This is a genomic window from Acinetobacter halobius (genome assembly GCF_044130335.1).
Taxonomy (GTDB): domain Bacteria; phylum Pseudomonadota; class Gammaproteobacteria; order Pseudomonadales; family Moraxellaceae; genus Acinetobacter.
This window is the reverse complement of record NZ_JBIQOD010000002.1, coordinates 172,068-227,961: the sequence shown is the minus strand read 5'-3', so window position 1 is coordinate 227,961 and position 55,894 is coordinate 172,068. Positions and strand designations below refer to the sequence as shown.

Annotated in this window: 62 protein-coding genes, 3 tRNA genes and 1 pseudogene (1 of these 66 running past the window's edge); 35 read left to right on the top strand and 31 right to left on the bottom strand. The window is 38.7% G+C overall.

Going from position 1 to position 55,894, the window contains the following annotated elements; translation table 11 throughout:
• Positions 1–202 precede the first annotated feature (202 nt).
• The 3 genes from modA to ACE01U_RS03410 are packed head-to-tail and all read left to right on the top strand — an operon-like array spanning position 203 to position 2,260.
• A complete protein-coding gene (gene modA / locus ACE01U_RS03420) occupies positions 203–946 on the top strand; it encodes a molybdate ABC transporter substrate-binding protein (RefSeq protein ID WP_395578748.1) in 744 nt (247 codons plus the stop codon).
• Entirely contained in the window at positions 946–1,638 is a 693-nt protein-coding gene (gene modB, locus ACE01U_RS03415; protein WP_395578713.1) for a molybdate ABC transporter permease subunit, read from the top strand. Before modA ends, modB begins: the two co-directional genes overlap by 1 nt.
• 4 nt (positions 1,639–1,642) lie before the next feature.
• Positions 1,643–2,260 carry an ATP-binding cassette domain-containing protein gene (locus ACE01U_RS03410; protein ID WP_086209114.1) on the top strand — a complete coding sequence of 206 codons (618 nt, stop codon included), beginning with the start codon at positions 1,643–1,645 and terminating at the stop codon, positions 2,258–2,260.
• 47 nt (positions 2,261–2,307) lie between these two features.
• Here ACE01U_RS03410 and ACE01U_RS03405 read toward each other — a convergent pair whose 3' ends face one another.
• Positions 2,308–2,721, bottom strand: a complete 414-nt coding sequence (locus tag ACE01U_RS03405) for an Mpo1-like protein (protein WP_395578712.1) — start codon at positions 2,719–2,721, stop codon at positions 2,308–2,310.
• A gap of 67 nt (positions 2,722–2,788) precedes the next feature.
• On the opposite strand from ACE01U_RS03405, the gene ACE01U_RS03400 reads away from it, so the two are divergent.
• Together ACE01U_RS03400 and ACE01U_RS03395 are read left to right on the top strand one after the other, a co-directional pair.
• Complete coding sequence (locus ACE01U_RS03400; RefSeq protein WP_151707178.1) at positions 2,789–3,640, top strand: helix-turn-helix transcriptional regulator; 852 nt, start codon at positions 2,789–2,791, stop codon at positions 3,638–3,640.
• Positions 3,641–3,795: 155 nt separating this feature from the next.
• Positions 3,796–4,572, top strand: a complete 777-nt coding sequence (locus tag ACE01U_RS03395) for a class II aldolase/adducin family protein (RefSeq protein ID WP_395578711.1) — start codon at positions 3,796–3,798, stop codon at positions 4,570–4,572.
• A gap of 636 nt (positions 4,573–5,208) precedes the next feature.
• On the opposite strand, the gene ACE01U_RS03390 is transcribed toward ACE01U_RS03395, so the two are convergent.
• The 4 genes from ACE01U_RS03390 to ACE01U_RS03375 form a co-directional block, all read right to left on the bottom strand.
• Positions 5,209–6,267: a hypothetical protein gene (locus ACE01U_RS03390; protein ID WP_395578710.1), complete on the bottom strand. Its 1,059-nt coding sequence runs from the start codon at positions 6,265–6,267 to the stop codon at positions 5,209–5,211.
• 15 nt (positions 6,268–6,282) lie between these two features.
• Positions 6,283–7,449 carry a YagK/YfjJ domain-containing protein gene (locus ACE01U_RS03385; protein WP_395578709.1) on the bottom strand — a complete coding sequence of 389 codons (1,167 nt, stop codon included), beginning with the start codon at positions 7,447–7,449 and terminating at the stop codon, positions 6,283–6,285.
• 417 nt (positions 7,450–7,866) lie between these two features.
• On the bottom strand, positions 7,867–8,100 hold the full coding sequence (locus tag ACE01U_RS03380) for a helix-turn-helix transcriptional regulator (protein WP_395578708.1): 234 nt from the start codon (positions 8,098–8,100) through the stop codon (positions 7,867–7,869).
• 107 nt (positions 8,101–8,207) lie between these two features.
• Positions 8,208–9,260 carry a hypothetical protein gene (locus tag ACE01U_RS03375; RefSeq protein WP_395578707.1) on the bottom strand — a complete coding sequence of 351 codons (1,053 nt, stop codon included), beginning with the start codon at positions 9,258–9,260 and terminating at the stop codon, positions 8,208–8,210.
• Between the two features lie 954 nt (positions 9,261–10,214).
• Here ACE01U_RS03375 and ACE01U_RS03370 point away from each other — a divergent pair.
• From ACE01U_RS03370 to ACE01U_RS03330, 9 genes are all read left to right on the top strand, one after another.
• Positions 10,215–11,354 (top strand): hypothetical protein, encoded by a 1,140-nt coding sequence (locus ACE01U_RS03370; RefSeq protein WP_395578706.1) that lies wholly within the window; start codon positions 10,215–10,217, stop codon positions 11,352–11,354.
• 151 nt (positions 11,355–11,505) lie between these two features.
• Positions 11,506–11,877: a hypothetical protein gene (locus ACE01U_RS03365; protein WP_395578705.1), complete on the top strand. Its 372-nt coding sequence runs from the start codon at positions 11,506–11,508 to the stop codon at positions 11,875–11,877.
• Between the two features lie 117 nt (positions 11,878–11,994).
• On the top strand, positions 11,995–12,351 hold the full coding sequence (locus tag ACE01U_RS03360; RefSeq protein WP_395578704.1) for a hypothetical protein: 357 nt from the start codon (positions 11,995–11,997) through the stop codon (positions 12,349–12,351).
• Positions 12,352–12,421: 70 nt separating this feature from the next.
• Positions 12,422–13,459: a DUF932 domain-containing protein gene (locus ACE01U_RS03355; RefSeq protein WP_395578703.1), complete on the top strand. Its 1,038-nt coding sequence runs from the start codon at positions 12,422–12,424 to the stop codon at positions 13,457–13,459.
• Positions 13,460–13,607: 148 nt separating this feature from the next.
• On the top strand, positions 13,608–14,651 hold the full coding sequence (locus ACE01U_RS03350) for a YqaJ viral recombinase family nuclease (RefSeq protein ID WP_395578702.1): 1,044 nt from the start codon (positions 13,608–13,610) through the stop codon (positions 14,649–14,651).
• 116 nt (positions 14,652–14,767) lie between these two features.
• A complete protein-coding gene (locus ACE01U_RS03345; protein WP_395578701.1) occupies positions 14,768–15,664 on the top strand; it encodes a recombination directionality factor in 897 nt (298 codons plus the stop codon).
• A 299-nt stretch (positions 15,665–15,963) separates the two neighbouring features.
• The gene (locus ACE01U_RS03340; RefSeq protein ID WP_395578700.1) at positions 15,964–16,374 is read left to right on the top strand and encodes a transposase family protein; all 411 of its coding nucleotides are present in this window, start codon (positions 15,964–15,966) and stop codon (positions 16,372–16,374) included.
• Complete coding sequence (locus ACE01U_RS03335) at positions 16,337–16,792, top strand: transposase family protein (protein ID WP_395578699.1); 456 nt, start codon at positions 16,337–16,339, stop codon at positions 16,790–16,792. The genes ACE01U_RS03340 and ACE01U_RS03335 overlap by 38 nt, the downstream gene beginning before the upstream one ends.
• Positions 16,793–16,834: 42 nt before the next feature.
• The gene (locus ACE01U_RS03330) at positions 16,835–17,242 is read left to right on the top strand and encodes a bleomycin resistance protein (protein ID WP_348924987.1); all 408 of its coding nucleotides are present in this window, start codon (positions 16,835–16,837) and stop codon (positions 17,240–17,242) included.
• Between the two features lie 125 nt (positions 17,243–17,367).
• Here ACE01U_RS03330 and ACE01U_RS03325 read toward each other — a convergent pair whose 3' ends face one another.
• From ACE01U_RS03325 to ACE01U_RS03290, 8 genes are all read right to left on the bottom strand, one after another.
• Complete coding sequence (locus ACE01U_RS03325) at positions 17,368–18,168, bottom strand: acyl-CoA thioesterase (RefSeq protein WP_395578698.1); 801 nt, start codon at positions 18,166–18,168, stop codon at positions 17,368–17,370.
• Positions 18,169–18,497: 329 nt separating this feature from the next.
• A complete protein-coding gene (locus tag ACE01U_RS03320) occupies positions 18,498–19,697 on the bottom strand; it encodes an MFS transporter (protein ID WP_034120181.1) in 1,200 nt (399 codons plus the stop codon).
• A 436-nt stretch (positions 19,698–20,133) separates the two neighbouring features.
• On the bottom strand, positions 20,134–21,486 hold the full coding sequence (gorA, locus tag ACE01U_RS03315) for a glutathione-disulfide reductase (RefSeq protein ID WP_395578697.1): 1,353 nt from the start codon (positions 21,484–21,486) through the stop codon (positions 20,134–20,136).
• 111 nt (positions 21,487–21,597) lie between these two features.
• Positions 21,598–22,161, bottom strand: coding sequence for a TetR/AcrR family transcriptional regulator (locus ACE01U_RS03310; protein WP_034120176.1), 564 nt, complete (start codon positions 22,159–22,161; stop codon positions 21,598–21,600).
• Between the two features lie 96 nt (positions 22,162–22,257).
• Positions 22,258–22,812 (bottom strand): OsmC family protein, encoded by a 555-nt coding sequence (locus ACE01U_RS03305; protein WP_034120175.1) that lies wholly within the window; start codon positions 22,810–22,812, stop codon positions 22,258–22,260.
• A gap of 89 nt (positions 22,813–22,901) precedes the next feature.
• The gene (locus ACE01U_RS03300; protein WP_025095517.1) at positions 22,902–23,237 is read right to left on the bottom strand and encodes a carboxymuconolactone decarboxylase family protein; all 336 of its coding nucleotides are present in this window, start codon (positions 23,235–23,237) and stop codon (positions 22,902–22,904) included.
• A 27-nt stretch (positions 23,238–23,264) separates the two neighbouring features.
• Positions 23,265–24,059, bottom strand: a complete 795-nt coding sequence (locus ACE01U_RS03295) for an SDR family NAD(P)-dependent oxidoreductase (protein ID WP_034120169.1) — start codon at positions 24,057–24,059, stop codon at positions 23,265–23,267.
• Between the two features lie 258 nt (positions 24,060–24,317).
• The gene (locus ACE01U_RS03290) at positions 24,318–24,572 is read right to left on the bottom strand and encodes a thioredoxin family protein (RefSeq protein WP_395578696.1); all 255 of its coding nucleotides are present in this window, start codon (positions 24,570–24,572) and stop codon (positions 24,318–24,320) included.
• A 298-nt stretch (positions 24,573–24,870) separates the two neighbouring features.
• On the opposite strand from ACE01U_RS03290, the gene ACE01U_RS03285 reads away from it, so the two are divergent.
• The 7 genes and pseudogenes from ACE01U_RS03285 to ACE01U_RS03255 all read left to right on the top strand — a co-directional run bounded on the left by ACE01U_RS03285 (position 24,871) and on the right by ACE01U_RS03255 (position 30,410).
• Positions 24,871–25,980 carry an alkene reductase gene (locus ACE01U_RS03285; protein WP_034120165.1) on the top strand — a complete coding sequence of 370 codons (1,110 nt, stop codon included), beginning with the start codon at positions 24,871–24,873 and terminating at the stop codon, positions 25,978–25,980.
• A gap of 84 nt (positions 25,981–26,064) precedes the next feature.
• Positions 26,065–26,766, top strand: a complete 702-nt coding sequence (locus ACE01U_RS03280; protein ID WP_151302700.1) for a DsbA family oxidoreductase — start codon at positions 26,065–26,067, stop codon at positions 26,764–26,766.
• 231 nt (positions 26,767–26,997) lie between these two features.
• Complete coding sequence (gene leuE, locus ACE01U_RS03275) at positions 26,998–27,651, top strand: leucine efflux protein LeuE (RefSeq protein ID WP_034120161.1); 654 nt, start codon at positions 26,998–27,000, stop codon at positions 27,649–27,651.
• 214 nt (positions 27,652–27,865) lie between these two features.
• A pseudogene (locus ACE01U_RS03270) lies at positions 27,866–28,414 on the top strand (YqaJ viral recombinase family nuclease); the annotation flags it as partial.
• A gap of 118 nt (positions 28,415–28,532) precedes the next feature.
• Positions 28,533–29,474 (top strand): recombination directionality factor, encoded by a 942-nt coding sequence (locus ACE01U_RS03265; RefSeq protein WP_395578695.1) that lies wholly within the window; start codon positions 28,533–28,535, stop codon positions 29,472–29,474.
• Positions 29,475–29,522: 48 nt separating this feature from the next.
• Positions 29,523–29,750: a helix-turn-helix transcriptional regulator gene (locus tag ACE01U_RS03260; protein ID WP_395578694.1), complete on the top strand. Its 228-nt coding sequence runs from the start codon at positions 29,523–29,525 to the stop codon at positions 29,748–29,750.
• 90 nt (positions 29,751–29,840) lie between these two features.
• Complete coding sequence (locus ACE01U_RS03255; RefSeq protein ID WP_395578693.1) at positions 29,841–30,410, top strand: sce7726 family protein; 570 nt, start codon at positions 29,841–29,843, stop codon at positions 30,408–30,410.
• Here the strand turns inward: ACE01U_RS03255 and ACE01U_RS03250 are convergent.
• The 5 genes from ACE01U_RS03250 to ACE01U_RS03230 all read right to left on the bottom strand — a co-directional run bounded on the left by ACE01U_RS03250 (position 30,381) and on the right by ACE01U_RS03230 (position 34,610).
• A complete protein-coding gene (locus ACE01U_RS03250; RefSeq protein WP_395578692.1) occupies positions 30,381–31,490 on the bottom strand; it encodes a beta family protein in 1,110 nt (369 codons plus the stop codon). The two genes, ACE01U_RS03255 and ACE01U_RS03250, sit on opposite strands and share 30 nt — an antisense overlap.
• Complete coding sequence (locus tag ACE01U_RS03245; RefSeq protein ID WP_395578691.1) at positions 31,483–32,310, bottom strand: ImmA/IrrE family metallo-endopeptidase; 828 nt, start codon at positions 32,308–32,310, stop codon at positions 31,483–31,485. The genes ACE01U_RS03250 and ACE01U_RS03245 overlap by 8 nt, the downstream gene beginning before the upstream one ends.
• Positions 32,307–33,074: a hypothetical protein gene (locus tag ACE01U_RS03240; protein ID WP_395578690.1), complete on the bottom strand. Its 768-nt coding sequence runs from the start codon at positions 33,072–33,074 to the stop codon at positions 32,307–32,309. Before ACE01U_RS03240 ends, ACE01U_RS03245 begins: the two co-directional genes overlap by 4 nt.
• A gap of 92 nt (positions 33,075–33,166) precedes the next feature.
• Positions 33,167–34,336 (bottom strand): tyrosine-type recombinase/integrase, encoded by a 1,170-nt coding sequence (locus tag ACE01U_RS03235; RefSeq protein WP_395578689.1) that lies wholly within the window; start codon positions 34,334–34,336, stop codon positions 33,167–33,169.
• Positions 34,337–34,519: 183 nt separating this feature from the next.
• Positions 34,520–34,610: transfer RNA gene (locus ACE01U_RS03230), tRNA-Ser, on the bottom strand.
• 121 nt (positions 34,611–34,731) lie between these two features.
• On the opposite strand from ACE01U_RS03230, the gene ACE01U_RS03225 reads away from it, so the two are divergent.
• On the top strand, positions 34,732–36,609 hold the full coding sequence (locus tag ACE01U_RS03225) for a potassium transporter Kup (RefSeq protein ID WP_086209092.1): 1,878 nt from the start codon (positions 34,732–34,734) through the stop codon (positions 36,607–36,609).
• 58 nt (positions 36,610–36,667) lie between these two features.
• Here the strand turns inward: ACE01U_RS03225 and ACE01U_RS03220 are convergent, their stop codons facing one another.
• Entirely contained in the window at positions 36,668–37,288 is a 621-nt protein-coding gene (locus ACE01U_RS03220; protein ID WP_395578688.1) for a hypothetical protein, read from the bottom strand.
• A gap of 255 nt (positions 37,289–37,543) precedes the next feature.
• Between ACE01U_RS03220 and ACE01U_RS03215 the strand changes: the two genes are divergently transcribed.
• Together ACE01U_RS03215 and ACE01U_RS03210 are read left to right on the top strand one after the other, a co-directional pair.
• Positions 37,544–38,635 carry a DNA/RNA non-specific endonuclease gene (locus tag ACE01U_RS03215; RefSeq protein ID WP_395578687.1) on the top strand — a complete coding sequence of 364 codons (1,092 nt, stop codon included), beginning with the start codon at positions 37,544–37,546 and terminating at the stop codon, positions 38,633–38,635.
• 76 nt (positions 38,636–38,711) lie between these two features.
• Entirely contained in the window at positions 38,712–38,957 is a 246-nt protein-coding gene (locus tag ACE01U_RS03210; RefSeq protein WP_395578686.1) for a hypothetical protein, read from the top strand.
• 79 nt (positions 38,958–39,036) lie between these two features.
• Here the strand turns inward: ACE01U_RS03210 and aqpZ are convergent, their stop codons facing one another.
• Positions 39,037–39,723, bottom strand: coding sequence for an aquaporin Z (aqpZ, locus tag ACE01U_RS03205; protein WP_086209088.1), 687 nt, complete (start codon positions 39,721–39,723; stop codon positions 39,037–39,039).
• 130 nt (positions 39,724–39,853) lie between these two features.
• A complete protein-coding gene (locus tag ACE01U_RS03200) occupies positions 39,854–40,855 on the bottom strand; it encodes an AraC family transcriptional regulator (RefSeq protein WP_291373748.1) in 1,002 nt (333 codons plus the stop codon).
• 110 nt (positions 40,856–40,965) lie between these two features.
• On the opposite strand from ACE01U_RS03200, the gene ACE01U_RS03195 reads away from it, so the two are divergent.
• Positions 40,966–41,604, top strand: a complete 639-nt coding sequence (locus ACE01U_RS03195) for a hypothetical protein (protein ID WP_086209086.1) — start codon at positions 40,966–40,968, stop codon at positions 41,602–41,604.
• Between the two features lie 325 nt (positions 41,605–41,929).
• On the opposite strand, the gene ACE01U_RS03190 is transcribed toward ACE01U_RS03195, so the two are convergent.
• Together ACE01U_RS03190 and hisF are read right to left on the bottom strand one after the other, a co-directional pair.
• A complete protein-coding gene (locus tag ACE01U_RS03190; RefSeq protein ID WP_395578685.1) occupies positions 41,930–42,262 on the bottom strand; it encodes a hypothetical protein in 333 nt (110 codons plus the stop codon).
• A gap of 234 nt (positions 42,263–42,496) precedes the next feature.
• Positions 42,497–43,255: an imidazole glycerol phosphate synthase subunit HisF gene (hisF, locus tag ACE01U_RS03185; RefSeq protein WP_489752745.1), complete on the bottom strand. Its 759-nt coding sequence runs from the start codon at positions 43,253–43,255 to the stop codon at positions 42,497–42,499.
• Positions 43,256–43,368: 113 nt separating this feature from the next.
• Between hisF and ACE01U_RS03180 the strand changes: the two genes are divergently transcribed.
• Genes ACE01U_RS03180 through ACE01U_RS03170 form a run of 3 tightly spaced genes read left to right on the top strand, consistent with a single transcriptional unit; the run spans position 43,369 to position 45,384 of the window.
• Positions 43,369–44,319: a homoserine kinase gene (locus ACE01U_RS03180; RefSeq protein ID WP_086209083.1), complete on the top strand. Its 951-nt coding sequence runs from the start codon at positions 43,369–43,371 to the stop codon at positions 44,317–44,319.
• Between the two features lie 13 nt (positions 44,320–44,332).
• A complete protein-coding gene (locus ACE01U_RS03175) occupies positions 44,333–44,962 on the top strand; it encodes a DUF1294 domain-containing protein (RefSeq protein ID WP_395578684.1) in 630 nt (209 codons plus the stop codon).
• 29 nt (positions 44,963–44,991) lie between these two features.
• Positions 44,992–45,384: a DUF4870 family protein gene (locus ACE01U_RS03170; protein ID WP_395578683.1), complete on the top strand. Its 393-nt coding sequence runs from the start codon at positions 44,992–44,994 to the stop codon at positions 45,382–45,384.
• 334 nt (positions 45,385–45,718) lie between these two features.
• Here ACE01U_RS03170 and ACE01U_RS03165 read toward each other — a convergent pair whose 3' ends face one another.
• Positions 45,719–46,078, bottom strand: a complete 360-nt coding sequence (locus ACE01U_RS03165) for a COG3415 family protein (RefSeq protein ID WP_086209080.1) — start codon at positions 46,076–46,078, stop codon at positions 45,719–45,721.
• Between the two features lie 129 nt (positions 46,079–46,207).
• On the opposite strand from ACE01U_RS03165, the gene ACE01U_RS03160 reads away from it, so the two are divergent.
• A complete protein-coding gene (locus tag ACE01U_RS03160) occupies positions 46,208–47,509 on the top strand; it encodes an APC family permease (protein ID WP_395578746.1) in 1,302 nt (433 codons plus the stop codon).
• A gap of 13 nt (positions 47,510–47,522) precedes the next feature.
• Positions 47,523–48,962 carry an NAD(P)/FAD-dependent oxidoreductase gene (locus ACE01U_RS03155; RefSeq protein ID WP_395578682.1) on the top strand — a complete coding sequence of 480 codons (1,440 nt, stop codon included), beginning with the start codon at positions 47,523–47,525 and terminating at the stop codon, positions 48,960–48,962.
• A gap of 71 nt (positions 48,963–49,033) precedes the next feature.
• Here ACE01U_RS03155 and ACE01U_RS03150 read toward each other — a convergent pair whose 3' ends face one another.
• Entirely contained in the window at positions 49,034–49,933 is a 900-nt protein-coding gene (locus ACE01U_RS03150; protein ID WP_395578681.1) for a DMT family transporter, read from the bottom strand.
• A gap of 91 nt (positions 49,934–50,024) precedes the next feature.
• Here ACE01U_RS03150 and ACE01U_RS03145 point away from each other — a divergent pair, with 91 nt between their 5' ends.
• The gene (locus ACE01U_RS03145) at positions 50,025–50,573 is read left to right on the top strand and encodes a helix-turn-helix domain-containing protein (RefSeq protein ID WP_110974194.1); all 549 of its coding nucleotides are present in this window, start codon (positions 50,025–50,027) and stop codon (positions 50,571–50,573) included.
• 71 nt (positions 50,574–50,644) lie between these two features.
• Here the strand turns inward: ACE01U_RS03145 and hisA are convergent, their stop codons facing one another.
• The 6 genes from hisA to hisB all read right to left on the bottom strand — a co-directional run bounded on the left by hisA (position 50,645) and on the right by hisB (position 54,715).
• Complete coding sequence (gene hisA, locus ACE01U_RS03140) at positions 50,645–51,376, bottom strand: 1-(5-phosphoribosyl)-5-[(5-phosphoribosylamino)methylideneamino]imidazole-4-carboxamide isomerase (protein ID WP_086209075.1); 732 nt, start codon at positions 51,374–51,376, stop codon at positions 50,645–50,647.
• 79 nt (positions 51,377–51,455) lie between these two features.
• On the bottom strand, positions 51,456–52,124 hold the full coding sequence (locus ACE01U_RS03135) for a 3'-5' exonuclease (RefSeq protein ID WP_395578680.1): 669 nt from the start codon (positions 52,122–52,124) through the stop codon (positions 51,456–51,458).
• 112 nt (positions 52,125–52,236) lie between these two features.
• Entirely contained in the window at positions 52,237–52,749 is a 513-nt protein-coding gene (locus ACE01U_RS03130) for a DUF805 domain-containing protein (protein WP_086209073.1), read from the bottom strand.
• A 157-nt stretch (positions 52,750–52,906) separates the two neighbouring features.
• A complete protein-coding gene (locus ACE01U_RS03125; RefSeq protein ID WP_395578679.1) occupies positions 52,907–53,413 on the bottom strand; it encodes a hypothetical protein in 507 nt (168 codons plus the stop codon).
• A 91-nt stretch (positions 53,414–53,504) separates the two neighbouring features.
• A complete protein-coding gene (hisH, locus tag ACE01U_RS03120; RefSeq protein ID WP_151706964.1) occupies positions 53,505–54,122 on the bottom strand; it encodes an imidazole glycerol phosphate synthase subunit HisH in 618 nt (205 codons plus the stop codon).
• The gene (hisB, locus tag ACE01U_RS03115; RefSeq protein ID WP_004691554.1) at positions 54,122–54,715 is read right to left on the bottom strand and encodes an imidazoleglycerol-phosphate dehydratase HisB; all 594 of its coding nucleotides are present in this window, start codon (positions 54,713–54,715) and stop codon (positions 54,122–54,124) included. Before hisB ends, hisH begins: the two co-directional genes overlap by 1 nt.
• Positions 54,716–54,807: 92 nt before the next feature.
• On the opposite strand from hisB, the gene ACE01U_RS03110 reads away from it, so the two are divergent.
• The 4 genes from ACE01U_RS03110 to ACE01U_RS03095 all read left to right on the top strand — a co-directional run.
• Complete coding sequence (locus ACE01U_RS03110) at positions 54,808–55,185, top strand: GNAT family N-acetyltransferase (protein ID WP_086209070.1); 378 nt, start codon at positions 54,808–54,810, stop codon at positions 55,183–55,185.
• Positions 55,186–55,370: 185 nt separating this feature from the next.
• A tRNA-Phe gene (locus ACE01U_RS03105) sits at positions 55,371–55,446 on the top strand.
• 136 nt (positions 55,447–55,582) lie between these two features.
• Positions 55,583–55,658, top strand: a tRNA-Phe gene (locus ACE01U_RS03100).
• Between the two features lie 142 nt (positions 55,659–55,800).
• Positions 55,801–55,894 carry the 5' end (the start) of a class I SAM-dependent methyltransferase gene (locus tag ACE01U_RS03095; RefSeq protein WP_395578678.1) on the top strand. It continues 659 nt past the right edge of the window, so the window shows 94 of its 753 coding nt (coding positions 1–94); it begins with the start codon at positions 55,801–55,803; the stop codon falls past the right edge of the window.

Here is a 55,894-nt window from a genome sequence, read left to right as displayed (position 1 = left end):
GACCCTTTGTCTGATCTATCCGCTTATAAGCGTAATACTTATCACGTGATTAGAACCCTAACCATCTCGTTTGAATGATAAATAATCGTTGTCTGGAATTGACGTTGCATATATATCCATATATTTTTAAAAACATATCGGTCATTTTGTAATGTAAAAGGGGAAGATGGTGCTGCTAAACTTTAAGAAGAAAAGTATTCAAATGCTATTATGTTGTGGGCTTATTGTTGGTGTGCAAGCACACGCAGAGCAAGCCATTACTGTTTATGCTGCAGCCAGCTTAACCAATGCAATGACAGATTTAGATGCATTATTTGAAAAACAGAAGAACATCCAAGTCAAAACTTCTTATGCAGGATCGTCGACTTTAGCAAAACAAATTGAGGCGGGTGCACCAGCAGATGTATTTGTTTCTGCTGATGAACAATGGATGAATTATTTACAAAATAAAAAGCTCATTGAGCCAAATAAACGAGTGAATTTACTGGGTAATCGACTGGTTTTGATTTCACCTAAATCGAAACCTGTAAAAATTAAAATGGATAAAAGTTTTGATCCATCTACCGCATTTCAAGGCAAACTCTGTACAGGCGATACCAAAAGCGTCCCTGTGGGAAAATATGGCAAACAAGCACTGACATCGCTGGGCTGGTGGTCGAAACTGGAACCTCGTTTGGTTGAAACTGAAGATGTCAGAGCCGCACTTAACTTTGTGGCACGGGGTGAATGTCAGCTTGGGATTGTTTATGCGACAGATGCCGCGATCAGTAAAGATGTGATGGTCGTTGGCGTATTTCCGATCAATACCCATACTCCAATTATCTATCCTTTAGGCTTAGTCAAAAACAATCCAAACGCTGTAGCTTTTTATCAATTCTTACAAACGAAGCAGGCAAATGTAGTGTTTAAAAAGTATGGCTTTACTGTTTTATCGCCAGCGAAGTGATGATGCTTGCCTTATCCACTGAAGAAATTGAAGTACTCAAACTTTCCTGTCAGGTTGCTGCCACCTGTCTGGCCTTTAGCCTGATCCCTGCATTAGCGGTGGGTTGGGTGTTGGCACGTAAAGACTTTTTTGGTAAATCTTTATTTGAAACCTTGATTTTTTTGCCACTGGTTTTACCACCTGTTGTTCCAGGCTATTTACTTCTACAAGTCTTTGGAAGTAATGGTATTTTGGGGAGGTATCTGGAACCGTTTGGATTGAATTTTGCATTTAACTGGAAAGGCGCAGTTTTGGCTTCAGCCGTGATGGGCTTTCCACTCTTGGTTCAGTCGATTCGTTTGGCCATTGAACTGGTGGATCAACGTTTGGAAATGGCGGCCAAAACGTTAGGCGCTTCATCCTTCGGCACATTCTTTTATGTTACGTTGCCTCTGGCCAGTAGTGGGATATTGGTGGGGGCTATTTTGTGTTTTTGTCGCAGTCTGGGCGAGTTTGGTGCAACCATTACCTTTGTGGGCAATATTGCTGGAGAAACGCGAACTTTACCTTTAGCCATGTATAGTTTAATGCAACAACCTGATACCGAACCTGCGGTGTGGCGGCTGATTATATTGTCATTAACTGTGGCTTTTCTTGCTTTGTGGTTTGCCCAATGGTTTCATCGTTATCAGAAAAATAAGCGAGGGCATTAAGGCCATGATTGATTGTCATATTCGGCTCAATTTAGGCAAATTTGAACTCGAGCAAAGCTTTAAGTCCGAACAGAATGTAGTGGGTTTATTTGGAGCTTCGGGTTCAGGCAAAACCAGTATTTTGCATGCAATTGCAGGTTTAAATACACCAGTAAGTGGTTGGATTAAAATCAAAAATCAGACGTGGTTTGATGCAGAACGTAAGATCAACTTGAAGCCACAGCAACGCCGTGTCGGTTTGGTGTTTCAGGATGCGCAATTATTTCCGCATATGAACGTCATGCAGAATTTATTGTTTGGTTATAAACGTATACAGCCTGACAGTCGACGCTTTGACCCAGATTATATTGTTGAATTACTTAAACTCAATCATTTGCTGAGTCGTATGCCAACCAAGTTATCGGGGGGCGAAAAGCAACGGGTAGCCTTAGGTCGAGCACTATTATATTCACCTAATTTATTGTTATTAGATGAGCCTTTATCTGCACTGGATGCAGCCCATAAACAAGAAATTATTCCCTTTTTTCAGAAAGCTCAGCAGGAAACAGCAATTCCAATGCTCTATGTTAGCCATGACATGGACGAAATTAAACAACTTACCCAACAAGTTTGGCTGTTGTAGGATTGATGCAACGGCCTGATTAAGATAGGGGACCGTTGCGATTTGACTTACCAATCTACGCGTTTGAGTAATATGTCTTTATACATTTTAAAGTCACAGACTAAGCTAAAGAATGGCTGTTTAAACGTGGCTGGTTTATTATGTTCAAAAAAGAAATGGCCGATCCACGCAAAACCATAGCCGACAACAGGCAGAGCCCACAGGACTTTTGGATTTTTAGTCATCGCTGCGATGGCAGTAACTCCAATCACGCACGTTGTTCCAACAAAGTGTAAACGTCGGCAAGTGGAATCTGCATGCTGTGAAAGGTAGAAAGGATAGAATTCTCTGAGGGTTTTATAACGCCCATCACTTCCAATCATTTGTACAGTAGGGCTCTGAACCCGAGTTGCAGAAAGCTCGGCGCTGTTCACGAGATCTTGTGTATTATTTTTAACTTGGGTTTGGGTATTCTGTAACATTTGCTCTTCCTTTAGTATTTACAAGATGTATTTTTAAATAGCATAGTGCGCATGGTCTTGAACGAATATGCTATTTCCAAGGAAGGAGTCGAGTGTAGTGTCGCAAAACCAAAGCCAAGTTTATGCTTGGGACGGGTGTATTTTGTATGTGACCCGCGAACACTTAAATAATGCCCATGCCCATTTTCCTGCGTTATTGCAAATTGGTCTAGGCACACCGTTTGCGATTACTTTGGGTCAACACGTTAGAAGTTATCACGATATTGTCGTTATGGCGCCGAATGTAAATCACAGCACCGACTCAGAAAACCAGCCTTATCTTGCTCTTCTGATTGACCCAGATCATGCGTTGTATCGTTACTTACATCCCTTGTTAAATGGGGAATCTTTTCGCTCTTTGCCTGCATCAAGTCTTGCGTCTTTCCATCCTCAGTTTCAGCAACTCATCGCAGGTCAGTTCAGTTTCGATCAGGCCAAACAGTTGGTTTTGGATATATTGTCTTGCTTAAATCCAAACACGTTACCGAGTTTGCCTTGGGATATTCGAGTGTTACAGAGCTGCCGCTATATTCAACAATGTGTTCCACAGCAGCACCCCACAGTGGCTGAAGTCGCTGCTCATGTAGGGTTATCTGAATCGAGGTTGATGCATTTATTTAGCCAGCAGTTGGGAATTTCGATGCGACGCTACATTCTATGGCTACGTATTCGCTATGCCATAAAGCTTTGGGCGGCAGGAAAGAGCTTAATTGAGATTGCATTGGGAGCGGGTTTTTCCGATCAGGCGCATTATACGCGAACCCTGCGTAGCATGGTCGATTTTGCCCCGTCTATGCTAAAAGCAAAGACCATTCTTGTGAGTGATGCAATTTCAAATGAGGGAAAAACAAACTTGAGCAAGCATTTTATCACCCCTTGAAATAGCAGAATCATTCAAGACTTATAAGTGTGTATTAGAAACAATGCTTTTGTTTGGCGTTGATGGTCTGGAGGGATTAACAGTTTGGCACGGCTAAACTTTTCTTTGAGAGCGTCATACCAACATCATGGATAGATCAACATAGAGATATAAAAATGACAAATTTAAATGCGATAAAAAGTATAAAAGATGTTGTATCTGAAAAAGAGTGGGATGCGCGTTGTCAGCTTGCAGCGCTGTACCGCTTAATTGCACATTTTCGTATGACCGATTTAATTGATACTCATATTAGTTTACGCGTACCCGATGCACACGGACATTTTCTGATTAATCAATATGGTATTCCTTTTGAGAAAATGACAGCTTCACATTTGGTGAAAATTGATTATGCAGGCCATACTGTTGCTGATTATGATCAGGGAAAATTAGTCAATACGGCAGGCTTTGTAATTCACTCTGCTATTCATGATGCGCGACAAGATGTGCACTGTGTGATTCATACTCATACTGCAGATGGTATAGCTGTGTCTGCACAAAAGCAGGGTTTATTGCCTCTATCACAGCATGCGTTAAAGTTTTATAAAAAAGTAAGCTATCACGAATATGAAGGTGTGGCGTTATTAACCGAAGAGCGTGAACGTCTGGTTAAAGACTTAGGGCAAAATCGAGTCATGATTTTAAGAAATCATGGTTTGTTATCGACTGGTGATTCGGTTCAACGTGCTTTCCATGAAATTTACTTTCTTGAACGTGCTTGCCAAGCTCAGATTAAGGCGATGGTGGGTGGTGTGGAACTGCATCTTCCTTCTGAAACCGTGTGTCAGCACACGGCCCAACAGTTTGAAAGTGAAATGATTGAAATGGTGATGCTGAAAGCATGGAATGCAGCTCTGTCGCTGATTGAACATCAGCGAGATGAGTATTGCGTATAAGTCGGTTTTGACTCTAATGCATGATTTGATTTGATTTGATTTATTTGTACTTTGGATGTGATGAGATAATTATCATAAATTCATTGCTTTAGGATGTTTTTGTTCAATTGATCAGCTATTTTTAGCGATGGGTGATATACGGCTTAAAGCTGTTTTTATTCTAACAGTCTGTATTTGAAAATAGTTGTTCTTATACTTCATTGAGTTATTGTCTTATTCGCTATTTCTTGTCATAAAAAGATATTTTGTATTTTAGTTTAAATTGGGTTTTCTTATTCATATTCCTCAATAGCTACAGGATTTCAATAGATCTTGGTAGATATGATTAGACATAAAAAAGGCTTAAACCTTTACAGTTTAAGCCTTTTAGGATCCCGATGGATACTACGGGAAGTTAATTTGGCGAAAGAGGGAGTCATATTTTATTATTAAGATATTGATATATAATTAATAATAAAAAATAATTTGGTTTTAATCCCCCAATCGTCCCCCAGTAATGTAATTTTATAAATTCAAAGTACAGAATATTGAGTAAAAAAGTTGAAATTTAAAATAACACAATATGAATTTTTTTCACAAAATAGATAACTAAAAAACAGCATGATCAAAGTCATGCTGTTTAGTTAAAAGTTTTAACTACCGGTTATATTGAGTTTGACCTCGCTCAATATTCAAACTACATGAATCATCACCAATTCTAAACAAGTAATTTGGAATCACGAGTTGAGCTTTTAATGCATTTAAACGGTTGCCAACATGAATCTGTTTTAAGTCATAATAGTTCTGTTCTTGCCCCTGAAATAGAGGTGCAATTCCAGAATTGATTGTACCGATATTACCTAAAGCAATACGATCGTTGTTAAGTTCAATAAAATGTGGTTCAAGCATTTCGTACAGATGTGTATCTTTGAATTGCACAAGATCAGAATATTCTTTTTCCACAATGAAAATAAGCCGTATTGAGTATGTTTGATAGATGTCAATTTCTTCTCGTGAGAGAATGCCTAATACATTGTTTTTACTTCGATTTTTCCAAACATCTTGAATAATTTCAATACATTTTTCTTTAACAATTTCGTAAGCAGTCATACTACGAAAGTCAGGGTCACCAAAAGCAGGCTCAAGACCATTGGGGCGCTTACGTTGTACAATCAGTGAATGTAGTTCAAACTTACTGGACTCACCATAGATAAACTCAAAAAAACGATCGTAGCGATTACTGCAAGAGCGGTAACGAGTGATCCATGATTGAATTTGTGACGTGAACGCTCTGGTCTGAATATGAACTTTGAAATCAGCAAAACAAGTTTCACACGCGTGTTCTATTTGCTGATAAGCATCTAGGTTGAATTGATGTAGATTATGTTTCAGCATCAGTTGACTGAGTAGTGCTATTTCAGGGTGAATCCACGTATTCTGAAACAGACCAGTTGTATAGGGATTCTGAGTATTATCGAAAATATGATTGAAGACAGTATTTCCTAAATTCGTCTTGTACAGATTAGGAATGTTTGGATGTGGAAATGCAGTCAGATTATTAGTAAATATCCTGAATCGATTTCCTTTTTTAATTTTTTGGATAAGTTCTAAATGATTAAACAATGAGATCGGTGTATATCCTTGGTTACGATAAAGACCAGTAATACAGTTTAATTGGTTAGTTGCTTCCATTTTTTCCGTGGCATTAAACGACATAATTGATTCCTTAGATTAGTGAGATTGTGTTGAATTTAAGGTGCGTGTGCGTCCAGACGTCGCTTTTGGAGTGGGCAACTTACTCCGCTGAAATCGTTTGAAATTTTTAAGCTCAGAAAAAATGAAAAATTGATCGGCTTTGCAGATGTAATCGAATGTTTTGATCAAGAAAGATTGTTTTTCAAGATCTGAATAATGAATCATGCCGATACCACAGTATCTGTACTGATCTTTCTTCATATTGCAGATAAAACAACTTCCTTGATTTTTGGTGATTTTCTGCCAGTAATCAGAAATGTATTGGGCAATACTGATATCTTCTTGATGTTTACTACCATCAAAAAAGAAGTATGCATGAACATGGAAACCTGTGGCTTGGGAATACTCATATTGGAAGATATAGCCTTCGATAGCGTTTAATAAAGTATTGTTACGCCAATTGTTTTTAAACTTAGTCATGAAACTTTTAAGAGCACTTAAATCATGACGTGAGTAAGGGGTAGCCATTGACGATGCATGCTTCAAAATGGTTGCTATATCTCGTTTTAATGAGAAATCCACTCTGACAACTAATACTTTTGCAAACTTTGCAATCAGGTGATTCAGAAGCTCAACACAGGCCTTCTTATTATTTTTTTTGGTTGTATTGCGGTCTCTGATTTTCTTTTTGAAAGATGCACTCTGAATATGTTGAACTAGGCGTTCCATGTACATATTAAACAGATCAATGTATTTTTTCACGCTCTTCTGATTAGTAGAGTCGAGTGAAGATAGGTGTGTAAGAAACTCAAGATCCTTTTCTGGAAATTGATTGCGTACAGATATCCATGCTTTTATTTCTTCACCATAGAAATATCGATCCGTGAATTGATAATAAAATGCAGGGCGTACCATTTTCACTAAAATATCCCACCCAGTAGCGAACTCAACTCGAAAATGTTGGGGTAAATATGAATTGGCTATTTTTGCGATAGGCAATTGAGCTTTGTCACATTGAGCAATCAGATTCAAAATATTCGAACAGACTTCTATATCATAATCAGCATGATGTCGTAGAAGAGAGTGAGGGACGCTACCTTCTCCATTTACAATTGCAGAACTGGAATCAGAGTGGATTAGGGCAAGCCGTTCTTCAAATGTGATGGTACTTGCTGAGTGGTCAAGTAATCTAAGTTTTTCCATAAATTTCTCGTTGAATCTATTTCAAAGAAATTTGGGCAAAAGCTGTCTATAGACGCTAAATTAAGTAGTGTCTAGGTTGAGTGAATGGCATGTTTAGGGATTAGTCGTGAATTACACTAACTCATATATTCTGTCATCAGTGTGTATTTCACACGTGATCTGACGTGCTTAAGGCGTCAGGTCACTATTGATGGTATTTAAGTTTGATATAGACTTCTGAAGATAATGAAGTCAAATCATTAAATACTGAATTTAAGATGTAAGTGGTTAATATATATCGAATATATTTAATAAGAATATATTGTAGATATACTTAAATGATTTAATACCCATATTGCAATTCAAGGCAAATAGACTCGCTTTGCACAAATTCATCCTGTGTTTACGTGAATGTGTAAATGAATCAGATATACACAGTTAAGCCGTCTTTTGTAGGAGATTGCGGGTGTCAATTTTGGACTGAATCCAAGCTTGAACTTCACTGAGTTGCCAACGGGTTAAGTGACCAAACTTCACTGGTTTGGGGAAGTCAGGGTCAAAGCGTTTGGACTTGGGATTAAGACGATCATAGATGGTAGATCTAGATAAACCAGTCAGTTCTTCTAAATCTACACGAGAGATCATCTTAAATTGAGGGGATACGGAAACCATCATATGTCCTATTTGGTTGTGATTGGATGGTTTCTACAATAAAAAAAGAAAACTCATCAAAATACCCCATTTGCACGGACATGCAATTTTTTATGAAATTAGAAATTTCAATTTTTATGTTTAAGATAAGAATGTTCCCTATTCTTTTTTACGATTTCTTGGATTAATTGATATAAAGTTTGATCTTGAACTTTGTGTTGTTTAAGCCAAGTTTCACTATCTCCCGTATATTTTTTCCTAATCATACTTTTACTAGTCTGTTCTCCAGAGTTTTTTATTTCATCAATTTTATTTCTGTATTCACTGATACGCTTTTTTAGTTTTCGTCTTGTTTTTTTATAAAATTCATCATCATTAAAAATAAAAATAGCTTCTTCTTGTTGGTCCGGATTAGCGTGGGTGAGCAGAACTTTTTTGGCACGATTTATTCGAATACAGTCAAACAATAATATTTTAATATCTACTTTGAGTTGCTGAATTAATGCTTTTTTGACAGTAGGGATAGATTTAGTTTCTAGGTCTTGAATGATTGTAGCTTTGTTGATTGATGAAATTTTTGAAACCTCTTCTTTGTCAAAAAGAATTTTTTCAGCGTATTGGATAAAGCCTTGTCTGATAGTTGCCATAGTTGTCCGTTGTTGGTACCCATTCTGATTTTTTGAAATGGACTCAAGAATTTCTATGGGTACAGCATTTAAATTTAGACAGTCATTATGCATGGCATAGGTATGGAAAGCCTTTTTACGTAATTTTTCTACCTGTTTTAGGCTGATGATTTCATCAGATTGAATGTAAGCAAAAAACTGTTTTATCTCTGTCAGAATATCATCGTAAAAGCGAGGCAAACGATCAATCGAAGGAATTTCGACAGTATCATTTTCATCTTCAGCAAGATGGATTTTTTGTACTGCAGTAGTACGATAATTTTTTTGTTGCTCAGTTTCTTTGAAACGTCCTTGGGTATGTAAATCGTAAATATATTTTTTATCTAATTCAGTAATTCCATAACGATACTCCTGTAAATCAACACCACAAAATTTTAAATGCTCATGTAAGGATGTTTGGTTGCCTACACCTGAATATTTAATATTTTTTAAAACAAAATCCTCAAGTACGTGCATGAGGCTAATTTGATTATCAATTTTCAACTGGTCAGACATTTTACATCTCTCGAATATGAGTTCAATATCACTAATCTCTAGGATAAATATAGGTTTAATTTTAATACAATCATTTTTATAATTTTGACTAAATGAGTTTAAATTCTTGAGGAGAAATAGCTTTGAAAATTAGCTTGATATAAAAGATATTTTTATAAAAAAGTCTTGTAAAAACCTTAGGTCATAAATAATGTACCAATATAGACATCAAAATGAGCAATATGAATCATTTCTTTGAGCTGAGGCACCCTCTTTAGGGATCTTGTTTTTTACAAGAATTGCTGTTCAAAGTTTATTAACTAAAGGTTACTCTGTATAAAAATAAAAGACATACAGTTCTCATTCATTTTCATCGTTGAGCAGCTTCATTTTTTATAGAACGTTGACACTTTAAATCCTGCCAATTATCCTTATCTTGCTGACCAACATCGTCAGTCGGTTTTAGCAGACCGTTTTACCCAAAGCACACGAAAAAGTCTCTTTCTTTTTTGTGGGCATCCCTACGTGCCCCCCTCTGCGGCGGAACGGGAGGGGGACATCTTCGGATGTGCTGATCTTTTTGGGTATCAGTCTGCTAACCCCTTTTCGTTTCGCCACCATTATTTAGCAGTAATGTGGTGAAACTTCTTTATACCCAAAGGAGTCCGCCATGCGTACTACATTCTTAAATGCTCACTCTCTTTTTTACCCCAGTATTTTCTATGGCGTTGTCGTCGCCAGATAAATTGATATTTTAAAAATTTAGCAATTGGGGAACGCTCAATGAAGGTACTTCATCCTTTGTTGGCCTGTACATCTGAATCATTTTATCGCTGATCTACAGATAGATTCCTTTCTGCGGAACAGTCACATCAGAAGAAAAGGCAGAACTCCAAGAAGAACATCAAACCACCATAAGTCCAGCTTGGCGATTGTTGAGAGGTGCTTATGGAGAATGAAAGAGAATGATGCACGATGACAACTAAATTAAAGTGTCTGTCTTTATGTATTTTATTGATGGGACTGAGTGCCTGTTCCAGTAAAGATCAGCCTGAAAGCGATCTCGCTGTAGAAGCTCAAACAACAGAAAGCAGTGAAGCTTTGCAGAATATCACTGAAACACCAACCGTGATTGTGCCGAAAGCACAAATCAGTCCTGATCAAAGTCTGCAAGAATTAGAACTTTCGGATATTCCTGCACATCAAAAAATTCGATACCCAACCAACTGGGAAATAGAACGGATTGGAGAATCTTCACTCTATGAAAATTATGATCTGATTCACCCTCAACTCAATCTAGGTTCAAATCAAATTTTTGTGATTGGTAATCAAAATCATGATCCTGAAGATAATTATCTTTTTATTGATTTGACCAATGATGAATATTTCAAATATAGCAATAATTTGGCGATCAATCATATCCGCTATATGAAAGCCCCTCACATTGAGCCGAAGCAAGAATTTGAAAAAACACAGGACTATGAAGCACGAGTGCAACGAGAAAGGCAAAATGCAGAAAGCAAAGTTACGGACTATGATCTGAAATTACTGGAACAAGCTTTAAACCGAAGTGTTCGAGATATTTATCTTAACGATCCATATGGCTCCTATGAATACGATGCAGATCATGAACAGATGATGGTTCGCTATGGACAAGATATTAGGTCTAGAGTTTTTCTGGAATCGGAAGTCATTTTTAAAGTTCAACCTGAATTAGCCAAACAAATCGCTGAATATTTTGGGCAACTCAAATTAGGGTATGTATTGGATTTCAAAAATAATCAGCTGAGTCTAAATGGCATCTTTTTCTATTTTAACAAACCGGGCAATCTAGATCGGCATCGCAACAATGTTGTAGAGGTGATGTATGTTTCGCCTGTATTCAAACCACTGAGCTTCAAGCAAAGATCAGCAGTTGAACTGGAATGGTACTTTGTTGATAACGCAATAGAACAACTGAAAACCATGCCATTTCAAGATGTCTCACATGCACCAGTATGGAATTTCAAATTTGGTCTTGAGAACTATCTTTCCCCAGAAACCCTCTTGCAGAAATATCCGAAGAAAGTCGTCCCTGTAGAACCTGAAAAATTCGATTATCTGGGAGATGGATGACAGTGATCAAATCTGCTGTTGAGTACTTTTTAAAAACTAAGAAAATTCAAATATATATTACCACGATGTAAGGGTTTTACCTTCTCGATATCAATTGAGGGAAAGCATCCATATCTCTACATCTGAATACAATATTTAGGAGCAATCCAAAATGAACAACTTGATGAAAACTTTGGGCTTCACCACACTACTTTCGTTATCTGCATTGACTTTACATGGATGCAGTTCAGGATTGGAACCAGATACCTTTTCGGTCGAATTGAATGAAATGGTTTATGGGACATGGAACCGTCCTGCAGTGATAACGATCCGTTCAAATACAGCAGAACCGATAGAAGTGACCAATGTCACGGTGAACAATGGACAATGTACCTATATGGGATCTGATAAAAGATTTAATTTACCACTACATTTTCAGATGGGGCAAATCGCTCGATTGCGACTGGATAAATGTAGTTTCTCTAACGTCGTACAAGTGGATATAGAAACCACCCAAGGTAGTGTAAGTTATCAGTTCAATTAATGCTGAAGCTTGAACTGTATCTCAGTTTCTAAGTACTGAATCAAAGATAAGCTCATCAAAAACCATGCCTCAACGGGCATGGTTTTTTTATGCCTGAAATTTTATGGAGTTATCGATATGCCTCGAATTTATTGTCCGATGTGTGGCAGTGATGAAATTGAAATCGCTGCACCACACATATCCAATCCCAATCCTTCATTAGGTCAAACCTTGCTTAAACCACCGATGCAGAGCCTGATGCAATATATCGTCAATTATGCTGCGATGGGTATTTCAGGTGCACGCCTGATCAAAGGGCAACGTCCGATGGTCTATGTGGTCGGTGCCGTGATTGGTGGTGCAGTCGGATGTGCAGCGTGTTTTCTCAATTATGTCCAAGAACAGCAACCCAATCTCATGCTGAAAGAAACCGCACAAGCACAAATTCTGTATGAATGTCTGGAATGTGGTCATCACTTTGCAGATCGAGCGTAGCTCCACAGAGCACCCCGCAAAATTTAAGATTTACAAAAACCAAAATTTACTTTGAATAGGAAAAAGAACTATGGCACATCAAATTGAACAAATGGCCTATGTTGGCGCCACCCCTTGGCATGGTTTAGGTAATCAACTCACGCAAAACCAACCGATTGAAATCTGGGCACAGCAAGCAGGGATGGACTGGCGCATTGAATCCTCTGATGTCAGCTATATGGCTAAAAATGATCGAGGACAAAGCATCATTATGCCTTATGAAGAACAACGCGTTTTATACCGCTCTGATACTCATGTACCATTATCGGTAGTGAGTCAGCGTTATCAGGAAGTTCAACCCAAACAGATCTTGGAGTTTTACCGAGATCTGACGGAGCAATCAGGCTTTGAACTGGAAACCGCAGGTGTACTCAAAGGCGGGAAGAAATTCTGGGCTTTAGCTCGAACTGGACAGACTTCTGCTTTAAAAGGCAAAGATGTCAGCAATGGCTATATTCTCTTAGCGACTGCATGTGATGGCACCTTAGCGACCACGGCGCAATTTACTTCTATTCGTGTGGTATGTAACAACACTTTAGCGATTGCATTAAAAGGTCAGAACAGCAGTACAGGTGTAGTGAAAGTGCCACACAGCACCAAATTCGATGCCCAGAAGATCAAACAGCAGCTGGGAATTTCAGTCCGTGCATGGGATGAGCACATGTATGAAATGAAACAGCTCAGTCAACGTAAAGTGACACAGACTGAAGCGGCAGCATATTTCGATGCAGTGTTTAACAATACTAGCCTGAGTCCAATTGAACAGGACGAAGGCATTATTCAGTTCTATCGTAATGTAGCCACCCAAGCCACGAAAGCTGAAAACAAAACTGAACCGAATGGACGTGCCATGTCTAGAGTCATGACCATGTTTAATGGACACGGTCGTGGGGCAGAACTGAGCTCAGCTAAAGACACGGCCTATGGTTTGCTGTGCTCAATTACAGAATTTGCTGATCATGAACGTCGTGCCATGAGTCAAGATCACAGACTTGATTCAGCATGGTTTGGTGCAGGAGCAGGCCTTAAGCAACGTGGACTCGAACAAGCTTTACGTATGTTGGCTTAGTTCCAAACAATCCATTGATTAGCCTAAGCTGACTCATCGCAATACTTAAACGCTCAACCTTACAAATGACTTAATTATTTTATTCAAAGCTGTGTCTACGGACACGGCTTTTTTTATGCCCAAAATTCAACAATGACAGGAAATCGCTATGAACTCAGCCGTAATTCATCCAAACAAGGCAACACTGAATATCCACACCAATCGCCCAAAGCTCTTCACCGCAAAACGTTTCGTGGAAACTAAAAATATGACTCAAGCCGAATGGCTAGAAGTCCGTAGAAAAGGTATCGGTAGCAGTGACTGTGCCGCAGCTTGTGGTCTCAATCCGTATAAGTCAATGCTTGAACTATGGATGATTAAAACAGGACGGATTCAACAAAATATAGAAGATGAAAGTGAAGGTCATGCACCCTTGTATTGGGGAAAAAGGCTGGAGCCTCTAGTTGCGGAATACTACAGTATGCATACCAACTATAAAGTCCGTCGGGTCAATGCCGTGTTACAACATCCTGATCCAGACAAGCATTTTATGTTAGCCAACTTGGATTACTCAGTTGTTGGAGATGCCGATGTACAAATACTGGAGTGTAAAACCGCAGGGGAGTATGGTGCCAAGTTGTGGCGAGATGGTGTGCCTTTATATGTACTTTGCCAAGTGCAACATCAATTGGCGGTGACAGGCAAGAAAGCCGCACATATCTGTGTGTTGCTGTGTGGACATGAAACACGCATTTTTAAAGTCACGCGTTCTGAGTCAGTAATTCAGCATATCGTCAATGCAGAGCGTTACTTCTGGGACTGTGTAGAAAAGGATACCCCACCAGAAGCGGATGCCAGTGAGTCGGCAGCCAAAGCCTTACAGCTACTCTATCCAGAACATGTACCACTCAGTACGACAGACTTATCTGAAGATGAGCAAGCCAATCAACAGTTTGAACAACTGATCCGAGTACGCAATCAAGTTGAAAAGCACCAAGAGCAATTTGACTTACTCAAACATCAGTTACAAGCCAAGATGCAACAGGCTGAACGTGCCACTTTTAAAACAGGTTCAGTGACGTGGAAGAAGTCTAAGGACTCGATCAGCTTAGACAGTAAAGCGTTACTACAACAACATCCTGAATATCTCAACCAATTTCCACAAGCTAAACAGGGTACACGGCGTTTTCAGATTTATGCCAATGGTGGATAACTCAGATTTTATCCACATCAGCATCACGTGAAATACCAACAAGCAAGCTCATATCAGCCTATGCCCACAGCATGGGCTTTTTATGCCTATTCAATTTACAAAAAGAGGAAATCCATATGATTAAAGGTTTAGCAATTACTCCACCGATACTTGGACGAATCAGTATCGGTAAGGTAGTGGAGAAGAATGGTAAACGTGTCCCTGAAAAAGATGATCAATTTACCCTGACCTCGCAAATCCAAAACAAAGAGGGTTGGGTGAAACATCCACTGGATGAACAACTTCGAGCCAAGGCATCGAATCAAAAACTCAGAAGCATTCCAGTCCGTATGATTTTTAATGATCCCGAACTCAATCTACGTGCAGAGTACAGTTTATTTGATCGTCAAACAGGGCGACCAGTGTGTATGGGTAATGGTGAAACTTGCCAGCGCATGACCAATCAAGGTGTGGAACAACATCCATGCCCATCTCCTGATTTATGTCCTTTGGCACAAGGCGGTAACTGTAGGCCTTATGGACGGTTACACGTCAATTTAGATGAATCGGATGAACTTGGTACATTTATCTTTAGAACCACAGGTTTCAATAGTATTCGAACTTTGGCTGCACGTTTGGCTTATTACCATGCAGCATCCAATGGTTTACTTTCATGTTTGCCACTGCAATTGATACTTAGAGGTAAGTCGACGACACAAAGCTATCGTCAGCCTGTGTATTACGTGGATTTAACCTTAAGAGAAGGAGTCAGTCTAAAGGAAGCGATTCAAACGGCTCAAGAAATTGATCAACAGGCTAAAGCGAAAGGGTTTAATCAACAGGCCTTAGATCAGATGGCACGGCAGGGTTATGGCAATGCACGGTTTGAGGTGAATTCGGAGGAGGGTGTGGATGTGATGGAGGAATTTTATACGGATGAATCAAATGTAGAGCAACGTCAGCAGAATCATGACTTGACTCATGTGCAGGATATTCAGACAGGGTTGCAGCAGTCAGTACAGGCTTTGAATTAAGCTTAGTGTATCAATAGATTCCATATTTTATACTAAAGAAGGTATGATTTTATTTAGTATGGCTGATTTAAGTAAAGGAAATAGACTTAAATCAGTTTTTTTTATTTTTTGGTTTAAAAAGCATTTATTTTACTCCCCCTCTAAAAAATCATCTTAGCAATTCTCCTAATGTAAAAAGAGCTTATCCTAAATCATCTAAAGTCTTTAAAATTAAACCTATTCATTTTTAGACAACTTGCATAACTCATAAACCGAACAATCATTTGCTGTAATTCTGCACCGACATTTTTTGATATTTCATGCATAATTTATGCATGAAATATATTGATATACAGAAACTGACTGATCCTCAGTTCAAACGCCTAACGGGAATATCTTGGTCTACTTATAAAGTGATGATTGATGTACTCAATCTTGATTTATCATCAACAGGGCGACCCTCTAAATTATCCATAGAAGACCAATTGCTTCTCTGTTTGAGCTATTGGCGTGAGTACCGTACTTTATTCCATGTTGGAATGACTTATGGTGTGTCAGAAGCAACAGCTTCAAGAATTGTTCGCTATACAGAAGACTGTTTAATCCGCTCTAAGAAATTTAATTTACCGAAAAAATTACCTGTTGGTGGAGGTTTAGATTGGGATGTTGTTATCGTAGATGCAACAGAAATAGTTGTACAACGTCCTAAAAAAACAGAAGAAAAGCTATAGCGGCAAGCAAAAGGCACATACGTTTAAAGTACAAGCGATCATTCACTATAAAACACAGCAAATCCTAAGTTTATGTATGTGCAAAGGTGCAGTACACGACTTTGAATTATTTAAAAGAAATCAGCATTTAATTCCAAAAGAATCGTTTGTATTAGCGGATAAAGGTTATCAAGGGATCTATGCGATTTATGAAAAAAGTTTAATACCAATAAAAGCAAAACGAGGATGTAAATTAGATCCTGTATTAAAACAACACAACCGTGAAATCAATAAAAGAAGAATAGGAATTGAACATGTATTTGGTGTACTCAAGACCTTCAAAATACTTTCAGAGCGCTATCGAAATAGAGGGAAAAGGCTCGGTTTAAGATTCAATTTAATTGCTGGAATTTACAACTTAGAATTGAATGAAAAATGAGTTATGAAAGAAATCTTTTATACATAAGAGCTTAAATACGTTATGAATCGAAATAAACTTGTTCCTGAATTAATTGTCATGAACTTAGAAAAAAGTAAGGCCTTTTGGATTGATCTAATTGGTTTTAAAATAATGTATCAACGAGAAGAAGAGCATTTTGTTTATTTAGATCTTAATGGTGTCCAATTTATGTTAGAGCAATTTCAAGAGGATCAGTGGATTACTGCTGAACTCAATTATCCATTTGGTAGAGGAATTAACTTTCAGGTAGAGGTTGATCAAATTGATGCTATTTTAGAGAGACTAATTAACATTAATTGGCCTTTATATCAACGACCTGAAGAGAAATGGTATAGAGTAGATCAAACTGAATATGGTCAGAAGCAGTTTTTGGTTAAAGATCCTGATGGATACTTATTAAGATTAGTTCAAGTATTAGGTGAAAGATAAAAATATATTTTATCTATTTGTTGCATATAGTAATGAAAAACAATCAGATATTTATACTTTGGAGAAAATTTACATTGCTATTTTTGAATAAAAAAAACGTGGATATCGATCCACGCTTCGTACATTTAAAGATAAATAGCTACAGTTTGACGGCTAACAGCAACTAGTTTACCTGTTTCATCCCAAAGCTGAGCTTTTTCATATACGTAGCCATTAGCAGCATATTCAGCATTAACTTCGTACTTCCACCATGAATCACCATTATAAGTAGATTCAGCATCTATCAGATCAAAGTCCCATGTTAATGAACTAGCTGGCGCTGGGCGATTAAACATTGGTAATACTGAGGCAGGCCACATATCCATTAATAAAAATAAATGTGGCAGTTTAATTTCGGCTATTTCTTCAGATGACTTTAATTTCATCCACCCAGTAAAACCAGTTTTTTTACTGTTCGAAAAAGGAATATCACCTTCAACGAGGATAACATCAAAGTGGTTTAAGAATTCCGGCATGATGCCTTCCATGTAAGGCAATAGCGTATAATCTTTTGGAAAACTTAATTGAGCTTCTGAAGCAGAATGTGTGATTGCAATACTTGATTCTCTTGGTAGTGCAAAACTAGCGATGATAATGGATACTACTTCTGTATTCTGGATAACCTCTACTTGAATCGTGGTTACAGACTTACTAGAACGTAGAATTCTAGAAACTAACTCAGCTTTTTCACCTGAAGTTACAGGCCCAACAAAAGTGATGGATGCTGATTTTAGTGTTTTATTTTCATCATTAAGTAAGAGCTGTGCATGGGATACCATAAGGGCTGTAATAAGTCCGCCATAAACTGTGCGGCCTTGCCCCCAGTTAAGAGGAATTTCTACTATAGAACTCTGTTTTAAATTTTCAATTAACTGATCTACATGCATGGATTGGAAAATTCCTAAAATTTATAATGTGAAATATTGCATAAAAACTACAATATAATCAATGAATAAACTGAACTTTTTGGTTTAATTATTTTTACTATAGTGAGGTGGATGTATCTCACTTATTCTTAAAATGAATACAAAGTCCATAAAAAAATATTAGATACTACTGCCACCTTGTTCTATAAGGATAGAATTGCAAATACAGGAATAAATATAATTTCAGAGAGATTTACCATCATGAAGAGGATCCGTCAGCTTGTGTATATCAATACATTTTATACATAAAGTGTGAGTGAAAAATTACTGCAAATAATTGTTCATTCTATTCAGATATTTTTTACATAATAAAAACCAGCAATACCTAAAACAGGACCGATAAGTAAAATCCATGCAGAATTGAGCCCTATATAATCAAATGCATATGTTGTTAAACCAATTGAAATAATTGTAATTGCAAATCCTATCGAGTTTTGAATAGCTAAAGCTGCACCTAGTTTTTCTGGTGGACACGCTTCGGCTGAGAGTGCAGAAAATTGTGGGGAATCTGCAATGACTGATGTTCCCCAAATAACCAAAATAATAAAAAGCAACCATTCAGGCAAAAGTCGCCAGCCTAAAACAAAAATCAAACAGCATATGCCAGAAATTAAAAGCGCTCCTATTGCAACTTTAGTACTTCCAATTTTTGTTGAAAGAAATCCACTAAATATGCATCCAGCAGCACCACACGCCATCACAAAAAAAGTCAGTAATGCAACACTATTAAATCCTAAACTTTCTGGAATACCTGATTTAACGATGTAGAGTGGAATAACAGTCCAGAAAGCATATAGTTCCCACATGTGCCCGAAATATCCAACTGCCGCTGCTCTAAATTTGGGTATTTTGAAAACTTCTAAAGCACGACTATTATGTTTAGTCCTAATTGCTGAAACATAATTTTCACGATCTCCTAACTTAAAAACTAGAGATGCGGCTATAAGTGCTAATACAGAAGAAAAGGTAATCACATATTGCCAATTTAAATTTGCAGATAAACCATTTAACCCATAAGGAAGTGCTGTACCTAAAGTTAACATGGCAACAAGTTTCGCTAAAACTTGCCCAGTTTTATCAGGGGCCCATTGAATTACAAGTTTCATCCCAATTGGGTATATCCCTGCCAAGCATACACCAACTAAAAAACGATATATCATGGCTTCTATTAAACCATTAGCAATCCAAGCAAAACAGAGATTAAAGAAAGCCCCGAACAAGCCAGCGATTGCAAAAATTGAACTTGCTTTGAATCGGTCAGCAATCCCAGTAAATGCAATAAAAAAAGTTCCAAGAATAAATCCGATTTGTAAAGCATTCGTTAGCCAACCTATATCAGCAACAGAAATATTCCATTCACGAATTAAGTCTAAAACAACGCTATTCGCACTGAACCATAAAGATGTTCCAAATAACTGAGCAAATGAAATAATTGCGATAGCGTGGATTGAAAAAAAATTATTTTTAACAAGATTACTTTCAATATTCATTCAACTTCCTTTTGATACTTTTTATTTATCATCCTTATGGCCCAATCTTGACTCCATTCAGCATTGCAACCTCAATTACACCAGAAAAAAGCCCTGAATAATTTGGCTAAAACCTATGTACAGCAGCTATTAATCAATTTTTCATTCTAAGGTTTGATATGCTTTTAAAAGCATTGGCGTCAATCTTTCTATGATTTAATTTTCATACGTTGCTACCAAACTACTTCTAACTCTATCTTTTATATATCCATAGCGTATGGGTAAGCCAAATTTCTAAATCAACTTGACTCATTTTAAGAATACTTTAGGCAAAGAAGTTCGCTGTTATTGGTTAGATATTAAGATTAGTAATTACGTTAAAAATTGATCACTAAAATAAGTCAACTTTAAATAAAGCATTTCTTAATGAAGAAATGCTTTAAGGTATCGCTAAGAATTAACGCATGGTGACAAATTCTTCAGATGAAGTGGGGTGAATAGCAATCGTATTATCAAAATCTTTCTTTGTTGCTCCCATTTTTAAAGCAACAGCAAAACCTTGAAGAATCTCATCCATTCCATATCCAATCCCATGTATTCCTAAGATTTTTTCTTCAGAACCTACACAGATTAGTTTCATTTTAGTTAGCTGTTTATGCTCTGTCACAGCTGTATACATACTAGTAAAAGATGAGCTATATACTTTGACGTTATCTTTGCCAAACTGTTCTATGGCTTTTTCTTCAGTAAGACCGACTGTACCAATAGGTGGATGACTAAATACCACTGTTGGGACATTGTTATAGTCTAAATGTTCATTTGGTTTATTATTAAAAAGTCTTTCTGATAGTCTACGGCCTGCTGCAACTGCGACTGGAGTTAACTCCACTTTGCCAGTAATATCACCAATCGCATAAATACCTGTTTCAGTTGTATTTTGGAATGAATCAACTTGAATAAATCCTTGATCATTTAATTGAATATTTGTCAGATTTAAGTCAAGAGGTTGTGTATTTGGTTTTCTACCTACTGCCCAAATGAGACAGTCAACAATATGTTTATTTCCATCTTCTAAATATAAAACAATGGAGTTATCTTCAAGTTTGGAAACCTTTTTAATTTGAGTATGAGTATAAACTTGAATATTCTCACTACGCATATGTTCAATTAAGGTTTGACCTAAAAAACTGTCGAGGTTACGTAGAGGCTGATTTTTACGGATAAAAAGCTGTACATTTGAACCTAAAGAATTGAGAACTCCTGCAAGTTCTACTGCTATATAGCCAGAACCGATAATTGCAGTACGTTTAGGCAAATCTTGTAATTCAAAAAAACCGTTAGAGTCAATTCCAAATTCTACACCTTCAATATCAGGTAAACTTGCTTGTGTTCCAGTTGCAATAAGAATATGGTCAGCTGTAATTTTTTCACCATTGACTTCAATCGTTTTCTTATCAATAAATTTAGCAAAACCATGAATTACATCAATATTATTTTTACTCAGTACAGAATCATAAGAGGCACGAATTCTTTTAATATAATCCTGCCGATTATTAATGAGCTTTTTCCATTCGAAAGATTTTAATTCCGTATCGAATCCATAATCTGGACCATACTTTTTAATTGCATCGGCAATTTGAGCTGAATACCACATGACTTTTTTAGGAACGCAACCAACATTTACACAGGTTCCTCCTATGTCACCCATTTCAATCAGGGCACATTTTTTGCCATAAAGTGCTGCACGATTAACGGACGCAATACCACCACTGCCACCGCCGATCGCTATATAATCATAATGTTTAGGCATTAAAAATTCCTTTAATATTAACTAAATATTAATCGTCAAAGATTGTCAGTAGCTATAGTAATAAACGAAAACCATTTAATTAGGTTTATGTTTACTTAAAATTAATGTGATTTAGAGCACGTTAACAATATTGCCAATAATAGCTGGATCTAACTCTGTACCGTCATTCATAGCCCATCGAACAAAACTACTGCCTTCCAATAAACTTAAAATCTGAAAAGCTTTTTGGTGTGTGTCGCCTTTAGAAGATAATTCACTGCATGAAATTCCTTCATCAATAATTTTTTTAATCCACTTTAATTGGATCTCAAAATATTGGCGAGTCAGCACTTGTAACTTATCTGGTAATGCGGCCATTTCAGCTGCAAGCGCACCACATAAGGGCAGCATTCCGTCTGACATTGCTGCTCTAAAAAGAGAAGCGAATGCACATAGACGACCAAAGGCATTAGGAAAATCTTGCTCGATACTCTCGAAATCTAGAATAGACTGCTGTATATATGACTCGATAATGACTGCACCAAGATCTTCTTTTTTTGGAAAATGGTGATGAATACTCGCTTTTTTGATTCCGACCACTTTTTCCAAATCAGCATAACTAAATGCGGCATAGCCTTTAGACCGTAACATATACTCAGCCGATTTAATTAATGATGCTCTGGTATCAATAGACATAATGGCTTTTACCTGTACGAAAATATGAGGGGGAGCATACTATGATATCACTGATAGTAAAGAAACCTCAGCTAGTACGTATGCTCCCTTATTACTTTACTTTTGAACGACTACAAGTTTAGGTTTCATGCGAATTGCACGTGATAAATTCGCAAAATTCGGAGATGTTTGAATCACTGCATTGTGAATCTCTTCTAGCTGCTCAGGCGTAGCATCCGCATCAATAAAAACGCTATATTCTATTTCATCATATCCTGGGTTAACTGTTTCATCTAGACCGAGAAAACCACGTAAATCAAGTTCACCAGTCGTGTTGATTTCTAATTTATTAACAGTGATTCCTTTTGATGCCGCAATTGCAACATATCCAACAGTCATACAAGCATTAAGAGCTGCCATTAACAGTTCTTGTGGATTCGGTGCTGTATCAGTTCCTAATATATCAGTTGGTTCATCTGCGGCAATATGGAAATTACGCTCGTATGTTTTTCCACAAAGTTCATAGGACTTAATCGTTGAAACAGAACGTGTTTGACCTGCCCAGCGAGTTTCTACATTAAAGCTAGCTTTTGATGTATTAGGGTTTTGGCTAACGCCCTCCGCAAACTGTTGGAAAGCATCTACATCAATACCGTTGATTGTATTTTTCATATGAAAATATCTCTATATTTGAATTTAGATAACTTGGGTAAATGAATAACCCAAGTGAGTACAGTTGTATAAAAATCAAGCCCTATGATTTATAACTCGTCATAAGCATCTAAGGTTCTTGCCGAGTAGACATAGGCTGCTCCAGCATTCAAAGCAATTGCAGTTCCCAATGCAGCAGCGACTTCTTCTTTTGTTGCCCCAGCTTTTTTTGCAGCAGCAGCATGAGCCGTTAAACAACCATCACAGCGAGTCGTTACTGCGACTGCTAAAGAAATCAACTCATGTGTTTTTGCATCCAACACTTTGTTTTCTCGTGTCGCAACTTCTAAGTTGTGAAACGCATTAGCGACAGGTTTATTTGTTTTTGCAAAGTTACCTACGCTTTTAACAAGTGCAGATAATTTGTTAGTCCATTCACCATTCATTTTCAGTACCTCTTCAATTTTTAAGCGTTATTTACCAAGTTTTCGTGATGCCATGACACCACCATCTACATCCCAAATTGAACCAGTCACCCAAGATGTTTTATCCGAAAGGAGAAATACAATAGTTTCTGCAACATCACGTGGAGTTCCATTTCTTCCTAATGGATGAAAACTATTGAAATCCTGCAAAGCACTATCTAGTTGATCACTAGGGATAAATCTTTCAAAAATACGAGTTTCTACCATGCCAGGGCTAACAGCGTTTACTCGAATGCCATGTTCAGCAAGTTCTGCTGCAACATGCCGAGTCATAGCCTCTAATCCTATTTTTGCCATTGAATAAGCCGATGCCGTAACAGTTTCAATAGCCTGACGTGCAGCAACGGCAGTTACATTTACAATCGATCCAGTTTTATTCTGCGCAACTATTGATGCTGCAACTTGTTGAGTAATAAAGAAGAAAGCGCGATTCAAATCGAGGAAATTGTTATAGTCACTCAATGAGTGATCTAGGAAACTTTTAGGGTAAAAAATTCCAGCTGAGTTAACTAATAAGTTAATGTCTTTATGTTCACTATTTAATTTGCTAATTAGATTTTGAACGCTATCAAAATTTGATAAATCAGCTGTTAGTGCAAAAACTTGATCTTCACTTGTTATAGCAACTAATTGTTTACGCGCTGCTTCGGCTTTATCTACACGATTCCCGACGATGATGACTGTACCGCCTTGTTCAGCGACTTTCTGTGCTGTTTCTAAACCAATGCCACTCGTACCACCAATGACAAGAAGTTTCTGACCTTTAAATTGTTGTTCACTCATGGGACACCTCAATAATTGATTATTTAATTTAATCTACCTACTAGTTGGTTTGTAGATTATATAGACTAATTCCAAATGTCAAGCACCACTTGAAATTAATCTGAATAAATCATTCGGGATGGCTGTTGGAATTTGTTAGACAAAGTGAGCCTATTGTTTCTTGATCAATATCTTCAAAACCGTTTGAATCTAATTTCATTAGCTCTTCTAACGCATTTTGATAATCCGTTAAGGGCTTTACGCCTACGATACGTTGAATTAATTGTCCATCTTTGAACATGAGTACAGAAGGTAAACCCATATTTCATAACGATTTGCTAAAACTGGTGATTGATCAACATTGACCACTCCAACAGTTACATTACTCTCTATATGTTCTGCAAATTCATTAAATAAATTTTCACTACTATGGCAAGGCGGGCACCAAGGTGCGTGAAAACGTACCACAGCCAAACCTTCTTTCCATCCAATGTTGTGAAAGTTATCTTCATTAAAGGTAAGTAATTTACGCATTTTAGGGTTTCCTTTTTTCGCAGTTAGATATCGAACACTAAATAAGTTAAATAATATTTAATCGATTTTGAGTATGAATAAGTAAAACTCAGGAATAAAATATTAAAAATACTATTGCCTACCTATTAGTTGGTTGATATAGTGTCACTATCTTATCTGTTGCGCAATAGGGATAACAAAATACGAATTTTTGTATCTTTTAGAAACAGGTTATCGACCTGTGTCATTCATTGTCAGATTGATGAGTGTGGTCAAAGAAATTGCTTAAATTATTTGTAAATCTTTCTTGAGGTATATGATGAATAAATTATTCACTCCCCATAATTTGGCGGATATTCAATTAAAAAACCGTGTAGTAATGGCACCAATGACCCGTACTCGGACATTAAATGATGTGGCAGATGAGCTAGTTGCACTTTATTACTCTCAACGAGCTTCAGCGGGTCTAATCATTACTGAGGGTTTACCTGTATCAGAAGAAGGGCGTGGTTATTTATATACCCCAGGTTTATATAATGAAGCGCAAATGCATGGATGGCGCAAAGTTACAGATGCAGTGCATGCAAAAGGTGGACGTATTTTTGCTCAACTTTGGCATGTGGGACGAATGTCACATGTTTCAGTGCTACCTGAAAATCAAGCACCAGTATCATCTGGAACTATTCCAGCAACTAACACTACAGTATTTGCGTATTCTGATTCTGGAGAACCTAGTGCGGTTACACCAAGCATTCCTAGAGCACTAGAAACTGAAGAAGTTAAACGTGTCACTAATGATTTTGTTAAATCTGCACGACTGGCTATAGAGGCTGGTTTTGATGGCGTAGAAATTATGGCCGCAAATGGATTTATCTTTGATCAGTTCCTCAGTACTGAATTAAATAACCGTACCGATGAATATGGTGGCTCTGTTGAAAATCGCCAACGTTTCCTTTTTGAAACGATCGATGCTATCTCGCAAGAAATTGGTAATGATAAAGTTGCTGTACGTCTTTCACCATTTGGACGTATTTATGACCTTGCAGCTTATGAAGGGGAAGCTGATACGTGGAAAAATATTGCATTGGCTCTTGGGCAACGTGAATTAGCATATGTTCATTTGTACTATCAACCTACTTATGAAACAGCACCGATTGAAGCTGAGAGTTTTAAAACTTTATTCCGTAAAGTTTTTCAGGGCACCATTATTGCCGCAGGAGGTTTTAATCGACAAAGTGCCGAAGCTGCTTTGGCAAAAGGTGACGTTGATTTAATTGCTTTCGGTGTTCCTTATATTGCTAACCCAGATTTGGTAGAGCGGATGCAGAATAATTGGCCTTTGGCAGAAAGTGATCGCACAACGTATTACGGTGTGAGTGGTTCTCCAGAAAAAGGATATACAGATTATCCGAATTATGAAGTGAAGTAAGCAGATGATTGCCTAGCTATTTTTATGGCTAGGCTTAAAAGATTTCTGCTCATACAACATCTAATCAAGATTACTGAGGTATTTATGAAAACACTACACCCACAAATAACCATTGATGTATGGTCAGATTTTATCTGTCCATGGTGCTGGATTGCTAAAAAAAGATTTGAAAAAGGATTAGATGCTTTCGAACATAAGGATCATGTGATCGTTAGATATCATAGCTACCGCCTTGCTAATAAGTATGTGCCTGAACCCTTTAAAGCGGCATTGTATAAAAAGTTTGGAGGAAAAAATGGTGCAGAAGCGATGATGAGCCAAGTAAAGAGTGCAGGTGAGTCGGAAGGGCTAATCTATAACTTTGATACTATGCTTTTTGGCGATACTTTAGATGCACATGCCGTAGTAAAGCTAGCACAGCAAAAAGGTTTAGGTGAGGTACTTGCTGAAAAGTTATTCATGGCAAGTGTAACAGAAGGTCGGTCTATATTTGATCGTAAGGAGTTGGTTGAACTTGCTACTGAAGTGGGTTTATCCCGTGAGGAAACGGAAAGTGTCTTTAGCAATGATTTGTTTAAACAAGGTGTTCTACAAGATGAAGCAAACGCACATGCAATAGGTGCTAGTGGCGTTCCACTTTTTGTTATAAACAATAAATATTCAATCAGTGGTGCTCAATCTGTAGAAACCTTTCTGAATGTTTTAGAACAGGTATGGGCAGAAAAGCAGAGTGAAATAACGGCTACTGAAGGTCAAAGCTGCGGTATTGATGGTTGTAGCATTTAGTTTTTATGATTAATAAGCGTTGATAGGAATGTAATTAAGTTATCTACCATCAACGCATTTTTACTTAATCATAAAATGAAGTTAAAGATGACCAACTGTTTGACTAAATCCTTGCTAGTATTTAGATGAAAATTTAATTTAATTAATGGTTTATACTAATTCTTTGTTTAATAAATTTTTTAATTGATGTTAACGTTATGCCGAATCGGCTTTTGAGTCTGTGAGTTTATTTTGCTTGGAATTACTGATCTAACAACTTTTATTATTGGCACGACTTTAATTGTATTATTACCTGGGCCAAACTCACTTTATGTCATGTCTATTGCATCACGTTACGGTATTAAAACTGGTTATTTAGCAGCCTTTGGGGTTTTTAGTGGTGATTTAATTTTAATTATTCTTACCATTTTAGGTGCAGCGTCGTTATTGCATGCTTTTCCGTGGTTATTTACTGCTTTAAAGCTTATAGGAGCGCTATATTTAGGTTACCTTGGCATGAAACTCTTGATAGCTGCTTATCGAACTTGGCATCCACAACCTCAAATTTCTAAATTGATAGCCCATCAATCAACTAAAAATGAAAGTATCAAGCCATATCAAACGGCCTTGTTAATTAGCCTAATTAATCCAAAAGCAATTTTATTTTACTTATCCTTTTTTCTACAATTTGTGGATCCAAATTATCCTTATCCTTCACTCAGTTTCACTATTCTTGCGATTGTCTTACAAATCATAAGTATGAGCTATTTATCTCTATTAATTTTTTCAGGTGTAAAATTAGCCAGCTACTTTAATCATCGTTATAAAATTACTGCAATCAGTGTGGCATCTATTGGTTTGTTATTTTGTGGATTTGGAGTAAAACTTGCAACTACAGGTCTCTAAAAATGTGCCGTATTACTTCGGTATGATTTTTAGTGATTGGCTTTAAAAGATAGGCTTAGTACATGTGGCATTTTTAAAAAATGCTTTTGAAGCACTTAGATTCATGATTCAAGTACGGAAAGTTTAATGCGGTAATCATTACGGTAATTTTTTTTAAGTAATTAAATTTTTTATTATTAATCAATATTATATTTTTTTTCCTGTGCGCGCTGGCGTACTCTGTCAGGTACAACATCAATTGGCAGTGACAGGCAAGAAAGCAGCACATATCTGTGTCTTACTGTGTGGACATGAAACACGCATTTTTAAAGTCACGCGTTCTGAATCGGTGATACAACACATCATTAATGCGGAACGTTACTTTTGGGATTGTGTGGAAAAGGATACCCCACCAGAAGCGGATGCCAGTGAATCGGCAGCCAAGGCACTCCAACTTTTATATCCAGAGCATATCCCACTCAGTACGACAGACTTATCTGAAGATGAGCAAGCGAATCAACAGTTTGAACAACTAATCCGAGTACGCAATCAAGTTGAAAAGCACCAAGAGCAATTTGACCTACTTAAACATCAGCTACAAGCCAAGATACAAGAGGCTGAACGCGCCATCTTTAAAACAGGTTCAGTGACATGGAAAAAGTCTAAGGACTCGATTAACTTGGACAGTAAAGCGTTACTACAACAACATCCTGAATACTTAAACCAGTTTCCACAAGCCAAGCAAGGGACACGGCGTTTTCAGATTTATGCCAATGCTGGATAAGTCCATTTTTATCCATACAAGCATCAAGTGAAATACCAACAAGCAAGCCCATATCAGCCCATGCCCACAGCATGGGCTTTTTTATGCCTATTCAATTAATACAAAAGAGGAAATCAATATGATTAAAGGTTTAGCAATTACACCGCCAATACTCGGACGGATCAGTATTGGTAAAATGGTCGAGAAAAATGGTAAACGTGTCCCTGAAAAGGATGACCAATTTACCCTAACTTCCCAAATCCAAAACAAAGAGGGTTGGGTGAAACATCCATTGGATGACCAGCTTAGAGCCAAAGCACCCAGTCAAAAACTCCGTTCAATCCCAGTCCGCATGATCTTCAACGATCCTGAACTGAATCTACGCGCAGAGTACAGCTTATTTGATCGTCAGACAGGACGCCCTGTTTGTGTTGGGAATGGTGAAACTTGTCAGCGACTGACCAATCAAGGGGTTGAGCATCATCCTTGTCCATCACCTGATTTATGCACATTGGCACAAGGTGGCTTATGTAAGCCTTATGGGCGTCTGTACGTAAATTTAGATGAATCGGATGAACTCGGGACATTTATTTTTAGAACCACAGGCTTTAACAGTATTCAAACCTTAGCAGCACGGCTCAGTTATTACCACGCAGCATCCAATGGCTTACTTTCATGCCTACCTTTGCAACTTACTTTAAGAGGCAAGAGCACCATACAAAGTTATCGTACACCTGTGTATTACGTGGATTTAACACTGCGAGATGGAATTCATTTACAAGAGGCGATTCAAACTGCCAAGGAGATTGATCAGAAAAGTAAGTTGTGTGGGTTTAATCAGACAGCTTTAGATCAGATGGCTAAACATGGTTATAGCAATGCACAGTTTGAGCTAAATGCGCAGGAGGGCTTGGATTTGGTCGAGGATTTTTATAGTGATGAAAATCAGGAGACTAACATGGAACAAAACCAAGCTGAAATGATAACTAGAGCTAAGACAAAGTCTAAGCCGAATCGGGATGCCACATTTGTGCAGGATATACAGAAGGGATTGCAGGGGAGTGTGAGGGCGGTAAATTAGTGCATTTTCTAAGCGTGGTTAAATATTAATAGTAGTAGGAGAAATTAAATGTATCTATCGGACGATCAGATGTTTTGCATGAACCAAATAATTAGGATTAAAGACGTTATTGCAGTTACGGGCGTTAGCCGTTCAGTTATATATGAAAAAATTAACCCTCAATCTAAGTGTTACGATGCAACATTTCCCAAACCAATTAGGTTGAGTGTGAATTGTGTTGGCTGGTCAGCACTTGAGGTAAATCAATGGATTGAGGAAAGGTTGGCAAGTCGATAATTATGGGGGCGAAAGCCCCTTTATTTTTTTGATAGTTTTCATAATTGTATTAGGTATAATTTACCAATATTGAATGGTAACCAACACAACATGATTCTACTCAATGATGCTGAAATAAGGCCTCAACTTATTACATGGCTGAATGGAAAGGCGATTAAACCTCAACTGATTTTGAATGAAGTGACAATTTCTGATGGTTCTGCACGTCCAGATATTATTGCTATCTATAGCTATTCCCATTGTTATGAAATAAAAGGAGATAATGATCAAATTGAGCGTATTTCAAAACAATTAGCTTATTATCAGGCATCTTTCAAAAAAAACACTTTGATAACCACTCATAAACACTTAAAAAAAGCATTAGAATTACTGCCAATCTTTTGGGGGGTTGTGGTTGCTATACCTTCAGATAATAAATCAGTTATATTTAAATATATAAGGAAGTCATCCTATAATCCATTCTATAGAAAAGATATTGCATCTAAAATTCTGTGGAAAGAGGAGATGCAAAAACTTTTAAAGAAGAAAAGTATTTCTTTTAACTCAAGATCAACTAGATTCGATCTGATTGAACTTATTAAAAGCTCATCTACTTCAAATGAAGTGGATGAGTTTGTATGTAATTCTCTTTTAAATAGAAAAATCTCTCAACATATATGACATGTGTAGATTAATGTTGGGTCTTAAAATAGATGAGGCATTAATGCCAGTTCCATTAGGTTGCTTATCAACAATGTATTTATCCCCTAAAGAATATTTTTCTTTTCTAAAAAAAGGTTGGGAGACAATATAATCAAGTAAAGGTTTGAAGGGAGCTCTTTGCCCTTTTAATCGAGAACTTCGTGCAACTAAGACTTTATTTTCATAAATATAAAAAATTTTACCTGTCATTCTACTGGCAATATCCTCAATATATAAATCAAGGAAATTAGTGTCAGGTGGCACACAAGTATAATCCCCTAAATGTATGTTTGGAATTTTCTCAATTATATGGCTGTAAACAAGAACTTCCTTTCTTTCTAAATGAATTTTTTTATTTGTTTCTACTAGATTAGCTACTGATTTTGGTAAAGATGATCCTGAAATAATTATTTCATGAAATTCTGATAAATTAATTTTTTTAAAAAAATTAATTAAATCATTTGTAATATTTAAATGATCTTCGATGTATCTTAGATCGAAAATAAGTATGATTTTGGAAAAATTATCTTTTAATATTTTTAATAAATCATTGAACTCATCTTCAATGTAGTCATAATCTTCAAATACAGATTGGATAATTCTGATTGCAATCTTATCTGTTTTGAATTTACCTAATCTTTTACTATCAATTATTGAAGCTAAATGAGCAGGAGTCCTATCATCTACGCCACATACAGGGATCATTCCTCGCATGCCGAAATTATCAATAATAGATTGATAGTTATATGTTTTACCATCAATTGAAACTAAAGGATCAATATCATAATTATCAAAATAAAATTCTGTTAACCAATTTATTTTAGATTCTAAATAAGTTATTTGTTCACTAATCTTCTTTGAAAAAGATTTATTTTTAAAATCTAACAATTCTTGAGGTGAATATTCTTCTTTCTTTTCTTTTCTTGATTTAAAAGGTAACTCATTTGGCATATCAAAAAATACGTTAACTCTGGCTTTTAAGTCATCTGTTAAATCGTTTAGGGCAAATACTTCATTTCTTTTAAATTTAAGAAATGCATAATAATTAAAATTACTCACTTATTTTATACTCCGATCTAAGAGTAGCATACTTGGGCCATTCATTGTTCTCGAAACATAGTCTACCCGCTATCACACTTGGGTGAATGTCATATAGCTTTGAGTAATTAATTAATTCTGAACTATTTCTAATAGTTTGAATTGTTCTCCAAAATGCCTTTGGAATCATTGTATCTCGTGCAAGTCTATTTGCTTGTTGTTCTACTTTACAAATTTCATTTTGATTTTCTTCATCAAAATAGTCAACAATTGGTTCTTTAAGTAAATCATAGTGTAAAACTATATGTGCTAATTCATGTAATAATGTAAACCAAAAACTATCCAAGTTTTTTAGTCGAAGAGACATCGCAATTACGGGTTTTTCATTAATTATTAATGCAACTCCATCGACTTTAGTCCCTGGTTTGGCTTCTTCAAAGATTAAATAAATACCTTGTTCTAAAAGGGTATTTTGAATTTCAGAGAGGTTATTTTTTTTGATGTTAGTATTATAAATGTGTTGTAAAAAGTCTTTATTAATAGATTTATATTTTTTATTCAAAAAACCATCTAGAAATTTTGCTTTTCCACTAACTGTTGACACCCAATAATCGACTAAATATTCATCTGCTGAATCATTCTTTTTAAATAAAGATTTAGTAGGATTGTTTAAATAGATAGAGAAAAAATTTTGATAGTTCTCATCTGTTATACCTAATTTAACTTTAATAGCTTTAGGCATTTCATTAATATAAGAATGAAATTTACTAAACTCGGCATATAGTTCATATGTTGAATTTATATTTGCACTTGCTGATATAACTTCTAACTCTAGACTCATGCTACCTCTCCAAAAATAGAATCAATAACATGATGTGGTAACTCAAAGTACTTAAGACTTGGCTTATCATTAATAGATAAATGTTGCATCTTTAATTTATCAATATAGTAACTTTCAGCTTGTTCCAATGCATGTAAAGAAAAGCGTCTTGAATTTCCATATTTTTGAGCCAGAAATTTAACGGCTTCTAATAGTAGTAGGCTTCCTAACCCACGATAACGTTTATTTTCTAAAGGGGTGAATCGATTCCACGGAGCGATTGCTATGAACTCAATGTAGAAAATATTTTCAATGGGTTGTAGAGAGCTTTCTTTAGGGAAATAAATTAAACAAGCTGCTTCAACTGAAGAGCCTACATCTAAAAAGAACCATTCATATTGATTATCAGCTTTTGTACCAGCTGTTTTACTGATCCATTCCCAATGCCAATCTTGATAATCTAGCTTTGCAACTATTTCGTTAACATCTGCTTCAGGTAAGGTTTTTAAGTATGCGAAAATATTTTGGTGATATTCTTTCCACTTATGATCACAACTCAAAGATTTTGAAAAACTATAACCATTCGAAATTTGTAATAATTGTCCTGATTCTAATAAGTTTGAGTAAATTACTTGCTGGTTAGGAGCTTGAATTGGTAATCCATAACTTTTTAACTGATTTAAAATATTTTGCCCCATAATTTCCCCCCCTTTTTTTTCATTATAACAAATAAAATCAAAAAATAAGGTAATATTAGATTTAATTCTAATAACTTGAAATTTCATATACTTTTTATAAGATTATATTTTTTCAGGTTAGAGTTAAGGTGTAGTCTTTTAAATAAATAGCTTAACTCCTTTTATGTTTAGGTAAAGGCTCAATTTTTCTCTCTCAATCCATCAATAAAATCCGACCATTCCTGCATCATTCTTGTTCGATATTCTAAATGCTGTGCATGGTTATACGCCTGAGAAACGGCATTACCAACTGTGTGAGCTAACTGTATTTCAATTGCATCATGCATATAGCCTTGCTCATGTAACGTTGTAGATGCAAGCCCCCGGAAGCCATGTCCTGTCATTTTACCTGTATAGCCCATAGTACGAATGGCACTTAAAAGAGCATTGTTACTTAAGGGCTTTGCAGTACTGTGATTATAAAAAACAAATTGTTTATTAGCTGTAAGGGATTTTAGATCTTCGATGAGTGCAATAGCTTGTCGAGATAAAGGAACAATATGAGGTAGGGCCATTTTCATTTTATAAGCTGGGATGCGCCATAACTTATTTTCAAAATCAATTTCATCCCATTCCATATTAATGAGTTCAGCTGTCCTCACAAAAGTTAAGGTCATGAACTGTAATGCTGTCTTGACTAATATGTTGCCGTGATAATGATCCATGCGTTCAAGGAAAGGAGGGAATTCAGAAATATCTAAGCGAGCCATATGCTTTACTTTGCGAGGCTTTAAAGCTTCTTGAAGGTGAGGAGTAGGATCATTCTCGATAAGACCTTTACGAATTGCATAACGGAAGATACGTCCAGCTAAAGGTATTGAGCGTTTAGCCATCTCTTGAGCACCACGAGCTTCGATTTGTTTAGCACAAGCAAGGACATCTTTACCTTTAATCTGATCAATAGGCATATGTCCTAATGCTGGAAAAAGGTCTTTCTCGAATACGGACAAGTCGCGTAAATATGTACCTTCTTTAATTACAGGTTTTCGATCTTCCATCCATTCCATAGCTAGGGATCTGAAAAGAGTACTTTCATCTGTTTGTTGTAGACGCTCATTCTTTATGGCATTCGGATCAATACTATTGTAAAGCTGGATACGGGCTTCATCACGTGTACGACGAGCTTGGGCAAGTGTGATTTCTGGATAGCTACCAATGGTTAGGGTGCTTTCACGGCCATTAAATCTATATTTTAAACGCCAGAACCTTCCACCTGAAGGTGTAACCTCCAGATATAGTCCTTTTTCGTCAGAATAGCGCTTTTTTTTATCAAGTGGCTTTATTTTTCTAACTTGAGCATCAGTAAGCATTTTTAATGGTATCCGTGCAAATTGGGGGACGAAAAATAACTTAAAAAGTCTGTCCCCCAATTATCCCCCACGATATGGGGGATTGCAATGGATGTGCTAGGATTTAACAAAACAATAAAAAAGGCTTAAACCTATGTGGCTTAAGCCTTTTAGTACCCCGTTGGATACTACGGGAAGCTAATTTGGCGGTGAAAGAGGGATTCGAACCCTCGAAACGCTATAAACGTTTACACACTTTCCAGGCGTGCTCCTTCAGCCACTCGGACACTTCACCATGGCGGAGGATAATATCGAAAAACATGGCTATCGACAAGGTGAAACAATTGAATTCGAGCAAAAGTTTTAGCTCAATGATATGATTCGCAAAAATAGTGTCGATAATTGAAGACAAGATTATGCAAAGTACTGCAAAAAAAGCCGCACTGCCTGCGATTACCTTGGCCGCTTTAGGGGTTGTGTTTGGGGATATTGGAACCAGCCCACTCTATGCATTGAAAGAATCATTTCATGCTGCACATGGTCTAGGAATTAACCCAGAGAATGTTTTGGGTATTCTGTCGATTATTTTTTGGACTATGACGATGGTCATTACCATTAAATATGCTGCGATTGTGATGCGTGCAGACAACAATGGTGAGGGTGGCATCATGGCATTGCTTGCACTCAATTTACGCAATACGAATTTTAGTGATCGTAGAAAATTGCTTTTAATTTCGATTGGTTTTATTGGGGCTTCACTATTCTTTGGGGATGGTATTATCACCCCAGCTATTTCAGTCTTATCTGCTGTAGAAGGCTTATCCATCGCAACAGATGCTCTAGACCCTTATATTGTGCCGATTGCAATTAGTGTGGTCACAGCTTTGTTTGTGATGCAAAAATATGGAACCGCTTTTGTCGGTAAATTCTTTGGACCTATCACTTTATTATGGTTTTTTTCCCTCGGCATACTTGGAATTTCGAGCATTATTCAAACGCCTTTGGTTTTAGGCATGCTCAGTCCGCATTGGGCCATTCAATTTATTGTGACCCATCCTTTAATGACGTTTTTTATTATGGGAGCCGTGGTACTGACAGTAACGGGTGGTGAAGCACTGTATGCAGATATGGGACATTTTGGACCAGTACCGATTCGCTTGGCATGGTTTATTGTGGTTTTACCTTGTTTATTGCTCAATTATGCAGGGCAAGGGGCTTTATTACTTCGCGATCCAACAGCCATTGAAAACCCGTTCTATCTTTTAGTGCCAGAGTGGGCTTTGTACCCTATGATCTTCTTGGCTACTATGGCTGCGGTCATTGCTTCTCAGGCGGTGATTTCAGGGGTATTCTCTTTGGCTCGTCAAGCGATTCAATTGGGTTATTTGCCACGTTTGAATATTAAACATACATCAGATTTAGAGCAGGGGCAGATTTATGTTCCTTTGCTGAATTGGGTCTTGTTAGCGTCAATTATTATTCTGATTCTGATTTTCCAAACCAGCTCGCAGCTTTCTCATGCCTATGGTTTAGCCGTGACGATGACTATGTTGTGTGACACTTTGCTGATTGCTGTATTTATTCGTTATACATGGAAATGGAGCATGCCAAAATTGGTACTGCTGATTATTCCATTCTTAACTTTAGATTTGGTCTTGGTCAGTGCAACTTCACTTAAAGTGCTTTCAGGTGGTTGGGTTCCTTTGCTGATTGGTGGTATTGCTTTCTTATTATTAATGACGTGGAAGCAAGGTCGAGAATTAACTTTTGCTAAGCTTCAGCAAGATACTCTACCGCTGGATTTATTTGTACAAAGTATTGGCGAACAGGCCAACTGGGTTGAAGGTGAGGCTGTTTTCCTAACTGGAACACCGACTGTTGTACCGCATGCGATGCTACACAATATGAAGCACAATAAAGTGTTACATCAAAAGAACATCATTTTGACAGTCAAAATTCAGGATGTGCCGTATGTAGAGGAACAAAATCGTTTCCATGTTGAAACCATGAATCCACATTTCTATCGCGTTGAATTGTATTATGGTTTTAAAGACGAAATGAACATTCCTTATGCACTTGAAGCCGTTTATCAAGCGATTGAGCTTGAATATAACCTGATGCAAATCAGTTTCTTCGTTTCACGTGAGCGGATCATCAGTACGGTGGGTGAGGGCATGATGCCGTGGCGTGAGAAATTATTTATTTCGATGCAAAGAAATACCAGTCCGGTGAGTGACTTCTACCAAATCCCGCCGAACCGTGTGGTTGAGTTAGGTAGTCAAATCGAGATTTAAACTTTAAAAAAACCAGCGTTTACGCTGGTTTTTTTTGGAGGATAAATGAATTGTGATCTTAGTTCATTGGATCATTGACTGGTGCTTCAGGCATCGCTTGCATGGGTTGTTCCATTGAAGCATCTTGCAAAGCTTGAGCGGGTGCATCAGGTGACGGCAATGAGTCAGATTCAACTGCATTTACTGGTGCTTCAGCCGAAGAATCGAGCTGAGGTGTAGCCGCTGGTGCAGTGTTCATATCTACATTTGCCGCTGGTGCGACAGCATCATTAAGTGCTGCTTCAGCTTGTTGTGCTGAGAGTTCGGCATTCGGTGCTAGAGGGTGTTGTTCAGTAGGCGTGGCGGCGATTTCTTGTGGAGCTGATGCATCAGGCATCACTTGTTGCACGGGCACCTCAGTCTGAGTTGTGGTTGGCATCATAGCTTGGTCATTTGGCGTACCCTGAGTAGCTTGATTCACAGGAGCGGGAACATTTGCAACATTCGGTTCAAGTAATTTAATTTGCCCTGAATTTAGGAGTTCTTGAATTGAGCCTGGTTGACCGTTCACTGTTGTGGTTATTTTGGCTTGAGATAGACTTTCCAAAGTATCGCCGGGTTGAATAGGTGGTTCAGCAAAAGCAGAAGCACTGACCACTGTACCGATTAAACCAATTGACATTAAAATTTTAGAATGCATAAGAACTCCGTAAAAGGCATGTATTATTTGTTCGATTCCTTTTTACCTTGGCATATAATTTGAAGTGACAGCAATCAAAGATACGCAATCGCATCACGTTGCCGTAGAAAAACTCTACAAAAAAGACATTTTGTTACATGCAAAATCATCTAAATTTGCAGTTTTGTTTAATTGTTATGCGAATAGCTTTAGAGCGATATACTTCGTATACGCTGATTGTTAAGCTCGTGAAAAATAGATGTTTATGTAGTTGTGATGGCGAAGAAGAAAAGCGGTTCAGGTCAGTCTGTATTTAAAATGTTTAATCAAAATGGGCTGAAATTCATCTTGGGATTAGTGGCAACAGGAAGTTTTGCAATTGCCTTTGGTCAGGAAAAAATTCAGCAATACGTTTCTTTAAGTCCAAGTTCCAATGCAGCCTGTTTAGAGCAGTTTTACCGAGAAACTCCGCCCTATTTGTTGAAAGATAGTTTGAGCAAACACAGTTATGCACTGTGCTTTAATGGTTTTAATGTCATGTATTCGGGTGTTTCAAAAACACCACTGTGGGTAGCAGAAGCGTTGACGCCACAACGTCTGAGTCAGAAAATCCCGCGCGAGGATAATTTCCATGAGGAATCAAATGTTGCGGTAACCCATCGCGCGACATTGTCCGACTATCGAGGCTCAGGCTATGACCGTGGACACATGGCGCCTAATGCCGATATGCCGAATAAAGATGCACAATTTGACAGTTTTTCTTTGGCCAATATGGTACCGCAAGCCCCTAAAAATAATCAGCAGGTCTGGCGTGAATTAGAAGAAGCGACGCGCGCAATTGTGACCAAACAAAAGCTTGATGTTTTTGTAGTGACTGGACCTGTATTTCAGGGCAAGAAGCTTAAAACCATTGGACAGGGAGTGATTGTTCCGAGTGCGGTTTATAAGGCTGTGTATATGCCAAAAACAGGGGCGATTGGGGCGTATTATGCACCGAATGATAATTCACAGCAGGTAAAAGTTGTCAGTGTTTGCTATTTGGAAGAGCAGTTGGGAATGAATCTGTTTCCGCAACTGACAGAAGAACAAAAGCGCAATACCTACAAGCTCCCGCTGACAGCAAATGCTGTCAAAGCTCAACATGCCATTCAATATTCGCATTGGGATGCAGAAAGCCAGTGTGCGGAAGATGTTTCATCAGAGCAGCTCAAAGCGTTACAAAAAGACTTTAAGTCGGGGTCGAGTCAGTCGAGTGCAAAAAGCACAGATCAGACCAACAGTACAGGCATTGATTCGGCTACACAGGATGCTATTGTGAAGCAATTGATTGACGTATTGTTGCAATATATTTTGCAGCTGTTACGTTAAAGTTCTAAGCAGCTGGATGTGTATAGGTTCAGCTGCTTTATTCGATGACTGAAGCATAAATAAGAGTAAAAATAATATGTTTAAACCTTTTATACGGGGAGCGGAGTCACATGCCATTCATGACTTGACTCTTGATAATGACGTGGACTGTGTCAGTATTTATGGCAATTTACAACTCACCAAAGACCAAGTGGGTTTAGCCGCAGCCAAAGCATTACAGAGCTATATCAATGCCATCGTGCAACAGCTAGAAAGCGAGGTTCAACTTCCTGAAAAAATTCAGCGTTCAGAGACAGGGGAAATTGATAACCCTTTTTTATAAGTTCTAAGCATGTTCCATGTGGAACATTTAAAAAGCCCACATTCGTGGGCGTTATGCTGGTAGGGAATGGGAACAGCGTCTAAGCCTTTCTTTCCAAAATTTTATAAATGATGGCACCGATAATTGCGCCAATAATAGGTGCCACCCAAAATAACCAAAGTTGGCTTAACGCAGCGGTTTCGGCAAAGAGGGCAACACCTGTACTACGGGCTGGATTGACCGAAGTGTTGGTGACAGGAATACTAATCAAGTGAATAAGTGTGAGAGCCAGACCAATCGCGATTGGGGCAAAACCAGAAGGTGCAAGTTTATCGGTCGCACCCATAATGATAATTAAAAACATTGCTGTTAGGACAATTTCAATAATTAAAGCTGAGATTAAAGAATACTGACCAGGAGAGAGCTCGGCATAACCATTGCTGGCAAATCCTCCTGTGCCAACAAACCCGGCTTGCCCTTGTACAATCAAATACAAAACCCAAGCTGCTAAAATTGCACCAATAACTTGAGAAATAATATAGGGAATCAGATCTTTGCTCTCAAAGCGACCACCGACCCATAAACCGATACTGACGGCAGGGTTAAAGTGTCCACCCGAGATGTGTCCGAGTGCAAAAGCACCCGTTAAAACGGTTAAACCAAAGGCAAGAGCAACGCCTAGAAAGCCGATGCCCAATTCAGGGAAAGCTGCAGCAAAAATAGCACTGCCACAACCTCCGAAGACCAACCAAAATGTTCCGATGAATTCAGCAAGATATTTATTCATAATGCGCCTTTTGTAGTTATTGATGTTTTATTTGTTTACAACGTATATTTAACGAGAAAACGATCGTTTTTCAATCAATTTTAACAAAAAAAGCGTGACATCTTGATGACCTTAGAAAATTTGAGGATTGTTAGTCAACGTGTTGTAGTCGCCATTGTTGCGGGGTGAGCTCAGTCCATTGTTTAAAGGCACGCTGAAAAGCACTTTGTTCAGAATAACTGAGCAAGAGGGCAATTTCCTGTAAGCTCAAGTGTGGATCTTTTAAATATTGTTCTGCCAAGACACGTCTTACTTGTTGCATTCTGTGTTGATAAGTCGTGCCTTGTTGTTGTAAGTGGCGCTGTAGTTGTCGTACTGAAAAGCTCAATTGCTTCGCAATATGCTCAATTTGATATTGGTTTTTTTGGAGTCCTGTCAAAATAGCATGTTGTAGCCGTTGGTCAATGTGAGTGGAATTGGGCAATTTTTCAAGTAGGGCTTCGGCTTGCTGTAACAGTAGTTTTTGTAAGGTTTGATCGCCTTGTTGAAAAGGCATAGATAATTCACGCAGTGGAATCATCATCATCGGTCGACTTTGGGAAAAGCGAACGCGACAATTAAAATACTGTTCATACTGTAGGGTATTTTTAGGGGTAGGATGCGTGAAGTGCACTTCATAAAGCTGAATATCTTCATGGGCGACAAAGTGTTTCATAAATTGAATCATCAGTGCCATTGCCACTTCATTACTCAGTTGTGTGGTGAGTTCAATCGGCATTTCCACCCAACCAAAACATAGGTTTTCACCTTCAACGGCAACATATAATGAGCTACCATCATAAATCAGCCGATGAAAGTCATGGTAACGGGTCAGTGCTTCACCAAGCGTCTCACAGGATAGTGCAATATAGGCCAAGATACCTAAATGCTTAGGTTGTACATATTGAGCAATGTCGAGTCCGAGAGCCGGCGTTTGTAGATGGCTGTCGAGATCATTCAACAACGCTAACCACAGAGCATAATCAAAACGTTCTAGATTCTGAACTTTCTCAAGTTTTTCAGAAATTGGATAGCCCACCGCTTGGCAATAGGCATAAAGTAAATGACCTAGTCCGCCGTATACTGAACCTGTGTAGTCTTTGAAATGTTGCATTTATTCGCTCTATTGTTCTTGTCGTGATTTGTCAATGAATTGGAATGCTAGGGTCAATATTTAGCATAGTTTCCACATTATATTCAATCTGAAAACAGGAGGGATTTGACATGTGGAAGGGTTTTGTCGCGGGATTGGTGGTGGCCAATGCCTTTGAGTGGGTGGCACATAAATATATTTTGCATGGTACACACCGTGCGGGTAAGCCACGCTACAGCCCTGTGCCTGACAGCATGAAGTCACATTGGGAGCATCACCGAGAAGTACGTAAAACGGCGTTTCACGACCACGGGTATGTTGAAGGCTGGAGTAACTGGCGTACTAAAAATGAGATCATTTCACTGGCTGTAGTCGCGGGTGTATTTGGAACATTATTTTATCCAGTGTCCAAAGGGATGACTTTATCTGTGCTGTATTCTGCTGGAAACTATTATTATATTCACCGCCGTGCGCACTTAGAACCTGACTGGGCAATGCGTAAAATTCCGTGGCACTATGACCACCACATGAACTCTAATCAGGATGCCAACTGGTGTGTGACTAAGCCGTGGTTTGACTATATTTTAGGGACTCGCGTGATTTCATCATTGGACTTGCAAGAACAAAATCCATTGGGCATTACCTTGCCTCAAGGCGTGTCTGAGCGTTTAACTCAATGGGTAAATCAGGTCTTTCCTGCAAAATGGGTTAAGGCACCAGAAGCTGTTGAGAGTAAGCCTAGGCAGATGACAGAAACTATCGCTGGATAATAGGGTCAATGTGAGAGTTGTCGTGATTTGTCAATAAAATTGGTATGTATTGTCAATATTTCATCATTTGAACATCTTATAGTAAAGCTGTTGATGAGGTGATTTCACTTCATGAGCTTAGTACGTCATTTTTCATTTTCCAGTTTAACAGAGCAATATAGTCGTTATTCTAGGTTTATAGGGAGTCGCAAGACTCCCTTTTTTTATCTCAAAAATTGAGAGTGTAGGTTCGAACAAGATCCAGAGAGCATTCTAAGCTTTAACATCTGCTGCATAATTGAGGCAATGGCACTAGCTGTGAATGAGTACAGTGGAATTGAGCTTTTTAATTCATCTGTTTTTTAAAGCCCGTTAAAATATAGCGATCCATTTCGTCCTTATACTGTGGAGAAAACTGGAAGCAAATGGGGTCATTCGCTTTTAATGTGTTCAGCTCTGGAAAGCGTTGTCTGGCTTGTAGACTGTTGGTAAATATGAACCCTTGTCGATCATTTTGAAAATAAAAGGCTTTTTCAATGCTGACGTTGTGTCGGTTTTGCTGTCTGATTTCTACCCATTGATGAAAAGTTCCGCAATAACGAATTTGCTCAGGGGCGGCAAAGGCTTTTTTATAATACTGTGTGAGTTGGTATTCTGAGAACATTACATAACTAAACATGCACAAGCCTAAGAGGGGAATAATGGCGAACATGGTAAAAGGATGATCTGTGTATTTTCTTAATAGGTACAGTAATAGAAATAAGAAAGCGATGCCAAAGATAAGAAAAATAACCTGTAAGTCTTGCACTGTTTGATCTCTAATTGTTGTTCTAAATAGTTATAAAAAACTGAAGTCATAAAAAAAAGAGCATCTTTCGATACTCTTTTAATCATTTCAGAATGATGCTGTCAATTATAAACGCATTTCAATGCCTTGTTCTGCAAGGTATTTCTTCGCTTCAGGAATGGTGTGTTGCCCAAAGTGGAAAATTGAAGCAGCCAGTACGGCGTCGGCTCCACCTTTTAAAATACCATCGGCCAAGTGCTGTAAGTTGCCAACACCACCCGAAGCAATGGTTGGAATAGTGACGCGGTCATTGATTTGGCGCATCAGCTCGAGGTCATATCCTGCTTTGGTGCCATCGGCATCCATCGAGGTAATCAACAGTTCACCTGCGCCAAAGTGAGCCATTTTTACTGACCACTCAATGGCATCAATGCCTGTTGGTTTACGTCCACCATGAGTGAAAATTTCCCATTTATTTTCACCCGTTTTTTTCGCATCAATAGCAACCACAATACACTGTGCGCCAAAGCGTTGCGATGCTTCTTGGACAAATTCAGGATTAAACACAGCTGCTGAGTTAATGCTCACTTTGTCTGCACCAGCATTGAGTAAGAGACGAATGTCTTCAACTTTACGTACCCCACCACCGACGGTTAAGGGAACAAAAACCGTTTCAGCCATACGTTCAACGGTACGGTAGGTTGTGTCGCGACCATTTGAGGTTGCTGTAATATCTAAGAAGGTAATTTCATCAGCACCTTGCTCGTTATATCGGCGTGCTACTTCTACTGGGTCACCTGCATCACGAATATCAAGGAATTGAACACCTTTCACTACACGACCGTTGTCTACGTCGAGGCAAGGAATAATACGTTTAGCTAGCATAATTTTTTCCAAAAATAACAGCCGATTATGAAACTTCGCGACTTAGATGCTACACCTTAATAGTCGGAGCAGGTATTCTATCAAACTTATGTAAGTTTTTTCGCAGGTTTTATATGTCGGTTTATACCACTTTGACTTTACAGGAAGTTCAGGCGTTTGCAGCACCTTATGGACTAGAGGTGATGGATCTGATCCCGATTCAAGGCGGTATTCAAAATACGAACTATTTTATTGTGTGTGAAAATGCTGTGCAGTACGTGTTAACTGTATTTGAAGAGATGGATGAACAAGGCGCAGGCGAGTTGGTTCCTGTACTTGAGCATTTGGGTCAAGCAGGTTTAACGGTACCCGTGCCATTAAGTCATTCAGGCAAAGCCATTCATAGCTTAAAAGAGAAGCCCGCACAAATTGCCCCACGGATGATGGGCAAACATCCCATGCCTGCGACCCTTGAGCAAACTGAGGCAATTGCCGTTGCACAAGCGAAAATGCATGTCGCACTGCAAGATTTTCCACTGGAACGTGCAGAATACCGTGACCATGATTACTGGCTGGCGGTGGCATTAGACATGAAACCGACTTTAACTGAAGCGGATCAAGCATTATTGAGCAAATTATTGGGTCTATACGATGCATTGTCGGCGGTTTATCCGAATCGTCCAAAAGGTTTTATTCATTCGGACTTATTTCGAGACAACACTTTGTTTGAGGGCAATCAGCTCAAGGGCATTTTAGACTTTTATGAACTGAATAAAGATGAGTTCTTGTTCGATATTGCGATTACGCTGAATGACTTCTGCACCGAATACCCAAGTGTACATTTAAATGAAGCCAAGGCCATCGCATTTTTAAACGCCTATGAAAGCATTCGTCCTTTGACTGCTGATGAAAAATCTTGCCTAGAGTTGTATCTCGCAATGGCTGCTGCACGTTTTTGGATGATGCGTTTACAAGTGGCACAAAAAAATGCAGAACAAGGCCGTACTGGGGAGGATATTTTGCAGAAAAATCCTGTCGAAATGCGTAATATGGTGATTGACCGCTTAAAGTTTGTAACTACTTAAATAGGAAAGAAAAATGCGTGACCAAGGACGACTCATTGAATGGTTTGATGATAAGGGCTACGGCTTTATTCAGCCTAACGATGACAGCAAAGATCGCGTGTTTTTACATATCAAGGACTTTGCGCGGCAAGGTCCTCGCCCCATAGTAGGATGTGCATTGGAATATAATGCGATTTTAGATGCGCAAGGGCGTTATCGTGCACAGCAAGTCAGCTATTTAAAAGCATCACAAACCCAAAATAATCGGACTCAAAAGAAGCCCCTGAAAAAGACCGTACAAGGCCAAAATTTGCGTCCAATGCAAATCGCTTCGGTGGCGTACATTGTTGTTTTAGCGCTGTTGGTGCTGCTGGGGCGTTTAAGTGGATTGCTGTTGCTCTTTATTAGTTTAATGAATGCAGCCAGTTATTGGTGCTATGCACAAGACAAAGAAGCGGCGCAAAATGGGCAGCGCCGCGTACCTGAAAATACGTTGCATCTGCTTTCATTTTTAGGCGGATGGCCTGCCGCATGGCTGGCACAGCAAAAGCTACGTCATAAAACACAAAAACAACCCTTTAGAAAGATTTACTTTTGTACAATCTTTTTCAATATTCTTTTAATTTTATGGCTTATTTCTCCTTTCAATAGTTTGCCTATTTAAAGTCAAAAGCCCACTTTATGAGGGACAATATGAATTATTCAGTCGATCAAGATCCGAATCGTAGCCTGACCTTTATTCTTTATATTTTGTATATTGTTGCGATTTTTTCCGCAGGAATTTTAGCAGTGATCGCTTTAGTCATTAATTACATCAAGCGCGATGCAGTCCGTGGTTCTATTTTTGAGAGCCATTTTACATGGCAGATTCGCACGTTTTGGTGGTATTTAATTTGGAACGTGATTGCCTTTGTGCCGTTTCTTTTCTTATTCTTTACAGGTGAAAATGCCACGGCATTTGCAGGTGTAGCACTAGGCGCTTCAACCTTCTGCATCGCCGTGATTGTACTGTCATGGGTGTGGATTGTATATCGTGCCATTAAAGGCATCATTCGTTTAAATGATAATGAGCCGATGTATCAATAAGACCAGATGACTTTAAAAGGGCAGTTTGCCCTTTTTTTAGGTCTGTATCTTTTGAGATGGGATTTATGCACTGAGATGAAACCATATAATGCAGCAGTTTCACTATTTTTGCGCAGGCTTTAAAAAAGCACTGTACCAAATTAAATTTTATGTTTTACATTTTTGTTCAATAAATCTTACATTTTTAATATTTATAATTTACATTTTTATTTAATATATTTTACATATTTAATAATTTAAATTTACTTTTTTAATAAAATAACTATACATTAATGTACAGTTATTTATATAAAAATATGTTCGATATTGATTATAAAAAATAGCATGATTCTGGCTAGGCATAGAATCTTCCACGACGACGACGCAAGCCTAAAACATGAATGGCACGAACCAGTACGGCATAAGAAACTGAATAGCCAAAGTGCTGTTCAAAAAGTGGAACTAAATCGCTAATATTTTGAAATTTTGTATTTTTAACAAATACTTGGAATTCATTCCAGTCTTTAATGTGGCTAGGTGCTCCACGATTACTAGCCGCTTTTGGAGATAAATCTCCAGTTTCTTCCTCTAGCTTAATCCATGCATCGAGGGTCACACGTGAGATGTTGAATTCTTTGCAAACAGCAACCTTATAATCAGTGAGTTTATAGCGTTGAATTGCTGCTTTTCGAGTTTCTAAATCGTATTTAGGCATTTTATTCAATATTCTTAAAATACAGAAGATGCTATTATATGGCATAGTTGTTGCAAAAACCAAAATCACTAGATTGAAAAATGAAAGATGGTGATTTCGGTGAAAAATGCAGATTTTTCTTTAAAGAAAATGTCACTATGGCAAGTGGTCATTATTGGTGTGGCCTACATGACCCCAATGGTGGTGTTCGATACTTTTGGTATCGTGTCTGGGATCACCGATGGTCGTGTGCCATTCGCGTATATTCTGGCGTTGTTTGCAATGCTATTAACGGCATTTAGTTATGCACGTTTTAGTCGGGTCAGCGGTGACTCAGGCTCTGCTTATAACTACACCGCACAGTCCTGTGGAGCTAAAGCGGGCTTTTTTGTTGGTTGGTGTTCACTGCTCGATTATATTTTACTGCCTTTAGTTAATGCTTTACTGGCGGGTATTTATTTGGAAGCGGTCATTCCGAGCGTGCCCTATTGGGTCTGGGTGGTTTTATTTACAGGTTTAGTCACCCTAATCAACTGCTTCCGAATCAATATTTTAGCGAACTTGAGTTTGGTGTTTGTGCTTTTGCCCTTACTGTTGATGGTTCTGTTTATTTATTTGGTTATTCAAGGGGTGGGGTCAGCGCAAGGCTATGATCATGTACTGACTTTAGCACCATTGTTTAATGGGGACAGCTCTGTTTTACCTTTGATTGCGGGGGCCTCCATTTTATGTTTTTCATTTTTGGGTTTTGATGCAGTTACAACCATGTCGCATGAGACCAAAGATCCGCAAAAGAACATTCCGCGTGCGGTTTTACTTACCACATTGGCTGGGGGGGCCATCTTTATCACAGCATCATGGTTTATTCAGTTGTACTTCCCAACGAATGTGCGTTTTAACAAACCTGATGAAGCTTTACCTGAGATTGTTCTCTATGTCGGAGGGGCATTGTTCCAAGCTGTATTTCTGTGTGCTCAAATCATGAATACCTTTGCTTCAGGTCTGGCGACTCATGCGAGTGCTTCACGCCTAATTCATATTATGGCGAAAGATGGCATTTTCCCCAAAGCAACCTTTGGACAATTACATGCAAGACTGGGTACCCCCTTGTACGCGGTATTGAGCATTGGCTTGATCTCATTGTCTGCCATTTTCTTAGATCTTGCGACCGTGGTCAGCATGATTAGTTTTGGTGCATTGATTGCCTTTACGGCGGTGAACTTCTCGGTTTTTGTGAAGTTTTATCTGTTGGAAAAACAAACTCAAGGCGTCAAAAACAAATGTCTCAATTTGATCCTGCCTCTGTTATCCGTATTGGTGATGCTTTGCCTGTGGGTCAACTTAGAACGAAATGCCCTGATTTTTGGGTGCTCTTGGCTAGCAATTGGTATTGGGTTATTTATTTATAAGAAATTGAAAAAGCAAAACATTGTAATTGGAAATGCATACTAAACCTTGCATGAAAATGAAAGTAATATTGAGTGTAAATGAAATGAATATGAATAAACCGACATTTGTAGATGACGTTGAATACAAAGCCAGTTCTGCTGTACAAAGCGGCAAAGAGTGGAATTGGTTAAACCCGCAACATGGTGCGTTTGATCATCCTGCCAATTACTATGAAAGTTCAATGCATGTATGGCATGAGTTTGACGCTTTAAATGCAGATATCGAATGTGATGTCGTAGTGATAGGTGGTGGCTTACTGGGAACCTCGGCAGCACTGCATTTGTCGGAGCAGGGTGTAGATACGGTCTTGGTTGAAAAGAACCGAGTGGGCAGTGCTGCCTCAGGGCGCAATGGTGGGCAACTCACACCAGGATTGGCACGTTGGGAAGCCGAAACCATGATCGAGCACTTCAGCTTTGAAGAGGCAAAAAAGTTATGGCACTTTACCTCAACTGAAGCCATGACTTTGATTGATGACATTACTGAAAAATATGATTTAGATTTACAACGTAAACGTGGACATCTAACGGCCGCAGTACACCCAGGGCATTTAGATGCCTTGCGTGAAGGCATGCAAGCACGTCAGTACTTAGATGAAAAAAATACCTCAATGCTGACCCAAGAGGAATTACGAGAGCATGTGCAATCGGATAACTATTTTGGCGGCTTATTGGATCATCTAGGTGGACATATTCATCCTTTAGCATTGACACGTGGTTTGGCGTATGGCTTTTGCCAAAAGGGCGGTAGCATCTATGAGCAAACAGAAGTGCAGTCGATTCAGGAACGTGCTGATGGTATTTATGTGACCACAGCGCAAGGGGTGATTAAAGCGCGTAAAAGCGTGGTGATGGCTGTACACCATGCTTCATTTAAACTATTAGAAGAACGTAATCAAACTACGATTCCTTTTTATACTTACGTCTGTACCACAGCACCTTTAGCATTAGATTTGAAAGAGCTATTGCCGACGGATCTGCCTGTATACGATACGCAATTTCAAATTGACTACTACCGTGGCGTTTCAAAAAACCGATTGTTATTTGGGGGCGAAGGCACTGGCTCGTGTTGGAGTCCTGAACAAACCCATGACTATTTGCTGGGACGTATTCAGCATGTATTTCCTCAGTTAGAGCAGGTGGCACTTGACTTTGTGTGGAGTGGAACGACAGATTTAACCGTTAATGGTGCGGCAGACAGTCGGAAATTTGGTCATCAATATCCCATTTATGCTGTACAGGGCTGGAGTGGGCATGGTGTTGCGCAAACGGTGCGTATTGGTAAAGCCATTGCCGATGATTTCTGTGGTCAATGTGATGATTTTAATATGTTGACCCGAATTCAACATCAGAACATTCCTTTTGGTCGGGCATTGGCACCGTTAGTGATTCCAATTGCCAAAAGTATGTATGGTTTAGGAGCAATGATTAATCCGGGTAAGATGGTATCGTTCTAAACATGAACTTGTGCTGCTGAATCTATACAATTTATGTTTAGACTCAGCAGACACCGCATTTGAACGTTAAATTAGTGCTGTTCAGCTTCTTTTTTTGATTTCAACAGTTTGGGTTTCCATTCACTCATCATAATGCCAAACACCACCAAGAGACCGCCCAACAAAGCCAGTGGTGCTAAACGTTCTCCTGCAAGGCGCCCAAATAGTGCTGCCCACACAGGCTCTCCTGCGTAAATAATCGCTGCTTGTGATGGGTTGATTGAGCGCTGTGCCCAATTCATGACATATTGAATCACAGCACTGGCAAGCCCCAATCCAAAAGCAATGCCTAATAATGGCCATGAAAAAGCAGGTAGTTGTTGCTCACCAGCCAGTGGCATGGATGCAAAAGCGAGCACAGAGGCAACCGCCAGTTGAATGACCGTCACCCGACCAATATCAACTTTTGGGGCAAAATAACCAATCAGAATAATTTCCATTGCTATAGCAATTGCACCGAGCAGGGTTAAGGTCTGGCCAAAATTCAATGAGATTGAGTTCAGACTATTGCCTGTGAGCAGGACTAAGCCTATAAACGCACAGAGTGCACCAATCCAAATCATAAAATGGGGCACTTTACGAAAGATCAACCACAATAGTAGGGGGACTAGGGGGACATACAGTGCCGTTAAAAAGGCAGATTCACTGCTACTGACTGTTTGTAGTCCGACCGTTTGTGTGCCATAGCCAATCGTGACCATACAGCCAATGAGTGCACCTGCCCACAGGTCCTGCCGGGTGATGTGTTTTAAATGTTGATAGGAAAATAAGCCAATAATGGTCGCGGCACAGGCGAAACGACAACCGACAAAGAACATGGGGGAGCTAAAATTTAAGGCATATTTCACGGCCAAGAAGGTGCCGCCCCAAATAAAAGTAATGAGAATCAGCGCAATCACAGGCGCTTTAGAACCGAGCTGAGTATTCAACATAAAAAGACTGGTGTGCAATATATTGCACATAGCTTGTCATGCTTTGTTTTTGTGTGCAATATATTGCTCAATATTTTTTTGATTTATCTGTATGAACTCTCCTGCGGTGCTACAACACGTCAGTCAAAATGTGCGTCATTATCGAAGTTTAAAAGGCCTGAGTCAGCAGCAACTCGCTGATTTAGCTGGGTTAAGCCGTCGTATGGTAGCTGGGGTTGAATCTGGGCAGGACAATATTAGTCTGGCAAAGCTCAGCTTGATAGCCGATGTGCTTGAGGTCGATTTTGTACAAATTATTGCTGCGCCTGAACAGCAAGGGCAAGCGGTGGTGAACGTTTTGGCTTGGCAGGGCACACAAGCACACAGTGAAGCAAAATTAATGGCTTCAGCGGCAGCGACACAAAAAGTAGAGCTATGGACATGGGTACTGGCACCGAATGAACACTATAGTGCTGAACCTGACCCAGAAGGCTGGCGTGAGATGCTCTATGTGATGGAGGGTGAACTAACTTTGGATTTGGCAGGCGACATGAAAGTCTTGGGTGTAGGAGAGTCGATCGTTTTTTCGAGTGCCATTGAATACCAATATATCAACCGTGGCAATGTATCGTTAAAGTTTATTCGTAATGCAATTTATTAAGAAGCAGATCTTCAAACTGATATTTAATGCATAAAAAAGAGGTCAATAGACCTCTTTTTTAAATTCTACAGTTAGAGCGATTGTTCATCTAATAGCAATTGTGCTTCACGTAGGTTTAAACTGCCTTCGTAAATCGCACGACCAGTAATTGCACCTAAAATACCAGGTTGACCTTTGAGGTTACGTACGTCATCAAGGTTGGTCACACCACCTGATGCAATCACAGGTAGGCCAGAGTATTGTGCCAGTTGAACAGTTTGTTCAACATTGACCCCTTGCATCATGCCGTCACGTGCAATGTCGGTATAGACAATGCTTGATACGCCTGCATCGGCAAAACGTTTGGCCAAATCAGTTGCCTTCACATCGGTCACATTGGCCCAACCATCGGTGGCCACCATGCCATTCATGGCATCAATCCCGACAATGATATGACCTGCAAATTTCTTACAAGCTTCTTCAACAAACTCAGGTTCTTGAACTGCTTTGGTGCCAATAATGACAAAAGATACACCCGCTTCTAGGTAGTGTTCGATGGTTTCTAGTGAGCGAATACCGCCGCCGATTTGAATGGGCAGTTCAGGTTGTGCGCGAGCAATCGCTTCAACCACAGGTTTATGAATTGGCGTACCCGCGAAAGCACCATTTAAATCGACCAAATGTAAGCGACGCGCGCCTTCATTTACCCAGTGCTGTGCAGTTGCAACAGGATCATCAGAGAAAACCGTATCGTCTTCCATACGACCTTGTTTTAAACGAACACATTTGCCATCTTTCAGGTCAATTGCAGGGATGATCAGCATGCTTTCGCTCCTAGCCAAATCTTAAATAAAATCAATGTCAGTCATCTTAGCAAAGTATTGGCAATTTTCTAAGCACCTGTTACAGCTTTTCATGACGAGGAGGTTTTATGATATTTTCCAGTTTTTGCAAAATCTCTTTCGGTAGTTGTTCCAAATGCCGCAATTCTTCAAAAACCAACAACGCGGCATAGGCATCGGCAGCAGCATAGTTAATTTGTTCAGGCGTAAGGACTTTCCTTGCCCAATTTGACGTGCTGACTTTTTTGCTTTTCGGGAAGTTGAGTTGAAACAGCAGGGCGATGGCATTTTTAATGCCAACAGGGTTGCTCAACCCAAAGCTTGCAAAGCATTTTGACAGCTCAACGATACCATTTAACTCAAAGCCTTTTTTACGGAACAGATGAGCATCATTTTTTAAACCAAAACCCACTTTGAGCTGGTCTGGATTCGCCAAAAATGGCGCAAGGAAGCTCCAAATGGGAGGGCTCATTTGAAACAAATAAGCATGCTCGACGCTGGCCAGTTGAATGAGATGTGGCCCAGTGGAGACTTCTCCCACTTGAAAGGTCGGTTTGGACTCGCTGTCAAAACCGAAGATGGCAATCTGTTCTAGTTCAGCGCGAATGGCTTCACACTGTTCTACGTTCTGAATGACATGAATCGCTTGCATTGGCAAATTTTGAAAACGAGGCAAAATTCGAATGTGTTCTTTGTTGGGGATAGGGAGACTGGGTAGGGAATTATTCATGTTATATCTGAGCCATGCTTTTATCTCAGACTAGTGGTTTTTGATTTTAAAGGCAAAATAAAACCTGCAAGAAGCAGGTTTTAAGTACAATCCAAGATAACAGAATGCATTTTTATTGCTGTTGCATTTCGATCTGTGATTGATTGGCACGCAGTATATAGCTTTGATAAGAAGGCAAAGCAATTGCTGCTAAAATACCAACGACAAATAGCAGGATATAAATCCACGCTAGAATTGTTTCCCAACCTGCGGTTGGGCGTGGCGAACCATAGCTATTGCTACGATCATCACCTGGTGCAAAAATCAGGTAAAGCATTAAGATCACGTTAGCAAGAGGTACCAGCATTAACAGCGATAACCAGCCCGTATGGTTGCGGTCATGTAGGCGACGAATGGTAAATACGAAGGTGAAATAGAAAATTGCTATATAAATCACAGCAAGAAAAATCATGCCACCACCAAAGTTGCCTGTTTCCATGTTGATGAAAGTCGTTGGAAAAATCACGGCAAAAATACCAATGATAATCACAGCGACGATGGCAAGGAGGCAGTTCCATGCGAGATATGAAAAACGTCCGAAGCGACCTGCGGCGTTCAGCGCAGATTCTTGTACATATTGAGTCATAGTGACTTACCTTATCGTTGTAAATTAAATTTTTTATAAATAAAAATGTCTAAAAAGCAGGCAAATCATAATCAAATTTGGTGACAATGGAAAGGCATTGTAATTATTTGGTGTGTAGTAGTGTGCTGTAAAACAAAAACTTTCTATCAATATTAAATTAGTACCCGATTACTAGAATTCCTTTTAATGGAAGAATAATACGCTGTGACGTGTAAAGCGTATCTAAAAATTGATATACCTTTTGAAAATCATCTGATTGGCGGTAAGTATTTCGCACAGCTAAAACTAGATAGTCGATATTAACCATCATACTGGCTTGAAATACATCTTTTAAAAACTGGTTATTGGCGACTGCGCGTCCAGCTTCGACTTCAATAACGATTTTTTGCTCGAAATGAATGGCATCGACTAAGAAACTTTTAGAAGCTTGGTTGTTATAACCGAATAGGACTGGAACAAGGATTTTATCTTCGGAAGATTTACTTTTTTCAACTTTGAACCCGATTTTTTCAAGCCCAGTTGCAATAGTAAGAAGAACTTCATTGCTGGAAAGTTGATGTGTTTGTGAACTTATACCAGTAATGTGCTGCTTGAAGACTTCAGTAACCTCTAAAAGTTTTGGTGGTGTGGGGCAAGAGCGAGGAAAGAATTGGAATTGGAGCATTTTGTATATTTCTAAACTGTTATTTGTAGATAATAAGAGAAAAGCTCAACCGAAGTTGAGCTTTTTAAAATCAAACAGAGGCTGGAATGAATTAAATTTTCCATTCCACAAAGTTTTTTAGCAGTTGCAAACCTGCGGTATGACTTTTTTCAGGGTGGAACTGTGTTGCAAATAAATTTTCTTGATGAATCGCGGTACAGAACTCTAAACCATAGTCACAAGTTGCAGCCACAATGTCGCTATTCTTCGGTTCAACATAGAAGCTGTGAACAAAGTAAAAACGTGCATCTTGTTCAATGTCTTTCCACATTGGGTGGCTTGGGTCAGCTTGATGAACTTGGTTCCAGCCCATGTGTGGCACTTTTAAGCCATCTACATCTGGAAAACGTCTTACTGTTCCTTCAAAAATACCGAGAGCATCGACACCGCCGTTTTCTTCAGAGCGTTGCATCAGCGCTTGCATGCCGACACAGATCGCCAAGACTGGCTTATTAAATGCCGCATGACGAACGACTTCATCAATCCCTGCTTCATGCATGCCTTGCATACAGTCACGCATGGCGCCTACGCCAGGGAAGACAATTTTATCGGCCTGAGCAATCAGTTTAGGATCATTGGTCACATCGACTGTTGCACCGACATGTTCAAGCGCTTTTGCTGCTGAGTGTAGGTTACCCATACCATAGTCAAGAAGGGCAATACGGGTCATTACAAGCTACCTTTGGTTGAAGCAATGGTGTTGGTTGCACGTGGGTCAATTTCACATGCCATACGAAGCGCACGGGCAAAAGCCTTGAACACACTTTCAATTTGGTGGTGGCTATTTTTCCCTTTGAGATTATCAATGTGCACTGTCATTAAAGCATGGTTCACAAAGCCTTGGAAAAACTCAGAGAATAAATCCACATCAAAACGACCAATCATGGCGCGGGTAAATGGAATATCCATAAACAAACCCGGACGGCCCGATAAGTCCACCACAGCACGGCTCAAGGATTCATCCAACGGTGCATAAAAATGACCATAACGGCGTAAACCTTTTTTGTCACCTAAAGCTTTGGCAAAAGCCTGTCCAAGCGTGATACCACAGTCTTCAACCGTGTGGTGATCATCAATTTCCAAGTCGCCATCACATTCAATATCAATATCAAATAAGCCATGTCGCTTGATTTGATCAATCATATGATCTAAAAAGGGAATACCTGTGTTGAGCGTGCCTTGACCCGTACCATCGAGGTTTACACGAACTCGAATTTTGGTTTCGTTGGTATTTCTTACCACTTCACTGATACGTTCTGTCATAGACACGTTCCTCAAAGACGTCAAATAATTGATGTAAAATGTTTCGCCGTAACGAAGTCACCGCATATTAGATTGCTCAGGAGGGTTTATCAATGCCTATTACCGTACACGCTTATACTTCACTAGAAAAAGAAGAGTTGCGCAGCCAGCTAGAGCGACTGTACGACACCAGTCCTGAATTTGGCGATGGGCATGATGCCGTAGAACAACTTGAGCAGAATCTGGCTCAGTATACCTTACTTTATACCGCAGAATTTAATACTAAAGTCATTGGTGCACTTTGGTGTAGCGGGCAGGGTGAAAATAAAACGCTTGAATATATCGTGGTACATCCAGCAAATCGTGGGCGAGGGGTTGCGGAGCGACTGGTTGAAGAAACGTGTCGCATGGAAGAAAGTAAAGGTGTGAAAGTGTTTGAGCCAGGCTGTGGCGCGATTCATCGTTGCTTAGAGCACATTGGCAAAATTTAAGTTTTTTGAGGTCGTTTTAAGCTGCTTTTCTTCATGGAAAGTGATTGAGCCTTAGTTTAAGTACACAGGGTGAATCAAAAAATGTGCAAAGGGTGTTGAATATTGCTGTAAAAGTAAGCATTCAAAAGATTTTTGTGAAAACACACTTGACGCTACACGGCTTAAACTGTTTAATACGCGACATCGGCGTGATAGCTCAGTAGGTAGAGCAACGGATTGAAAATCCGTGTGTCCCCAGTTCGATCCTGGGTCTCGCCACCATATTTTAAATCTAATTTAAAGATTTCAATCCCTGATCCCATCAGGGATTTTTTTTGCCTGAAATTTATTCGATCAAATAAAAAAGTGATGATTTTTATTGACTATTCATCCGAGATACGGCTTAATACACGGCATCGGCGTGATAGCTCAGTAGGTAGAGCAACGGATTGAAAATCCGTGTGTCCCCAGTTCGATCCTGGGTCTCGCCACCATATTCAAAAAAGCCTCAAACATTGTTTGGGGCTTTTTTTCGTTTGAATAAAAATTTCATCTGATTGGATGTTGGACAAAATTATGCTTTTCGTGCTGGAGGGTGTGTTAATTTCGAATCAAAAATAAGATTGAGGGTGGCTTATGAAAGATTTATTTTCATCAGGAAGTTCGCTTTATCAATTGGCACGTCCGAGTTATCCAGCGAGTTTGATTCAAGAGATACTCAAGTATGTAG

Coding starts and splice junctions, on each gene's coding strand:
- ACE01U_RS03350 (WP_395578702.1), top strand. CDS start 13,608: ATGAACTCAGCCGTAATTCATCCAAACAAGGCAACACTGAATATCCAC.
- ACE01U_RS03330 (WP_348924987.1), top strand. CDS start 16,835: ATGAATCGAAATAAACTTGTTCCTGAATTAATTGTCATGAACTTAGAA.
- ACE01U_RS03145 (WP_110974194.1), top strand. CDS start 50,025: ATGAACTCTCCTGCGGTGCTACAACACGTCAGTCAAAATGTGCGTCAT.
- modA (WP_395578748.1), top strand. CDS start 203: ATGCTATTATGTTGTGGGCTTATTGTTGGTGTGCAAGCACACGCAGAG.
- ACE01U_RS03390 (WP_395578710.1), bottom strand. CDS start 6,267: ATGTCGTTTAATGCCACGGAAAAAATGGAAGCAACTAACCAATTAAAC.
- ACE01U_RS03170 (WP_395578683.1), top strand. CDS start 44,992: ATGAATTATTCAGTCGATCAAGATCCGAATCGTAGCCTGACCTTTATT.
- ACE01U_RS03340 (WP_395578700.1), top strand. CDS start 15,964: ATGCATAATTTATGCATGAAATATATTGATATACAGAAACTGACTGAT.
- ACE01U_RS03405 (WP_395578712.1), bottom strand. CDS start 2,721: ATGTTACAGAATACCCAAACCCAAGTTAAAAATAATACACAAGATCTC.
- ACE01U_RS03265 (WP_395578695.1), top strand. CDS start 28,533: ATGATTAAAGGTTTAGCAATTACACCGCCAATACTCGGACGGATCAGT.
- ACE01U_RS03305 (WP_034120175.1), bottom strand. CDS start 22,812: ATGAAAAATACAATCAACGGTATTGATGTAGATGCTTTCCAACAGTTT.
- ACE01U_RS03410 (WP_086209114.1), top strand. CDS start 1,643: ATGATTGATTGTCATATTCGGCTCAATTTAGGCAAATTTGAACTCGAG.
- aqpZ (WP_086209088.1), bottom strand. CDS start 39,723: ATGAATAAATATCTTGCTGAATTCATCGGAACATTTTGGTTGGTCTTC.
- ACE01U_RS03175 (WP_395578684.1), top strand. CDS start 44,333: ATGCGTGACCAAGGACGACTCATTGAATGGTTTGATGATAAGGGCTAC.
- ACE01U_RS03235 (WP_395578689.1), bottom strand. CDS start 34,336: ATGCTTACTGATGCTCAAGTTAGAAAAATAAAGCCACTTGATAAAAAA.
- ACE01U_RS03155 (WP_395578682.1), top strand. CDS start 47,523: ATGAAAGTAATATTGAGTGTAAATGAAATGAATATGAATAAACCGACA.
- ACE01U_RS03125 (WP_395578679.1), bottom strand. CDS start 53,413: ATGCTCCAATTCCAATTCTTTCCTCGCTCTTGCCCCACACCACCAAAA.
- ACE01U_RS03245 (WP_395578691.1), bottom strand. CDS start 32,310: ATGAGTCTAGAGTTAGAAGTTATATCAGCAAGTGCAAATATAAATTCA.
- ACE01U_RS03225 (WP_086209092.1), top strand. CDS start 34,732: ATGCAAAGTACTGCAAAAAAAGCCGCACTGCCTGCGATTACCTTGGCC.
- ACE01U_RS03150 (WP_395578681.1), bottom strand. CDS start 49,933: ATGTTGAATACTCAGCTCGGTTCTAAAGCGCCTGTGATTGCGCTGATT.
- ACE01U_RS03380 (WP_395578708.1), bottom strand. CDS start 8,100: ATGGTTTCCGTATCCCCTCAATTTAAGATGATCTCTCGTGTAGATTTA.
- ACE01U_RS03345 (WP_395578701.1), top strand. CDS start 14,768: ATGATTAAAGGTTTAGCAATTACTCCACCGATACTTGGACGAATCAGT.
- ACE01U_RS03280 (WP_151302700.1), top strand. CDS start 26,065: ATGAAAACACTACACCCACAAATAACCATTGATGTATGGTCAGATTTT.
- ACE01U_RS03255 (WP_395578693.1), top strand. CDS start 29,841: ATGATTCTACTCAATGATGCTGAAATAAGGCCTCAACTTATTACATGG.
- ACE01U_RS03195 (WP_086209086.1), top strand. CDS start 40,966: ATGTGGAAGGGTTTTGTCGCGGGATTGGTGGTGGCCAATGCCTTTGAG.
- ACE01U_RS03180 (WP_086209083.1), top strand. CDS start 43,369: ATGTCGGTTTATACCACTTTGACTTTACAGGAAGTTCAGGCGTTTGCA.
- ACE01U_RS03110 (WP_086209070.1), top strand. CDS start 54,808: ATGCCTATTACCGTACACGCTTATACTTCACTAGAAAAAGAAGAGTTG.
- ACE01U_RS03295 (WP_034120169.1), bottom strand. CDS start 24,059: ATGAGTGAACAACAATTTAAAGGTCAGAAACTTCTTGTCATTGGTGGT.
- ACE01U_RS03400 (WP_151707178.1), top strand. CDS start 2,789: ATGCTATTTCCAAGGAAGGAGTCGAGTGTAGTGTCGCAAAACCAAAGC.
- ACE01U_RS03285 (WP_034120165.1), top strand. CDS start 24,871: ATGAATAAATTATTCACTCCCCATAATTTGGCGGATATTCAATTAAAA.
- ACE01U_RS03135 (WP_395578680.1), bottom strand. CDS start 52,124: ATGAATAATTCCCTACCCAGTCTCCCTATCCCCAACAAAGAACACATT.
- ACE01U_RS03160 (WP_395578746.1), top strand. CDS start 46,208: ATGTCACTATGGCAAGTGGTCATTATTGGTGTGGCCTACATGACCCCA.
- modB (WP_395578713.1), top strand. CDS start 946: ATGATGCTTGCCTTATCCACTGAAGAAATTGAAGTACTCAAACTTTCC.
- ACE01U_RS03355 (WP_395578703.1), top strand. CDS start 12,422: ATGGCACATCAAATTGAACAAATGGCCTATGTTGGCGCCACCCCTTGG.
- ACE01U_RS03385 (WP_395578709.1), bottom strand. CDS start 7,449: ATGGAAAAACTTAGATTACTTGACCACTCAGCAAGTACCATCACATTT.
- ACE01U_RS03290 (WP_395578696.1), bottom strand. CDS start 24,572: ATGCGTAAATTACTTACCTTTAATGAAGATAACTTTCACAACATTGGA.
- ACE01U_RS03190 (WP_395578685.1), bottom strand. CDS start 42,262: ATGTTTAGTTATGTAATGTTCTCAGAATACCAACTCACACAGTATTAT.
- ACE01U_RS03365 (WP_395578705.1), top strand. CDS start 11,506: ATGAACAACTTGATGAAAACTTTGGGCTTCACCACACTACTTTCGTTA.
- hisF (WP_489752745.1), bottom strand. CDS start 43,255: ATGCTAGCTAAACGTATTATTCCTTGCCTCGACGTAGACAACGGTCGT.
- ACE01U_RS03310 (WP_034120176.1), bottom strand. CDS start 22,161: ATGTCTATTGATACCAGAGCATCATTAATTAAATCGGCTGAGTATATG.
- ACE01U_RS03370 (WP_395578706.1), top strand. CDS start 10,215: ATGACAACTAAATTAAAGTGTCTGTCTTTATGTATTTTATTGATGGGA.
- ACE01U_RS03300 (WP_025095517.1), bottom strand. CDS start 23,237: ATGAATGGTGAATGGACTAACAAATTATCTGCACTTGTTAAAAGCGTA.
- ACE01U_RS03240 (WP_395578690.1), bottom strand. CDS start 33,074: ATGAAATTTCAAGTTATTAGAATTAAATCTAATATTACCTTATTTTTT.
- ACE01U_RS03215 (WP_395578687.1), top strand. CDS start 37,544: ATGGCGAAGAAGAAAAGCGGTTCAGGTCAGTCTGTATTTAAAATGTTT.
- gorA (WP_395578697.1), bottom strand. CDS start 21,486: ATGCCTAAACATTATGATTATATAGCGATCGGCGGTGGCAGTGGTGGT.
- ACE01U_RS03325 (WP_395578698.1), bottom strand. CDS start 18,168: ATGCATGTAGATCAGTTAATTGAAAATTTAAAACAGAGTTCTATAGTA.
- ACE01U_RS03320 (WP_034120181.1), bottom strand. CDS start 19,697: ATGAATATTGAAAGTAATCTTGTTAAAAATAATTTTTTTTCAATCCAC.
- ACE01U_RS03260 (WP_395578694.1), top strand. CDS start 29,523: ATGTATCTATCGGACGATCAGATGTTTTGCATGAACCAAATAATTAGG.
- hisB (WP_004691554.1), bottom strand. CDS start 54,715: ATGACAGAACGTATCAGTGAAGTGGTAAGAAATACCAACGAAACCAAA.
- ACE01U_RS03375 (WP_395578707.1), bottom strand. CDS start 9,260: ATGTCTGACCAGTTGAAAATTGATAATCAAATTAGCCTCATGCACGTA.
- hisA (WP_086209075.1), bottom strand. CDS start 51,376: ATGCTGATCATCCCTGCAATTGACCTGAAAGATGGCAAATGTGTTCGT.
- ACE01U_RS03360 (WP_395578704.1), top strand. CDS start 11,995: ATGCCTCGAATTTATTGTCCGATGTGTGGCAGTGATGAAATTGAAATC.
- ACE01U_RS03210 (WP_395578686.1), top strand. CDS start 38,712: ATGTTTAAACCTTTTATACGGGGAGCGGAGTCACATGCCATTCATGAC.
- ACE01U_RS03165 (WP_086209080.1), bottom strand. CDS start 46,078: ATGCCTAAATACGATTTAGAAACTCGAAAAGCAGCAATTCAACGCTAT.
- ACE01U_RS03395 (WP_395578711.1), top strand. CDS start 3,796: ATGACAAATTTAAATGCGATAAAAAGTATAAAAGATGTTGTATCTGAA.
- ACE01U_RS03220 (WP_395578688.1), bottom strand. CDS start 37,288: ATGCATTCTAAAATTTTAATGTCAATTGGTTTAATCGGTACAGTGGTC.
- ACE01U_RS03130 (WP_086209073.1), bottom strand. CDS start 52,749: ATGACTCAATATGTACAAGAATCTGCGCTGAACGCCGCAGGTCGCTTC.
- hisH (WP_151706964.1), bottom strand. CDS start 54,122: ATGACCCGTATTGCCCTTCTTGACTATGGTATGGGTAACCTACACTCA.
- ACE01U_RS03200 (WP_291373748.1), bottom strand. CDS start 40,855: ATGCAACATTTCAAAGACTACACAGGTTCAGTATACGGCGGACTAGGT.